The organism is Brachybacterium sp. FME24 (genome assembly GCF_014897705.1).
Taxonomy (GTDB): domain Bacteria; phylum Actinomycetota; class Actinomycetes; order Actinomycetales; family Dermabacteraceae; genus Brachybacterium.
Genome location: NZ_JABUXV010000015.1, coordinates 57672 through 103702, shown reverse-complemented (window position 1 = coordinate 103702; position 46031 = coordinate 57672). Strand labels below are relative to the sequence as shown.

At 67.1% G+C, this 46031-nt stretch carries 38 protein-coding genes, 3 pseudogenes and 1 other annotated feature (1 of these 42 only partly in view); of the genes and pseudogenes, 13 read left to right on the top strand and 28 right to left on the bottom strand.

Going from position 1 to position 46031, the window contains the following annotated elements; genetic code table 11:
• From INT51_RS16640 to INT51_RS16595, 9 genes and pseudogenes are all read right to left on the bottom strand, one after another.
• Positions 1–1222: pseudogene (locus tag INT51_RS16640) on the bottom strand (IS3 family transposase); the annotation flags it as partial.
• Positions 816–944 (bottom strand) — a sequence feature (AL1L pseudoknot). (Overlaps the previous pseudogene by 129 nt.)
• Positions 1223–1419: 197 nt before the next feature.
• Positions 1420–2424, bottom strand: a pseudogene (locus INT51_RS16630) (IS481 family transposase); the annotation flags it as partial.
• Positions 2425–2796: 372 nt separating this feature from the next.
• Positions 2797–3948 carry a glycosyltransferase gene (locus INT51_RS16625; RefSeq protein WP_193106456.1) on the bottom strand — a complete coding sequence of 384 codons (1152 nt, stop codon included), beginning with the start codon at positions 3946–3948 and terminating at the stop codon, positions 2797–2799.
• Complete coding sequence (locus INT51_RS16620; RefSeq protein ID WP_193106455.1) at positions 3939–4406, bottom strand: NUDIX hydrolase; 468 nt, start codon at positions 4404–4406, stop codon at positions 3939–3941. Before INT51_RS16620 ends, INT51_RS16625 begins: the two co-directional genes overlap by 10 nt.
• A 37-nt stretch (positions 4407–4443) precedes the next feature.
• Positions 4444–5589, bottom strand: coding sequence for a hypothetical protein (locus tag INT51_RS22860; RefSeq protein WP_370540822.1), 1146 nt, complete (start codon positions 5587–5589; stop codon positions 4444–4446).
• Between the two features lie 643 nt (positions 5590–6232).
• Entirely contained in the window at positions 6233–6682 is a 450-nt protein-coding gene (locus INT51_RS16610; protein ID WP_193106453.1) for a DapH/DapD/GlmU-related protein, read from the bottom strand.
• Positions 6683–6800: 118 nt separating this feature from the next.
• Positions 6801–8117 carry a lipopolysaccharide biosynthesis protein gene (locus tag INT51_RS16605; protein WP_193106452.1) on the bottom strand — a complete coding sequence of 439 codons (1317 nt, stop codon included), beginning with the start codon at positions 8115–8117 and terminating at the stop codon, positions 6801–6803.
• Positions 8118–8172: 55 nt separating this feature from the next.
• Positions 8173–9048, bottom strand: a complete 876-nt coding sequence (locus INT51_RS16600) for a glycosyltransferase (protein ID WP_193106451.1) — start codon at positions 9046–9048, stop codon at positions 8173–8175.
• Between the two features lie 431 nt (positions 9049–9479).
• Positions 9480–9650, bottom strand: a pseudogene (locus tag INT51_RS16595) (integrase core domain-containing protein); the annotation flags it as partial.
• A gap of 51 nt (positions 9651–9701) precedes the next feature.
• Between INT51_RS16595 and INT51_RS16590 the strand changes: the two are divergent.
• Positions 9702–10990, top strand: a protein-coding gene (locus INT51_RS16590) for an IS3 family transposase (RefSeq protein WP_193106450.1) whose coding sequence is annotated in 2 segments (ribosomal slippage) — positions 9702–9975 and positions 9975–10990 — 1290 coding nt in all. Because the reading frame shifts where the segments join, the coding sequence is not laid out codon by codon here.
• 600 nt (positions 10991–11590) lie between these two features.
• On the opposite strand, the gene INT51_RS16585 is transcribed toward INT51_RS16590, so the two are convergent.
• The 6 genes from INT51_RS16585 to INT51_RS16560 form a co-directional block, all read right to left on the bottom strand.
• Positions 11591–11923 carry a metal-sulfur cluster assembly factor gene (locus tag INT51_RS16585; RefSeq protein WP_193106449.1) on the bottom strand — a complete coding sequence of 111 codons (333 nt, stop codon included), beginning with the start codon at positions 11921–11923 and terminating at the stop codon, positions 11591–11593.
• Between the two features lie 100 nt (positions 11924–12023).
• Positions 12024–12785, bottom strand: a complete 762-nt coding sequence (gene sufC, locus INT51_RS16580) for a Fe-S cluster assembly ATPase SufC (RefSeq protein WP_193106448.1) — start codon at positions 12783–12785, stop codon at positions 12024–12026.
• A 78-nt stretch (positions 12786–12863) separates the two neighbouring features.
• The gene (locus INT51_RS16575; RefSeq protein ID WP_193106447.1) at positions 12864–13202 is read right to left on the bottom strand and encodes a non-heme iron oxygenase ferredoxin subunit; all 339 of its coding nucleotides are present in this window, start codon (positions 13200–13202) and stop codon (positions 12864–12866) included.
• Entirely contained in the window at positions 13202–14521 is a 1320-nt protein-coding gene (sufD, locus tag INT51_RS16570) for a Fe-S cluster assembly protein SufD (RefSeq protein WP_193106446.1), read from the bottom strand. Before sufD ends, INT51_RS16575 begins: the two co-directional genes overlap by 1 nt.
• The gene (gene sufB / locus INT51_RS16565) at positions 14521–15948 is read right to left on the bottom strand and encodes a Fe-S cluster assembly protein SufB (RefSeq protein ID WP_193106445.1); all 1428 of its coding nucleotides are present in this window, start codon (positions 15946–15948) and stop codon (positions 14521–14523) included. Before sufB ends, sufD begins: the two co-directional genes overlap by 1 nt.
• Positions 15945–16682 (bottom strand): metalloregulator ArsR/SmtB family transcription factor, encoded by a 738-nt coding sequence (locus INT51_RS16560; protein ID WP_193106444.1) that lies wholly within the window; start codon positions 16680–16682, stop codon positions 15945–15947. Before INT51_RS16560 ends, sufB begins: the two co-directional genes overlap by 4 nt.
• 230 nt (positions 16683–16912) lie before the next feature.
• Between INT51_RS16560 and INT51_RS16555 the strand changes: the two genes are divergently transcribed.
• The 5 genes from INT51_RS16555 (at position 16913) to map (ending at position 21860) form a co-directional block, all read left to right on the top strand.
• On the top strand, positions 16913–17992 hold the full coding sequence (locus INT51_RS16555; RefSeq protein ID WP_193106462.1) for a glutathione S-transferase family protein: 1080 nt from the start codon (positions 16913–16915) through the stop codon (positions 17990–17992).
• Between the two features lie 113 nt (positions 17993–18105).
• Positions 18106–19014: an ABC transporter ATP-binding protein gene (locus INT51_RS16550; protein ID WP_193106443.1), complete on the top strand. Its 909-nt coding sequence runs from the start codon at positions 18106–18108 to the stop codon at positions 19012–19014.
• Positions 19011–19838, top strand: coding sequence for an ABC transporter permease (locus INT51_RS16545; RefSeq protein ID WP_193106442.1), 828 nt, complete (start codon positions 19011–19013; stop codon positions 19836–19838). Before INT51_RS16550 ends, INT51_RS16545 begins: the two co-directional genes overlap by 4 nt.
• Positions 19839–19962: 124 nt before the next feature.
• On the top strand, positions 19963–21042 hold the full coding sequence (locus INT51_RS16540; protein ID WP_193106441.1) for a heme A synthase: 1080 nt from the start codon (positions 19963–19965) through the stop codon (positions 21040–21042).
• Positions 21039–21860 carry a type I methionyl aminopeptidase gene (map, locus tag INT51_RS16535; RefSeq protein WP_193106440.1) on the top strand — a complete coding sequence of 274 codons (822 nt, stop codon included), beginning with the start codon at positions 21039–21041 and terminating at the stop codon, positions 21858–21860. The genes INT51_RS16540 and map overlap by 4 nt, the downstream gene beginning before the upstream one ends.
• Positions 21861–21928: 68 nt before the next feature.
• Here the strand turns inward: map and INT51_RS16530 are convergent, their stop codons facing one another.
• The 6 genes from INT51_RS16530 to dut all read right to left on the bottom strand — a co-directional run bounded on the left by INT51_RS16530 (position 21929) and on the right by dut (position 30879).
• Positions 21929–23860, bottom strand: coding sequence for a 1-deoxy-D-xylulose-5-phosphate synthase (locus INT51_RS16530; protein WP_304502224.1), 1932 nt, complete (start codon positions 23858–23860; stop codon positions 21929–21931).
• Between the two features lie 320 nt (positions 23861–24180).
• Entirely contained in the window at positions 24181–26979 is a 2799-nt protein-coding gene (acnA, locus tag INT51_RS16525) for an aconitate hydratase AcnA (protein WP_193106439.1), read from the bottom strand.
• Positions 26980–27252: 273 nt separating this feature from the next.
• Positions 27253–28569 (bottom strand): class I SAM-dependent RNA methyltransferase, encoded by a 1317-nt coding sequence (locus INT51_RS16520; RefSeq protein WP_193106438.1) that lies wholly within the window; start codon positions 28567–28569, stop codon positions 27253–27255.
• A 166-nt stretch (positions 28570–28735) separates the two neighbouring features.
• Complete coding sequence (locus tag INT51_RS16515) at positions 28736–29527, bottom strand: DUF3159 domain-containing protein (protein WP_193106437.1); 792 nt, start codon at positions 29525–29527, stop codon at positions 28736–28738.
• Positions 29524–30336: a DUF3710 domain-containing protein gene (locus INT51_RS16510; RefSeq protein WP_193106436.1), complete on the bottom strand. Its 813-nt coding sequence runs from the start codon at positions 30334–30336 to the stop codon at positions 29524–29526. Before INT51_RS16510 ends, INT51_RS16515 begins: the two co-directional genes overlap by 4 nt.
• A gap of 3 nt (positions 30337–30339) precedes the next feature.
• Positions 30340–30879, bottom strand: a complete 540-nt coding sequence (gene dut / locus INT51_RS16505) for a dUTP diphosphatase (protein ID WP_193106435.1) — start codon at positions 30877–30879, stop codon at positions 30340–30342.
• Between the two features lie 61 nt (positions 30880–30940).
• Here dut and INT51_RS16500 point away from each other — a divergent pair, with 61 nt between their 5' ends.
• Complete coding sequence (locus INT51_RS16500; protein WP_193106434.1) at positions 30941–31468, top strand: DUF3093 domain-containing protein; 528 nt, start codon at positions 30941–30943, stop codon at positions 31466–31468.
• Between the two features lie 162 nt (positions 31469–31630).
• Here INT51_RS16500 and INT51_RS16495 read toward each other — a convergent pair whose 3' ends face one another.
• On the bottom strand, positions 31631–31933 hold the full coding sequence (locus INT51_RS16495; RefSeq protein ID WP_010550618.1) for a DUF4193 domain-containing protein: 303 nt from the start codon (positions 31931–31933) through the stop codon (positions 31631–31633).
• Positions 31934–32218: 285 nt separating this feature from the next.
• Between INT51_RS16495 and sepH the strand changes: the two genes are divergently transcribed.
• Positions 32219–33574 carry a septation protein SepH gene (gene sepH, locus INT51_RS16490; protein ID WP_193106433.1) on the top strand — a complete coding sequence of 452 codons (1356 nt, stop codon included), beginning with the start codon at positions 32219–32221 and terminating at the stop codon, positions 33572–33574.
• Between the two features lie 81 nt (positions 33575–33655).
• On the opposite strand, the gene INT51_RS16485 is transcribed toward sepH, so the two are convergent.
• From INT51_RS16485 to INT51_RS16475, 3 genes are read right to left on the bottom strand one after another with little or no spacing between them, the layout of a single operon-like run.
• A complete protein-coding gene (locus INT51_RS16485) occupies positions 33656–34816 on the bottom strand; it encodes an alkaline phosphatase family protein (protein ID WP_193106432.1) in 1161 nt (386 codons plus the stop codon).
• 10 nt (positions 34817–34826) lie between these two features.
• A complete protein-coding gene (locus tag INT51_RS16480) occupies positions 34827–35402 on the bottom strand; it encodes a DUF5998 family protein (RefSeq protein ID WP_193106431.1) in 576 nt (191 codons plus the stop codon).
• Complete coding sequence (locus tag INT51_RS16475; protein ID WP_193106430.1) at positions 35380–38148, bottom strand: GNAT family N-acetyltransferase; 2769 nt, start codon at positions 38146–38148, stop codon at positions 35380–35382. The genes INT51_RS16480 and INT51_RS16475 overlap by 23 nt, the downstream gene beginning before the upstream one ends.
• Positions 38149–38250: 102 nt before the next feature.
• On the opposite strand from INT51_RS16475, the gene INT51_RS16470 reads away from it, so the two are divergent.
• From INT51_RS16470 to INT51_RS16450, 5 genes are all read left to right on the top strand, one after another.
• On the top strand, positions 38251–40707 hold the full coding sequence (locus tag INT51_RS16470) for a DNA topoisomerase (ATP-hydrolyzing) subunit A (RefSeq protein WP_193106429.1): 2457 nt from the start codon (positions 38251–38253) through the stop codon (positions 40705–40707).
• A gap of 47 nt (positions 40708–40754) precedes the next feature.
• Entirely contained in the window at positions 40755–41882 is a 1128-nt protein-coding gene (locus INT51_RS16465; protein WP_193106428.1) for a hypothetical protein, read from the top strand.
• A 44-nt stretch (positions 41883–41926) separates the two neighbouring features.
• On the top strand, positions 41927–42799 hold the full coding sequence (locus INT51_RS16460; RefSeq protein ID WP_193106427.1) for a D-hexose-6-phosphate mutarotase: 873 nt from the start codon (positions 41927–41929) through the stop codon (positions 42797–42799).
• Positions 42800–43049: 250 nt separating this feature from the next.
• Positions 43050–43193: a hypothetical protein gene (locus tag INT51_RS16455; protein WP_193106426.1), complete on the top strand. Its 144-nt coding sequence runs from the start codon at positions 43050–43052 to the stop codon at positions 43191–43193.
• 201 nt (positions 43194–43394) lie between these two features.
• Positions 43395–43706: a hypothetical protein gene (locus tag INT51_RS16450; protein WP_193106425.1), complete on the top strand. Its 312-nt coding sequence runs from the start codon at positions 43395–43397 to the stop codon at positions 43704–43706.
• Between the two features lie 62 nt (positions 43707–43768).
• Here the strand turns inward: INT51_RS16450 and INT51_RS16445 are convergent, their stop codons facing one another.
• The 3 genes in view from INT51_RS16445 to INT51_RS16435 are tightly spaced (each overlapping or abutting the next) and all read right to left on the bottom strand, a layout consistent with a single transcriptional unit that may run on beyond the window.
• On the bottom strand, positions 43769–44665 hold the full coding sequence (locus INT51_RS16445) for a metallophosphoesterase (RefSeq protein WP_193106424.1): 897 nt from the start codon (positions 44663–44665) through the stop codon (positions 43769–43771).
• The gene (gene hisF, locus INT51_RS16440) at positions 44662–45447 is read right to left on the bottom strand and encodes an imidazole glycerol phosphate synthase subunit HisF (RefSeq protein ID WP_193106423.1); all 786 of its coding nucleotides are present in this window, start codon (positions 45445–45447) and stop codon (positions 44662–44664) included. The genes INT51_RS16445 and hisF overlap by 4 nt, the downstream gene beginning before the upstream one ends.
• Positions 45444–46031, bottom strand: the 3' end of a protein-coding gene (locus tag INT51_RS16435) for a DNA topoisomerase IV subunit B (RefSeq protein ID WP_226985820.1). It continues 1560 nt past the right edge of the window; the window shows 588 of its 2148 coding nt (coding positions 1561–2148); the start codon falls outside the window, past its right edge; its stop codon occupies positions 45444–45446. The genes hisF and INT51_RS16435 overlap by 4 nt, the downstream gene beginning before the upstream one ends.

Here is a 46031-nt window from a genome sequence, read left to right as displayed (position 1 = left end):
CACGACGACCGCGCCCGCGACCGTCTAACCACGGAACGAAACCCAGGGCGCTTCAGGATCATTCCGATCTCGCCGTGCAGACGCCGGTGGTTGAACCAGTCGATGTATTCCGCGGTCGCGAACTCGAGTTCGTCGATGTTCTTCCAGGGCCCGAGGTTGCGGACCAGTTCGGCCTTGAACAGCGAGTTGAAGGCCTCGGCCAGGGCGTTGACGTACGAGTCGCCGGTGGAGCCGACCGAGGCGACCGCGCCGGCCTCGGCAAGTCGCTCGGTGTAGCGGATAGCGACGTATTGAACGCCCTTGTCGCTGTGGTGCGTGAGCCCGGTGACCGCCTGGCCCGCGTGATCGCGGGTCCAGATGCCCATCTCCAACGCGTCCAGCGCAAGGTCGGTCCGCAGCGACTTCAACAGCTGCCAGCCAACCACGCGGCGGGAGAACACGTCGACGATGAACGCGGCATACACCCAGCCGGCGAAGGTGCGGCAGTAGGTGATGTCCGCGACCCACAACTGGTTCGGAGCGATGGCCGTGAAGTCACGTTCGACTAGGTCAGGACGAGAATCCGGACCGCGACCGGATATCGTGGTGCGCGGGCCCTTGGACCGGCTGACCCCTCGCAGCCCTGCGGCGCGCATGAGCCGCTCGGCCGTGCAGCGCGCCACCGAGATGCCCTCCCGCCGCAACTGCGCATGGACCTTCTTCGCCCCGTAGACGCCGAAGTTCGCCGCATGGACGCGTTGGATTTCGACCAGCAGTTCCTCGTCGCGCACTGCCCATCTCGAGGGTGGGCGGGTCTTGCTCACGTAGTACGTGCTCGGCGCGATCTGCGTGCCCGCTGCGTTCAGCGTCCGACAGATCGGCTCGACGCCGAACTCATGCTTGTGCTGGTCTATGTACTCCACGATCAACGCTGTGGGCGGTCGAGCTCCGCCGCGAAAAAAGCCGACGCCGACCTCAGGATCGAGTTCGCCCTGCGCAGCTCACGCACTTCCTTCTCCAGCTCGACCAGGCGCTGGGACTCGCTGGTCGTGGTCCCGGGACGGTGCCCCTCGTCAACCTCCGCCTGCACGACCCAGTTCCTCAGAGCCTCGGGATTGATCCCGAGCTGCTCGCCCACACGACGGAACGTGCCCGACCTTGTCGATGGATCCAGTCGCGCCTGAACAGCCATCCTCGTGGCTCTCTCCCGAAGCTCGTCCGGGTACTTCCTCGGTGCTGCCATGCTCCTCATCCTCCCGTGGATTCAGAGCCTCCACCAGACCCGGGGCGATTCACCGGGGGAAAGAGGACCCGCTCGCCAACGCCTCGGAGTCGAGCCCAGCGCCATGGCGCAGTGAGTACGATCGTGGCCACGACGCCAAGGTCGCTTACTACGTCATGACACGCAACAGCTAGAAGCAGGCCCTCGCCCAGCAAGTTGTAGTTGGTCATGACGTTGTCGACGCCGGCATGGAGGCGTGAGGCTGGGGGCTGATCGCCGCAGGCAGTATGCGGCCGATGGTAGTCATAGTGATGGACCCAGACCTCGATCGTTTCGCGCCGCGCAGTCTCGGATTCGTAGGCGCGGGCGTAGAGGCACTCATCGGTCAGCAGCCGCTGGTAGCGCTCGATCTTCCCGTTGTGCCTGGGCGTGTAGATCCTGGTGCGCTGGTGGCGGCGGATGAACGCGCGGGTCGAGCGGTGGAATGCCTTCGAGGTGTAGTTCGCGCCGTTGTCGGTGATCAGCCGCGTGATCCGTGTGATCCCGTGGGCAGCGAAGAACACGCGTGCGCGGGGGAAGAAGGCGATGGTCGTCGCGGCCGTCTCGTCCTCGAGAGCCTCGGTGTAGGCCAGGCGGGAGAATCCGTCGATGATCGAGCGGAGGTAGGTGTAGCCGACCTTCTGCTTATGGGCGCGCTTGCCGGCGAGAGCCTGCGCGTTGCCGCGGCCGTGGGCCCACCAGCCGCCACCCTCGGGGATCTTCCCGACCTTCTTCACGTCCATGTGGACCAAGTGGCCGGGATAGCGGGCGGTGATCTTCCCTGGCCGGCGGAGGTCTTCGCCGTCCGGGGTGATGTCTCTGATCCGATTCAGGCCGAGCCGGTCCAGCCAGCGCGTCACGGTCCTCACGCAGCACCGGACGCCGTGCCCGTCGGCGAGCTCACGAGCAATCCTTCGAGGGGACCACTTCTTCGCTCGTCGCCAGTGCTCGATCAGCTCCACCACCCGCATGGGCGTCCGTGATGACCGGTTCGCTGGTGCGCTGGAGCGGCCCTCCAGCGCTGTTGCTCCGTCCGCCCGATAGCGAGCCACCCACTTAGACAGCGTGGCCCGAGCGATATAAAACTCCGCGGCGACGTGCGCGATGGGACGGCCAACCTCGAGGACCTGAGCGACTGCGCGGTGTCTTCCGACAGCGGTCAGCGGGGCATTAGGGTGGGTCATGGAACGGGTCTCCTCCAGCAGATGAATGGCTTCAGCACCACCCATCGTGCCGGTCAGGGGCCCGTTCCCTCATCCCCTACGCGGTGACTACAACGTCATGACCCGCAACAGCTAGCCGAGGACCGATCGGATCAATCCGCACCTGTGACCACCTCGCTCACCCAGCACAATAGCCAAGTCCAACCGAGAACGGTTAGGGCGACACCAAACATAATGATAAGGAACCCGCCCGACAATCCAGGCTTAACGAATACAACATCATACCCAGCTACATTTAGCCGCTTAGCGTCCATCTATTGACTCCGGCGTAACGATGCAAAAGCTGTCCAGATCGCTGGGCCGCGACAACCCTTAAGGACATTGATGCAGAAGCTAGGAGGCTCGATGAGCTCCCAAGAGCCGCAACTGAGCAAACAACGTATCTCCAATCTCAAGAGTCTGAGATGCGAACAGCGAGTCCTTTCGCGGAACGAACATCGATTCTTCCGTCGCGAGCCACGGGGCAATATCGGCGGCTGCATTCAAATACTTAAGGCGAACTCCTGAGTCCTCCACTATCGATGCCATGTTAATATACGGGTGGGGCAACGAAGGATACAAAAAGAGGTCTTGCTCAAGCGCGGACTTCAGCTCATCCCACCTGCCAGTTTCAAAATACAAACGAGATCTGAGACTATTTATCTGCAGATGTGGCCCCCCAGCAGCTGGACGGTACTCCCGAAGGGCGACTTCGGCCGCCTCGAAGTCGTGCATGGCGAGAAGTGCGTGGAGGACGTAAATCGCGGCAGCCCATTCCGTTCTCGGTGATGTAGTAGCTAAAGCAAGTCGACCCTCACGCACCGCGTTCGCGTAGTCTCCACGAGCCAAATACTCTTGACTCAAAAATCGATGCATTCTCAGCACAGTATCACGCCCGACTGTCGGGTCGGCGAGTACGCGACTGCATGCATCAATGTTTCGCTCGCGCTTGGCACTACTACGATCAGAATAGTACTCATCAAAATGCCAGATAAGCGGACGGCCATAAGAACCGACACACCCGCGGCGTTGCAGATCCCCCAAAACTTGTGCATGAATACTACTTGAACTATAGCCGACGACCGCCTCGCGCCTAAAGGCTCTAACCATATGGACTACGCTATGCACCCCCTTCCCAGCAGGCTGAATCAAGGGGATCGCAAACCCCGAATACACGGGACTAGCAGTAGTAAGGAACGTGACAAATTGCTGAAGCTCAAAACTGCGGACAACTTCGTCTGCATCAACAACGAGAATCCAGTCGCCGACCGCCTCGGAGAGATACCGATCCCGGGCTCGATCAAACTCCGCGTCTCTCTCCACGAATACGCGCACACCCTCGCGGTCAATGACCGATTGAGGCACCTCATCCGACCCGTTGTCGACGATCACGACCTCTAGCCAAGATTCTCTAAGAGGGAGCTCGTCGAGCATACGCCCCAAGTGGACGTACTCGTCCTTAACTAGGACGCATATGCTTAGCAAGCGGCTGCTGATCAGGACCACACTCCTCGGCGGCCAGCGAAAAAATTACAAGCGGCGATAGTGTGCTGTCTATTGACGAGGTCCGGCAGACAGGACTCCGCAAAGTATTCCAGTCCGATTGATTCCGAGCCGTCACAGCGCAGATCGCCATCCAACCGACGCGCAACGAAAAAAGCCGTGACAGAATATGCGGTATCGCCGTTAGGATAATGGTCAACCATTCCGCTATAGACACCCGCCAACTCGGTTACAGCAACCTCGAGTCCCGTCTCTTCCCTTACCTCGCGGACGGCCGTATCGTGCAACGTCTCACCCAACTCCAGGCCGCCGCCAGGAAACCCCCAAATCGGCTTCTCGCGATCGCCACGCTTCTGCAGAAGAACATCACCATTACCTCGCGGAATGATACACCCCGCGAAATTCAAAATAATAGGTTCATGGCCCACCTTCGATCGGAGCCGCGAAATATAGTCAGACATAAGCCATTCTCCCATTCTCTACTGCCATTAGAACACCTTAAACAAGAAGTGCCCCAACTGCACCCAATGTCGGCATTCTGCCGAGATCAGTCCACGCACCGTCGCCGTCCGAACCATCCACCAACACAAACGGCAAATGCTCGCGAGTGTGCCTGCCCTGATTCATACAGGGATCATTACCATGGTCCGCGGCGAGCATTAAACGATCCCCGTTAACCATGCTGGAAATAATCTCAGCAAGCAGTGAATCTACTTCGCGCAGCGCAGAGACGCCCCCCGCGAGACTAGACGCATGACCTGAAAGATCCACCTGTTGAACATTACAGAACAGAACGTCCGATTGTCGGCCATGCCATATCTCACGGAATCGCCCGATGGTATCTTTCAACCCCGTTGATCGGGACCGAATCTCAGATTCTACCGGAATAACATCAGCCGCCTTCCCTAGAATAGCAACAGATCTACCTGACTCACGCAGGGCGCTTATCGAGTTCCTCTCTGGAACCGGTGACGAGAGGTGACGTACCTGATACCTATCATTATATATACCCAGACTGCCAACGTTGACACCAGTTAGCCAGAACCCATCTTCACACAGAGTCCTCATGGAACTTTCAACAGCTGTTTCATTGAGTTGATCAGCTAGTGCGCATATCACTCGAGGATTAATAGCCGCTCCTCGTACAATCTCAGCCACCGACCAGAACGTTTCTGGCGACACGCAACCACTGGTGGCAAGGACGTTTATATTGGTGCCCGGATCACACTCCAGGTTGTCGAATATATAAATACCATCACTAGTCCTCAAATAGCCATTACGCCACTGGACCCCGACTTTTCGCCCGGACAGAGCCCGAATAACAGCATCCTTCTGCTGGACTAAAGACCCAGCGCGTGTAGCCCCGCGAGCTCCAATCATCTCCCGATGCCCCAGGAGAGTATCAGCGCCCGCGTATTCGGTTTCGATCCAACCTGAACTAACACGTCGTCTGGATGCCAGCGCCGGGCGATTCTGTGGTTCACAGAGCCCAAGGGCGCGAAAGGTTGATAAGCCGGACCCTCCACAGGCCCCATAGAGCCTTTTGAAGGTATTTGCGCCTGGAAAGTTCTCGTACATCGAGGTCGGCGCAACGGTACCTACGCCCAAGCCGTCTACCACTAGTAGTGCTGTTCTACCTTTCACTCAGAACCCTCCAACTTTTGTTCAAGAGCGCGCCGTCGGTACACGTCCTTTATCTTTTCTACTCCGTCTATCGTAGCCAAATGTTCAGGAACACCCTCGGCGAGGTACTGCTTCCACGTATCGCTGTTGTCGGTTGGGTCAAAAATCGAGCTGGTATGCACGACGATTTGCGGGACAATTTCTTGGATTTCCCTTTGGAGGATAGTTTGGAGATGTAGCGTCCTAATTGAGTCAAACCAGCTGCAATGTACTGTCGCTCGTGTCGTGCAGAGTCGGAACTTTGACTCCGGGAATGCTGCGTTAAAAGCTGAGGGGGAAAGCTCAGGTCGCGGTGCAGGCACCACCTGCACCTCGTTAGGAGAGAAGGCATACGTGATCGCCGTGTGCCACATTGCCAGGCGTTCCTCGAGGGTAAAGGGGTTGCGTGCTTGCGAACAATTCCTATCACATTCGGCTAGAAATCTGGAATGAATATTGTCGAAGTCAGGCCTCTCGGGCAGCCAGCATTCACGATCAAGATTAAGATCAAGATCAAGCACACCAACGGTGGCAGTTCCGTATCGCCTGAGTACCTCCTTGACTTGATGTACGTGCCCAACCGTAGGCACCGTGTACCTGCCCGCGACAAGGCCAGTCAGTTCCGTCATTTCTCCATCTCCATAGTTGCACGGCTCCGAACGACTACCGCGGGAACGCCATGGGCAACCGAATACTCAGGAATATCTCTCGTAACGACCGCCCCCGCCCCGATCACCGAGCCACGTCCGATTGACACCCCTTTTAAAACAGTAACATTCGCACCTAGCCACACATTTTGCCCGATCTCTACCGGTGAGTTCCGAAAACCTTGCCGCCAAATTGGTCGATCAGTGTCCGCGAAAATGTGGTCTCCGCTATCAATTACGACATTGGGTCCAATCAGCACATTGTCGCCAATTTTCACCGTCTCGCGCGCGGTCACGATCGCACGCCGGTTAATGTACACATCGTCACCGACGTGTATCCGTTCTGGGTAGCGCAATGTTGCGCCATGGCAGACGGTCAATCGCGCGCCACACCGTGCCAGCACCGATGAATAGTATTTGCGCTTCATTAGAGCAACTACACCCCAGGTAGGGAGTATTGAGAGGAGCTCCTCCATTGGCTGCCTATTGTTCCTGCTGTGCTGCTTGTTCTTTGGAAAAATTTGCGTCCTTGCGCTCAACATGCATTTATTCAACATCGAGATCTCCCACGTGGCGTCCTCGTGCAGAACTGCGTCGCGTCCATGATGAAACGTATGGCTCGGCGCTAGAAGACTGTTGCACTACGCTTTCACTTCTCTGGCACTTTTGGACGGCAACCAATTGCCAAACTAGAACGATTATTTCTCCGACTAGTATCGCGGCCACCACGGCAGCCAATTCTCCGCTTAAGGCGGTAGCAGGCACTGCGATGATACAGAACAACGAGCTCGCGATCGTAGAGTTGAACACCTGCGTTCCCCTCCCGGCAGATACGAGTACGGCCAGCCCTGTGTACTGGGTGTATAGGCTGATACCGAGCACCGCGCCTATGACAGCCGCGACCCCGAGGGTTATTTTTACTGTGTCACCGCTAAGCATCGCCACAGCATCGGGTGCAAACGAGGTCGTTCCAATTACCGCTCCGATTGCAACAGCGTTCATAACGCGTAGACCAACATTGACACGCCTCCAATACTCTTGGCCTCCGCCGGCGGGCACCCAAGCCTGGAGAAGTTGAACCATGGGTCTAAGAATTGCTACGCCGAATTGCTGGACTCGAGACAGTACCGCATAGTTTCCTGCAAGTTCAACGCTGAAAAGCCCGATTAGAGGAATAATTCCCACACTATAAACGGCAGTAGATATCCCTACCCCGAAAGCGTGGAACTGGTCCCGGAACGACCTTCTGACTTCTGCAACTTTCAAACTCGCGATCTCCCGCATTGATGTAGCAGATTGAGTCGTGGCTACGATCGACCAAAGGCCAGCGACGATGTCTAGTAGCAAGAACCATAGAATCGAATTTAGAGCTGCCGATAACGCCAGTCCGACGCCCCCTATGAATACCTTAGGCAGAGTGTCTCTTGTGAGGATTTTTCCTGGCTGTCCTCTCCCGATAAAGTACCATGGAGAGCGAAGGGCAACGGTAATGCCACCCAAAGCGGCGATAGCTGCCAGGAAGGGGATAGGAGAAATCCATGCTGCGAGGCCGACGACGAATGGTGTCACCACTATTGCAAGGGCTCCACGTGCCACGATTGATACCGCATAGATCCGCGACGGCGTACTGGATTTCGCTATGAGGGCCGGCCCGAAGCCGTTCCAACCGAAAGACGTTACTACTGTACCAATCATGCCGACAGCTTGGCCGAGAACAACGGCTTGCCAAACAGCAGGACCGCCGACCGAGATTGCGACAGGTACCGTTAATAAGGGCACAGCCGTGGTTACAAGGCTGTTGATCCAGAGAGCGCTTAGTTTGGCCGTTGTCCTCTGAATCCTGTTTCTGTTCTGCTTCTGCATTTGTCAGTTTTCTTCGGTGCGTCGGTTAGTTTGGGCGCTGTTGTCGAATGGTGTCCTATCTGATTTGCCCTGGAGTTGTTGTTAGCCCCTCCAGGAAGTACTTGAGTGATTTGATTACGAATATGGGACTGAAGTGATTCGCTCGGTATTCCTTCCTAAAGTGTCTCCAGAAGGTTGACCGCGCCCACTCTTTCGACCTTTCGGATCCGAGCGTTGATGTTTTCATGATCCATATACGGTTTCTGAGAGAGTAGAAGAACTTGTTTCCTAGTTTTCTTGCGGCAAGGGGTCTTTTGTGCAGAATTCGCGCCGCAGGGCAAGCCATCCCGCCGGCGATCTTCTGAATCCTAGATAAGTATTCGGTATCATCCCACCAAATGAAGAAATCGGCGACCGGTAGGAAGGTCGAACGTGCAACTTCGATGTTAACGAGAGGTCCGACAAACATCCCAAATGGGATCGGTCGAGGTAGGTCGGCTTCAGTAATTCGCGGCCCGTCGTCCAATGTTGGTCCGAAGCCAAAGCATGCTGCGTCTAGTTTGCCATCGAGGGAAATCACAGAGGGCGACACGAATCCGAGTGATGGACTGCCGGAGAATACTCCTAGAAGGGTTTCTAATGCGTGTGGCTCAGGCTCAGCGTCGTCATCCATCAACCACATGTACGAGTGCTTTGTCTTTAGTGCTGCAGCTACGCCCCTTGAGAATCCACCCGCGCCCCCGTCATTTTTCCCTTCGCGGATAACGCGTACTGTCGGATGCTTTGCGCTGATCATGCGAACTGGGTCTTCGGATATGGAGTTGTCCACAACGATTGTTTCTGCAGGCGGGAGTGTCTGCGTTTCAATCGCGTTGAGGCATTCATCCAACAACTTGGTGCGCTCAAATGAAACTATGATTGCTACTGTTTCCGAATTGGTCAACGTTGACATCTTTTCAGCATATAGTCACGGCTTTTGATCTAGTTCGTGCGAGGATCCGGACGAGTACCCGCAGGGGCTGACCGGAGATCCGACACACTGAACTGTTGCACGACCTGATCGCAGTCTTACGACTACGAGCGGAGTGGCAATTGGATCAGTAGACCACATGAGCCGCTGATTCGGAAATCGCTTGCACGGTCTCGTTTACTCGTGTCCGGCGGGCACGGCAACCTCCCAGGTCGGCGGCTCGCTGCGGGCGCGGGTCGCGCACTGTCGCTGGCCGTATCCCGGAGAGTCTCGCAGCAGCCCCTCCATGAGCGGCGGTCAGGCTGTCACCGCGGTTAGAACTCGCGTGGTCCCTAGTTGGTGGTGATGGTCGGCCGTTAGCGGACGAGGGCGGCGAGTCCGAGGTAGCGGCGTTACTCGGCCCACTTATCGGGCTAGTTGTAGTTGGTCATGACGTTGTCGACGCCGGCATGGAGGCGTGAGGCTGGGGGCTGATCGCCGCAGGCAGTATGCGGCCGATGGTAGTCATAGTGATGGACCCAGACCTCGATCGTTTCGCGCCGCGCAGTCTCGGATTCGTAGGCGCGGGCGTAGAGGCACTCTGAACCGGCCCAGGTTTGATGCCGCTGCTGTTTGAGTCCGAGAGGATAGACAGCATGCCGAAGAAGATCGATCCCCAGCTGCGCGCGAGGTGCGTGCGGCTCGTGCGGGACCACCAGAAGGAATACCCCACCTTGACCGCCGCAGTCACCGCGGTCGCCCGCCAGGAAGGCGTCTCACGGGAGTCCGTGCGGCGCTGGATGGCCCAGGCCGAGGTCGACGACGGGACGCGTCCGGGCGTCACGAGCGACGAATCTGCTCAGGTCAAACGCTTGAAGACGGAGAACAAGCGGCTGCGAGAGGACAACGAGATCCTCCGCCGGGCCTCAATTTTCTTCGCGGGGGAGCTCGACCCCCGCAACCGCTGATCATCGCCTTCATCGACGAAATGAGAATCGAGGGCTACGCAGTCGAGTCGATCCTCCGCGTCCTGCGCCAGCAGGGCTTGGAAATCGCTGCACGCACCTACCGTGCCTGGAAGCGGCCGGCCCGTATCGCTGCCAGGACGATCACAGACACACTGGTCGAGGACAAGATCCGCGCCTTCGCCTGGAGTGCCAGCGAGGTCACCGGAGCGATCCACATGACGCCGGAGGGCCTGTATGGGCGGCGGAAGTGGGTCGCCTTGCTCCGCCGCCAAGAGGGCCTCGCCGGCACGTCTCGGGGTGCGGTGGACCGGGCGATGCGGAGCCTCGGGCTCGAAGGTGTTCGGCGGGCGAAGAAGTTGCGCACCACGATCCCCGATCCGGATGGGAAACGTGTCGGTGACCTGCTCAATCGCGACTTCTCCGCGGCCGCGCCGAACCTGGTGTGGGTCACGGACTTCACCTACGTCCGCACCTGGTCCGGGTTCGTCTACGTGGCGTTCGTCCTGGACGTCTTGGCCCAGCGAATCGTGGGCTGGCACGCGTCGACCAGCAAGAAGGTCGACCTGGTCATGACCCCGCTGCGGATCGCACTGTGGCAGCGTGAGCGTGAAGGAAACCCCATCTCACCAGGGAATTTGATCCATCACAGCGATGCCGGATCGCAATACACAGCCATTCGCCTGACCGAGCATCTCGCCCTCGAGGGCATCGCCCCGTCGATCGGAGCCGTCGGCGACGCCTACGATAACGCCCTCATGGAGACGGTGAATGGCCTGTTCAAAGCCGGATGCATCCGCACCACCGTGTTCCATGCCGGCCCCTACCGGACCCTCGCAGACGTCGAGTACGCGACCGCCGGCTGGGTCGACTGGTATAACAATCGGCGTCTCCACGGGACCCTGGGGATGCTCACCCCGATAGAGTTCGTGACGCTCCACTACGAGGCCCTCACCCGAGAGCCCGAACCCGCAAAGTAGCGGCAGAGAACCTGGGCCGGTTCACCGTCCATCCAAGTGCCCATCCCATGGCCTTTCGCCATCGGCCGGCAAACCTTCGAAATAAACATCACGAAGGTTGCGGTGACGGTGGCCGCACACGCGATCGAACGTCCGCGGCTGGCACCGTGTACCGGCGATCCGCGCGGAGACCCCGTCTACGGCAACCAGGACAGGCCGTCGAGCAGCGCTCATCCCTCACAGCTTCTCGTGACGCACGGCGGCATCCATATCGACCTGATCGAGTACCTTTCAGCGGCCGCAAGCACCCTCCAGCACCCTCAAGCACCTGGGCTCATGCGAGCTGACCTGCATTGATGAACGCGGTAGACCACCCGCAGTCACCCTCGAGATCCCGTGAGCTCCACACCGCGGTCATCGCGGGGCTCAATCCCACACAAATTCACGCACAGTGAGCGAGAAATCGGCAGATTCGCCACTCTAGCCCCGCACGGTCGGAACGAGGCTCAGTGCGCAAACTGCTCACGGTTCAGGAGCGGTAGTCGACTCTTCAGATACCCACACATACCAAACAAACACCCCTGACCTGCACAAATGCAGGCCAGGGGTATCAGTTGGCAGTCAGAGGTTGAAGCCGATGGCGCGCAGCTGCTCGCGTCCGTCCTCGGTGATCTTCTCCATGCCCCACGGCGGCATCCACACCCAGTTCAGGCGGTGGGACTCGGTGATCGCGTCCAGCACCGCGAAGGTCTGGTCCTCGAGCATCTCCGTCAGCGGGCAGGCGGCAGAGGTGAGCGTCATGTCGACGACGGCGTGGCCGTCCTCGACGGTGACGCCGTAGACGAGACCGAGATCGACGACGTTGATCCCGAGCTCGGGGTCGATCACGTCCTTCATCGCCTCGGTGACGTCCTCGGCGCTCACAGTCGCCGACGGGGTCTTCTGGTCGGTCATGGCATCCTCCCGATGAGGGATGGGCCGAGGTTTCGGCCCGCTGGTGGGGTGGCCCGCTGCGGTGCCGGGAGCTCTCCCGGCGCCGCAGCGGAAGGTGGCGTCAGCTGCGGGCGCCGACCAGGTAGCGGTCGTAGCCCTCGTTCTCGAGTCGCTCGGCCAGCTCCGGACCGCCCTGCTCGGCGATCTGCCCATTGACGAAGACATGGACGAAGTCCGGCGTCACATACTGCAGGATACGCGTGTAGTGCGTGATCAGCATGATGCCGACATCGGTGGTCTCCTTGGCGCGGTTGACGCCCTCGGAGACGGTGCGCAGCGCGTCGACGTCGAGGCCGGAGTCGGTCTCGTCGAGGATCGCGATCCCCGGGTTCAGCAGCTGCATCTGGAGGATCTCGTGGCGCTTCTTCTCGCCACCGGAGAAGCCCTCGTTGACGTTGCGCTCGGCGAAGACCGGGTCCATCCGGAGGTCACCCATCGCGCTCTTGACGTCCTTGACCCAGGTGCGCAGGGCGGGGGCCTCCCCGTCGATCGCGGTCTTCGCGGTGCGCAGGAAGTTCGACACGGTGACCCCGGGGACCTCGACCGGGTACTGCATGGCGAGGAAGAGTCCGGCGCGAGCGCGCTCGTCGATGCTCATCTCCAGGACGTTCTCCCCGTCGAGGGTGAGCTCGCCTTCGGTGATCGAGTACTTGGGGTGGCCGGCGATCGCATACGCGAGCGTCGACTTGCCGGAGCCGTTGGGGCCCATGATGGCGTGGGTCTCGCCCGCCTTGATGGTCAGGTCGACGCCCTTGAGGATCTCTTTGGTGCCCTCAGGGGTCTCGACGGTGGCGTGGAGGTTCTTGATCTCCAGGATCGACATGTGGGTTCTCCTTGGCCAGGGGTGCTGGTGGAATCGTGGATTGTGGGGGCGGGCACCGCCGGTCGGCGCCCGCAGCGGTCAGGTGGCGGGAACGGTGGACGGATCCACGAGGATCTCGCCGCTGCTCTCGTCGATCCGTACGGGGAACACCCGTACGGGAAGGACTGCCGGCAACTGCAGCGGTCGACCCGTGGTCAGGTCGAACTGGCTGCCGTGCTTCCAGCATTCGATGGTGCAGCCCTCGACGTCCCCGTCGGACAGCGCGATCTCGTCGTGCGAGCAGAGATCCTCGAGGGCGTGGACGCCGCCGTCCTCGTCGCGCACCAGGGCGATCTCGACGCCGCCGGCGACGACATCGATCGCCTCGCCGGGGGCGAGGGCGTCCAGGGTGGAGACGGGGACGAAGGCGTCGGACATCAGTTCATGCTCCGGGAGAGCTCCGCCTCGATCGAGGCGGAGAGCCGCTCACGGATCTCCGGGACATCGATCCGCTGGATGAGCTCGGCGAAGAAGCCGCGCACGACCAGCCGGCGGGCCTCGTTCTCCGGGATGCCGCGGGCACGCAGATAGAACAGCTGCTCGTCGTCGAAGCGACCGGTGGCGGCGGCGTGGCCGGCCCCCTCGATCTCCCCGGTCTCGATCTCCAGGTTCGGCACGGAGTCGGCGCGCGCACCCTCGGTCAGCAGCAGGTTACGGTTCAGCTCGTACGTGTTGGTGCCCTCGGCCTCCTTGCGGATCAGCACGTCGCCGACCCACACGGACCGCGCCTTCTTGCCCTGCAGCGCGCCCTTGTAGGCGACGTCGGAAGTGCAGTTCGGTGCCGCGTGGTCGACGAACAGGCGATGCTCGAGGAACTGGTCCTCATCGGAGAAGTACAGACCGAGGTCCTCGATCTCCCCGCCGGGCGCGGCGAACTCGCCGATCGCGTTCACCCGCACAGCGCTGCCGCCGAGGGAGACCACGATGTGCTTGATCTTCGCATCGCGGCCCACGCGGGCATGATGGGTCGCGATGTGCAGCGCATCGTCGTCCCATTCCTGCAGGGTGATGACGGTCATCCGCGAGTTGTCGCCGACGAGCATCTCGACGTTCTGCGCGTACTGGGCGGATCCGGTGTGGTTCAGCACGAACGTCGCGGTGGAGGATTCCTTCGTCTCCAGGACGATGTGCGCGTTGCCGCGGCGGTCGGCGCCACGGCCGGTGATCTCCACCCGGAACGGCTCGGTCAGCTCCGCGTTCTTCGGTGCCACCAGGTGGAGCGCCTGCTCGGTGCGAGCGGAGGCGATCGCGGTCGGCAGGTCCTCGGGCACCAGAGCGGTGCCACGCGGAGCCTCACCGGGAGCGAGCGTCGCAGGCTCGGGCGCCCCTGTGGGCACCGTCACGTCGTACTCGAGAGCGCTGTCGCCCTCGCGGTCGTCGGTCGCGACGTCCTCGAACAACGGGGCGAAGCGTCGCAGCGGGGTGAAGCGCCACTCCTCGATGTCGCTCTTGGGGCGCGGATGGTCACCGAGTTCGAAGGAGCGCTTGCGCGCGCCGCGGTTCAGTGCGGCACGGGCCGGCGAGGCCTCCCCCGGCAGGACGAGTGCTTCGTCCTCGAGCTCAGGCGCGGCGGTGGTGTCCGCCCCGTCCAGGGCGGCCTGGGCGGCGACGGGGGCCGCGCCGGCGGCGTGGCCGACGTTCTCATTGGCCGCGGGGTCACCCACGGTCTCGGCACCCTTGAGGTCTGCGGTGGTCATCAACCGACTGCTCCTTCCATCTGCAGCTCGATCAGGCGATTCAGTTCGAGGGCGTACTCCATCGGGAGCTCGCGCGCGATGGGCTCGATGAACCCGCGCACGATCATGGCCATCGCCTCGGTCTCCGTCATGCCGCGGCTCATCAGGTAGAAGAGCTGCTCCTCGGAGACCTTGGAGACGGTGGCCTCGTGGCCCATCTGGACGTCATCGACGCGCACGTCGACGTAGGGGTAGGTGTCGGTGCGTGAGATCTGGTCGACCAGCAGGGCGTCGCACAGCACGGTCGAGGCCGAGTGCTCGGCGCCGGGCATGACCTGGACGAGGCCGCGGTAGGACGTGCGACCACCGCCGCGGGAGACCGACTTGGAGACGATCGAGCTCGTGGTGTGCGGAGCCATGTGGACCATCTTGGAGCCGGTGTCCTGCTGCTGGCCCTCGCCGGCGAAGGCGATGGACAGGGTCTCGCCGCGAGCGTGCTCGCCCATCAGCCAGACGGCCGGGTATTTCATGGTGACCTTGGAGCCGATGTTGCCGTCGACCCATTCCATGGAGCCGCCCTGCTCGACCGTGGTGCGCTTGGTGACCAGGTTGTACACGTTGTTCGACCAGTTCTGGATGGTCGTGTACCGCACCTTCGCGTCCTTCTTCACGACGATCTCGACCACGGCCGAGTGCAGCGAGTCGGACTTGTAGATCGGCGCCGTGCAGCCCTCGACGTAGTGCACCGAGGAGCCTTCGTCGGCGATGATCAGCGTGCGCTCGAACTGGCCCATGTTCTCGGTGTTGATCCGGAAGTAGGCCTGCAGCGGGATGTCCACGTGGACGCCCTTGGGGACGTACACGAAGGAGCCGCCGGACCACACCGCAGTGTTCAGCGCGGAGAACGTGTTGTCGCCCGAGGGGATGACGGTGCCGAAGTACTCCTTGAACATCTCCGGGTGCTCGCGCAGCGCGGTGTCGGTGTCCATGAAGACGACGCCCTGCTCCTCCAGATCCTCACGGATCTGGTGGTACACGACCTCGGACTCGTACTGTGCGGCGACGCCGGCGACGAGACGCTGCTTCTCCGCCTCGGGGATGCCCAGGCGGTCGTAGGTCTCCTTGATGTCCGCGGGCAGGTCCTCCCAGGAGGTGGCCTGCTTCTCGGTGGAGCGGACGAAGTACTTGATGTGCTCGAAGGCGATGCCGGACAGGTCCGGACCCCACGTGGGCAGCGGCTTCTTGTAGAACAGCTTGAGCGCCTTGAGCCGACGCTCGAGCATCCACTCGGGCTCGTCCTTGCGGGCCGAGATGTCGCGCACGACCTCTTCGCTCAGCCCGCGACGTGCGCTGGCTCCGGCGGAGTCCTCGTCGTGCCATCCGTAGGCGTACTGGCCCACGGAATCGATGATCTCGTCCTGTGTCAGCTTTTCTGTTGCTGTCGTCATGGTGTCCTTCCCTCGGTGAGCGGAATGTGTGTCGTGCAGGCGTGGGCGCCCTGCGCCAAGGTGGCCAGGCGCTGGACGGGTGCTCCGATGATGCGGGAGATGACGCGGGTCTCGGCCTCGCACAGCTCGGGGTGATCTGCGGCGACGTCGAGGACGGGGCAGCGGCCGTGGCACAGCTGCGCCGTGACGAGCGTACGCGGGCTCGCGCCCGAGTGGGCATTCGAGGAGGGCAGTGGAACGTGCAGCGGACGCACGGTCGTGGCGTAGCCGCGGAAGGTCAGCAGTTCGGCCAGCAGCTCCACCTTGCGCGAGAGGGTGATCGTCTCCCCCAGTGCCTCGCGCTCGGCCACGACCTCCTCCAACGACGCCTCCCAGTCGGCGACCCGACGGTCGGCGAGATCGGAGACCGCGGTCTCGCCGCCGAGCCGGGCGAGCTCCTCGAAGGCCATCACGGCGAGTTCGTCGTACCCGCCCGGGTACGCCTCATGGGCGGACTTGGAGAGCACGAAGGCCTTGCTGGGCCGACCACGGCCACGATGGGCGACCGTCACCTCGTGCTCGGCGATGACTTCGTCCGCCTCGAGGGCGGCGAGATGGCGGCGCACGGCCGCACTCGTGAGGCCGAATCGCTCCGCCAGCTGGCGGGCGGTGATCGGGCCGTGCGCGGAGATCGCCTCGATGAGACGGTCGCGTGTGGGGTGCGGTCCTGCTGGATCAAGATCCGGTGCAGTCATCTGCGAACCCTCCTCTCCCCTCGGCTGATTTTCATTTTACAACACATGGCTTGCCAAATACCGCCCCCCGAGCTGTGGGCCGCGGCACCAAGGGTCGCCTTACCAGCGTATTCACCGCCTCCGCCGCAGCGACGAACCGCACGGAGCGCCTCGACGCCTTCCTTTTAGTATCGCTTTCAACTACCGTGATGCCATCACGAGCATTGCACCAGATCGAGGAAGGGAACCTGATGACCGTCGAGGACAGCACTTCTGCCGACCACACCTCCACCGAGCACTCCACCGGAGGGTCCTACGTCCACAAGGGCAAGCCCTTCGACCGGGACATGAACTACATCGCCGATCGCATCACCCGCGATGGCCGCGATGGCTGGCCAGTCGAGGCCGGTCGCTACCGGCTCATCGCCGCTCGCGCCTGCCCCTGGGCGAACCGCACCCTGATCTCCCGTCGCCTCCTCGGACTCGAGGACGCGATCTCCGTGGGCATGCCCGGTCCCACTCATGACAAGCGCTCCTGGACCTTCGATCTCGACCCGGGCGGCACCGACCCGGTCCTCGGCTACGAACGCCTCCAGCAGGCCTACTTCGCCCGCTTCCCGGACTACCCTCGCGGCATCACCGTCCCGGCCGTGGTCGACGTGCCGTCGAAGGCCGTCGTGAGCAACGACTTCCAGCAGATCACCCTGGACTTCGCCACGCAGTGGGCGGACCTGCATCGCGAGGGCGCCCCCGACCTCTACCCCGAGGCGCAGCGCGAGGAGATCGATGCCCTCAACTCCTGGATGCTCCACCGGGTGAACAACGGGGTGTACAAGGTCGGCTTCGCGGGAGATCAGGAATCCTACGAGCGCGAATATCGCCAGCTCTGGGCCGCGCTCGATGAGCTCGAGGAACGACTCTCCGGCAACCGCTACCTGATGGGGCCCTCGATCACCGAAGCCGATGTGCGCCTCTTCCCCACCCTCATCCGGTTCGACCCCGTGTACCACGGCCACTTCAAGGCGAACCGGCAGACGCTGGCCTCCCTGCCGAACCTCTGGAACTACACCAAGGACCTGTTCCAGACCCCGGGATTCGGCGACACCGTCGATTTCCAGCAGATCAAGGAGCACTACTACGTGGTGCACACCGACATCAACCCCACCCAGGTGGTGCCTCTCGGCCCGGACCTCGACCCTCTGCTGGACGAGCACGACCGCGACCGCCTGCCCACGAGCACCTGGGGAGACGCCGGCTCCGCTCCCCTCCCCCCGCTCGCAGCGGAGGTCGTCGATCCCGCGCACACCCCGCTCCACGTCGTCGGTCGCTGATTCCGCCGCTGCTCCCTCCGCGCGGGACGCCCCGCCGCCGACCTCGGCGGCGGGGCGTCCCGCGTCACGGGGAGGCACGACGACCACGGGGTCGCGCCTACGATGGGGTCGACATGACTGACGACATCACCGCCCCCGCGACCACCGCCGCCGCGGCGCTGCGCATCGAGGACCTGACGCATTCCTACGGACCCGTCCGCGCCCTCGACGGCCTCACCCTCACCGCGCTCCGCGGGCAGGTGACCGCCCTGCTGGGCCCCAACGGGGCGGGCAAGACCACCGCGGTCTCCTGCGCCACCGGACTCCTGCGGGCCGGCGGCGGGACCGTGGAGGTGCTCGGTCGGGATCCCTGGAACGCCGGACCGGAGCACCGGGCCCGCGTGGGCGTGATGATCCAGGACGGCGGCCTCGCCTCCGGCTCCCGGGCGATGCAGCTGCTGCGCTACGGAGCGAGCCTGCACGCCGACCCGCTCGACGTGGAGCAGGTCGCCGAGCACCTCGGCATCGACGACTTCGCCGGCACTCTCGTGCGACGCCTGTCCGGCGGCCAGCGCCAGCGTCTCGCCCTCGCGCTCGCGCTCGTGGGCCGCCCCGAGCTGATCTTCCTGGACGAGCCCACGGCCGGGATGGATCCCGCCATCCGTCGACGCGTACGGCATCTCATCCGCTCCCTCGCGGACACCGGCAGCGCCGTCGTCCTGACCACGCACATGATGGACGATGTGGTCGGTCTCGCCGATGCCGTGTGCGTCATCTCCGGTGGCCGTACCGTCGCCTCCGGCTCGGTCCAGGACGTCATCACCGCCCATCGCGAGCACGAGGGGGTCGTCTCGGTGAGAGCGGTCGCCCACGGCGTGGACCCGGCCGCCGTCCCCGCCCTCGAGACGGAACTGCGCGATGCGGCAGCACGTCACGGAGCCCGGCTCGAGATCACCGGGGCCGGCGCTGCGGACCTCGAGGCCGTGCTGCTGGACCTCATGGCCCCCCAGGACGCCGCCGACCAGGCAGGACCCACGCGATGAGCACGACCTCGCCCGAGCAGGGAGCCGCCTCGACCGTTCCCCCGCGCTCCGGCAACCCCGCTGCCCGACGACCGGCGCCGGCCCCCGCCCCGCGGAGGCGCCGCATCCTCGCCCACGCCGCGCTCGAGGCCCGCGTCCTGCTCTCCAACGGTGAGCAGCTGCTCGTCGCGATCGCGCTGCCCGCGATCGTGCTGATCGGCCTGCGTTTGCTGCCGATCGGCCGCCTCGAGGGCGCGCAGCCCATCGAGACGGCGCTCGCCGCGACCCTGGGCACCGCGCTGATCTCGACGTCGTTCACGTCCCAGGCGATCCAGACCGGCTTCGACCGGCGCAACGGCGTGCTGCGCTGGGTGGCGACCACCCCGCTCGGGCGCGACGGGTACCTCGCCGGCAAGATCCTCGCGACCCTGCTCGTGCACGTCGTCCAGGTCCTCGTGCTCGGCCTGCTGGCCGTGGCCCTCGGCTGGCGACCCGGCCTTCTCGAGCTGTTCGCGGTGGTTCCGGTCTGGCTGCTCGGCACCATCGCCTTCGGGTCGCTGGGTCTGCTGGTCGCCGGGCTCCTGCGCACCGAGGCCGTGCTCGCCGTCTCCAACCTCGTCTTCGTGGTCCTGGTCGCGGCCGGCGGCGTCGCGTTCCCCACGTCGAGCTACCCGCGGCTGTTGCACGGCCTGGTCGACCTGCTGCCCTCCGGGGCGCTCGGCGAGCTCCTGCGCGCCTGCCTCGCGGGCGGCGACGTCACGGGCGGATCGATCATCGTCCTGATGCTGTGGGCGGCCGGCGGCAGCCTCGCGGTCGCGCGCTGGTTCCGGTGGACCTCGGTCTGAGAGCGGTGGACAGGCCTCCCCCGGAGGCGTCCACGCCCCAGGGCCCTGCGGGCGTCTGCCCGCCGATGTGAAAGGGATCGCCGCGATCACCGGAACCCCAGGCGAATTTCCTACACTCAGCTCCATGAACGATTCTCCGTCCGTCGCCGACGAGCAGACGGCCACCGCTCCCCGTATCGAACACGTCGGGCGGAAGTCGCTGTCCGGAGAACGCACCTTCGGCCTCTCGCTCACCGCGCGCGCCCGGATCGCGGCGATCGTGTTCTGGGGCAACCTGATCTGCCAGATCGGCATCATCGTCTCCGGCGGGGTCGTGCGCCTGACCAGCAGCGGGCTGGGCTGCTCGACCTGGCCGAACTGCGAGCCGGGACAGTTCACCCCCGAGCTGACGATGGAGTCCGGGATCCATCCCTTCATCGAGTTCGGCAACCGGACGCTCACGGGCGTCCTCGGCGTCTTCGCCGTCGCCCTGCTCCTGGTCTCCCTGCTGTGGCTGCGCCACAAGGGCCGCGGAATGCGGTGGCTCGCCATCACCCCACTGGTCGGCACTGCGGTCCAGGCGATCGTCGGCATGGTGGTCGTCAAGGCAGACCTCCACCCCGGCGTCGTCAGCCCCCACTTCCTCATCTCCCCGATCCTCGTGGCCGTGTCCGCAGTGCTCCTGTACCGGCTGTACGACGGCGATGCCGCGCGTCGGCGCTCCGTGGTCCCCGGTGCCATGCACTGGATGAGCTGGGCGCTGGGCGTCATCGGCTTCGCGGTCCTCGTGCTCGGCACCCTCGTCACCGGCACCGGGCCGCACTCGGGGGACGACGTCCATCCCGAACGGCTCCCGTTCGATCCCCGCACGATCTCCTGGCTGCACGCGGACGCCGTGATGCTCTTCTGCGGCCTCCTCGTCGGGCTCCTCATCGCACTGCACCTGATCGGTGCCCAGCGCCCCGCCCGCAGGGCCGCCTGGGGTCTGGTCGGCATCACCGCGGCCCAGGCCCTGATCGGCTACACCCAATACTTCACGGGCCTGCCCGAGCTGCTGGTCGGGCTGCACATGCTGGGCGCCGGGCTGTTCGCCGCCGGCATCGCATGGGTGGCCGTCTCGATGTACACCTGGCACTCCCCCGCCCCGGTCATCGACGGGCAGTCCGACGTGGATGCCGCCGTCCGATCGGATCCGCCGACCGCCTCCGGGAGGAGCGCACGATGATCCTGGGACGACGCCGCCGCAGCGCGGAACCCGACCTGCCCACCCTCGACCAGGCGCGCCCTGCCGGCGAGTTCGTCGCCTCGGTGCTCTCGCACCTGCGTGACGTCGTCGATGTCGGCTGGAACCTGCTGGAGGTCGACGCAGAAGCCCACCGTCTGATCCGCAAGGCCGGCGCGACCAGCTGCTACATCGACTACCACCCCGTCTTTGGGGCCTCCCCCTTCGGGTATGTCATCTGCACCTCGGTCAACGAGGGAGTACTGCACGGGCGCCCCCACGACCGCGTCCTCGCCGACGGCGACCTGCTGTCTCTGGACTTCGCCGTCGAGGTCGAGGGATGGGTCGCCGATTCCTGCCTGTCGATCGCGGTGGGCGCCCCGCGCCCCGCGGACCTGCAGCTGATCCGCGACACGGAGCAGGTGATGTGGGCGGGCATCGACCAGGTGCGCGCCGGGAACACCGTCGGCGACATCGGCCATGCCGTGATGCACGAGGCTCAGGGCCTGGGTTACTCGATCAACGATCGCTTCGGCGGGCATGGCGTGGGCCGCACCATGCACGAGGCCCCCTTCGTCCCCAACCACGGCGCTCCCGGGAGCGGCGCGCGGTTGGTGGCCGGGCAGCTCATCACGGTCGAACCGTTCCTCATCCCGACCACGAGCGAGCTCATGGTCGATGAGCGCGACGGTTGGACCCAGCTCTCGGTCGACGGTGCCCGCGGGGCGCACGCCGAGCACACGCTGCAGGTGACCGACGGGGATCCGATCGTGCTGACCGCCCGGACGGACGACCCCTCGCCCCGCAGCTCACTCACCTGACCGGGACCACCTCGACGAGCAGTCGGATCCCTCGGCGGTGAGCCGGGCCTCGAACAGCGTGCGCGGGCTCAGCCGAGCACGGTCCCGATCGCTCGCGCGATCCCTGTCGCGTCGAGGCCGTGCGCGGCGAGGATCGCGTCGCGCTTGCCGTGGGCGATGAAGCCCTGGGCGACGCCGAGGGTGCGGATCGCGGGCGCCGGGGCACTGCGGGTGGCGCCCTGCGCGAGGCGCACGGCCACTGCTGCGCCGATTCCGCGCTCGGCCACGCCGTCCTCCACCGAGACGACCGCTCCGGCCGAGGCCGCGAGATCGAGCAGCGGGCCGCACAGCGGAAGCGCCTGGACCGGGTCCAGGACGACCACGTTCACGGCGGGCTCGCGCGAGCTCACGGCCCGAGCGGCCTCGACGGCGCGATCTGCGAGAGCCCCGATGCTGAGGACCAGCACGTCGATCGGGGCGTGAGGGTCCCCGGCGAGCACGTCGCCCGCCTCGTGGCGCGCGAGGGTCGGGATCGCCGGGGGGCAGGCTCCCTTGGGGAAGCGGACGAGGCTGGGACCGGACATGGCGAGGGCCCGTGGGAACACTGCGGAGAGCTGCTCCCCGTCGCGCGGGGCCCACACGGAGATGCCCGGGATCTGACAGGCCAGCGAAAGGTCCCAGATGCCGTGGTGGCTGGGCCCGTCGTCTCCGGTCACGCCTGCACGGTCCAGGGTGAGGGTGACGTCCTCACGGTGCAGGGCGACGTCCAGCAGCAGCTGGTCGTACGCGCGGTTCAGGAAGGTCGCGTACAGCGCGACGACGGGCTTCGCGCCTCCGCGGGAGAGCCCGGCGGCAGTGTCCAGGGCGAGCTGCTCGGCGATGCCGACGTCGATCACCCGGGAGGGCAGCTCGCGCTGCATCGCGGTGAGGCCGACGGGATCGACCATCGCGGCGCTGAGGGCGATGACGCGCTCGTCACCGCGCGCGGCGTCGAGGACCGCCGCCCCGAGACGAGAGGTCCAGGTATCGGCCGCCGGGGGCGCGGCGGCGGGCTCGAGCTCCGTCACCAGGGGCTGCTCGATCTCGAACGGACCGGTGGAGTGCCAGTGGTCGCGCGCATCGGCCTCGGCTCGCGCGAAGCCTGCTCCCTTGCGGGTCACCACATGCATCACCACGCCGGAGCGCGAGGGATCCTCGGCGGCACGGCGCGCCTGCACCAGAGCCTCGGCGAGAGCGCCGTGATCGTGCCCGTCGATCGGACCGAGGTAAGTCAGTCCCAGCGCCGTGAACACGTCGGTGCCGGCGGGGACGGCCCGCTCACGCAGCGCCTGGAGGTGCCGAGCCAGGCCGCCGACCGTCGGCGCATAGGAGCGGGTGTTGTCGTTGAGCACGACGATGGTGCGGGATCCGATGTCCGAGGCGAGTTCGTTGAGCGCCTCGAGGCCGACGCCTCCGGTCAGGGCGCCGTCGCCGATCACGGCGGCCGACACCCCGGGCTCACCGGCCAGACGGCGCGCGCGGTCGATGCCGTGCGCCCAGGCGACGGAGCCGGAGGCATGGGAGTTCTCGACGACGTCGTGGACGGACTCCCCGCGATCGGGGTAGCCGGACACGCCCTCGGCGCTGCGCAGCCCGGTGAGGTCAGCGCGACCGGTGAGCATCTTGTGCACGTAGGCCTGGTGCCCGGTGTCGAAGACGATCGCCTCGTGGGGCGACTGGAGCTCTCGATGCATCGCGATGGTCAGCTCGACCACCCCGAGGTTCGGTCCCAGGTGGCCACCGGTGCGCGAGGTGATCTCGACCAGCTGCCGACGCATCTGCCGGGCCAGACCGGGCAGCGCATCGTCGGGCAGCGCACGCAGCTCCTCGGGGCCGGCGGGGATGGCGACGGCGGCGGGGGCCTCGACGGACTCGAGATCCTCCTGCGGCGCGCTGGCGGCCCCGGGGCCGGCAGGGTCCAGCGGTGCGGCGCTGCGGACGGTCTGAGCGGGGTGCGCGACGCTCTCGCGGATTGTCGACACGCGCGATCCTCCATCGACCTCGGGGACGGGACCTGCTCAGCGTACGTCGTCCTGACCTGTACCGACGGGGACCATGGTCACATCTGTGCACATCTTCACCGGTGATTCACGGGCCGCACCCGGGGTGTGCATCACGGTGCACAGCCGACGCGCAATGGTGCATGCCGACTTCTCCTGCGGTGCTCTCCGGTCGAGGTCCTGCGCTGCTGGCGCCGACGCGACGGGAACGCGAACGCGCCCCGGTCCACGAGGGACCGGGGCGCGTTCACTGAGCAGTGCAGGCGTGCGGCACAGTGCCGGATCCCGTCAGGTTCTCCTGCTCAGGCGGCGACCAGGGAGCGCAGCACGTACTGCAGGATGCCGCCGTTGCGGTAGTACTCCGCCTCGCCGGGGGTGTCGATGCGGACGACCGCATCGAACGTCACTGCGGGGCCATCCACCTTCTGGGCGACGACCTGGACCGTCTTCGGGACTGTGCCCTCGTTCAGGGCGGTCACCCCGGTCACGGAGAAGGTCTCGGTGCCGTCCAGTCCCAGCGACTCGGCGGACTCACCAGCCGGGTACTGGAGGGGCAGCACGCCCATGCCGATCAGGTTCGAGCGGTGGATCCGCTCGAAGCTCTCGGCGATGACGACCCGCGCGCCCAGGAGCTTGGTGCCCTTGGCGGCCCAGTCGCGGGACGAGCCGGTGCCGTACTCCTTGCCGGCCAGGACGACCAGCGGGATGTCCTTCTCCGCGTAGGCCTGGGCCGCGTCATAGATGAACTCCTGCTCGCCGGTCAGGAAGTTCTTCGTGTAGCCGCCCTCGACGCCGTCCAGGAGCTGGTTCCTGATGCGGATGTTCGCGAAGGTGCCGCGGATCATGATCTCGTGGTTGCCGCGACGCGAGCCGTAGGAGTTGAAGTCCTTGCGCGCCACCCCGTGCTCCTGCAGGTAGCGACCGGCCGGGGAGTCGAGCTTGATCGAGCCGGCGGGCGAGATGTGGTCCGTGGTGGTCGAGTCACCGACCTTGACCAGCACGCGCGCGCCCTCGATGTCCGTCACGGGCTCCGGCTGCAGCTCCATGCCCTCGAAGTACGGGGGCTTGCGCACGTACGTGGACTCGCTGTCCCACGCGAAGGTCGCCCCCTCAGGGGTGTCCAGGCTGCGCCAGCGGTCGTCCCCGGTGAAGACGTTCTCGTAGTCCTCGGTGAACATCTCCTGGGAGATGCTCTCGCCGATGACCTTCTCGACCTCGGTGGGGTTGGGCCAGATGTCGCGGAGGTAGACCTCCTGGCCGCTCTTGTCGGTGCCCAGGGAATCGTTCTCGAAGTCGAAGTCCATCGTGCCCGCGAGCGCGTAGGCGATGACCAGTGGCGGGGAGGCCAGGTAGTTCATCTTCACGTCGGGGTTGATGCGACCCTCGAAGTTGCGGTTGCCCGAGAGCACGGCGGTGACGGCCAGGTCCTTCTCGGCGATCGCATCGGAGATCTCCGGCGCCAGCGGGCCGGAGTTGCCGATGCAGGTGGTGCAGCCGTAGCCGACGAGGTGGAAGCCGAGCTCCTCCAGAGCGGGCCACAGGCCTGCCTTGGTGTAGTAGTTCGTGACCACCGGGGACCCGGGAGCCATGGAGGTCTTCACCCACGGCTTGGAGACCAGGCCGCGGTCGGCGGCGTTGCGGGCCAGCAGGCCTGCCGCCATCATGACCGAGGGGTTGGACGTGTTGGTGCAGGACGTGATCGAGGCGATCGAGACGATGCCGTGGTCGATCGTGAAGTCCTGACCGGCCACCTGCGCCGGGTTCGACGCGCGGCCCGCGACGTGCTGATGTGCGGGCTCCTGGCCACCGGACTCGTTGTCGGAATCCGGGGTGCTCGGGTCCGACGCCGGGAAGGAGCCGTCTCCGTTGGTGACCACGTCGACCTCGCCGGCGGCGTAGGACGGCAGGACCTCGCGGAAGGACTCCTTGGCCTCGGTGAGGACGATGCGGTCCTGGGGGCGCTTCGGGCCGGCGATCGAGGGCACCACGGTGGACAGGTCCAGCTCGAGGTACTCGGAGTACGCGACCTCCTTCGACGGGTCGTGCCACAGGCCCTGGCGCTTGGCGTAGGCCTCGACCAGCGCGAGCTGCTCCTCGGAGCGGCCCGTCAGGCGCATGTAGTCGACGGTGACGTCGTCGATCGGGAAGATCGCGCAGGTGGAACCGAACTCGGGGCTCATGTTGCCGATGGTGGCGCGGTTGGCCAGCGGCACCTGGGTGACGCCCTCGCCGTAGAACTCGACGAACTTGCCGACGGCGCCGTGGTGGCGGAGCATCTCGGTGATCGTGAGCACCACGTCGGTGGCGGTCGCAGCCGGCGGGATCTCGCCGGTCAGCTTGAAGCCGACCACGCGCGGAATGAGCATGGAGACCGGCTGGCCGAGCATTGCGGCCTCGGCCTCGATGCCGCCGACGCCCCAGCCCAGCACGCCCAGACCATTGACCATGGTGGTGTGGGAGTCGGTGCCGACGCAGGAGTCGGGGTACGCCCGCAGCACGGTGCCGTCGCCCGCAGCATTCTGAGCTTCGCGGGTCATGACGGTGCGGGCCAGGTACTCGATGTTGACCTGGTGGACGATGCCGGTGCCCGGCGGGACGACCTTGAAATCGTCGAAGGCGGTCTGGCCCCATCGCAGGAACTGGTACCGCTCGCGGTTGCGCTCGTACTCGAGCTCCATATTCTTCTCGAGCGCGTCGAGGCGCCCGGCGACGTCGATCATCACCGAGTGGTCGATGACCATCTCCGCCGGAGCGAGAGGGTTGATCTTCTCGGGATCGCCGCCGAGCTCCTGCATCGCCTCGCGCATGGTGGCGAGATCGACGACGCAGGGAACACCGGTGAAGTCCTGCATGATCACGCGGGCCGGGGTGAACTGGATCTCGACCGACGGATCCGCGGCCGGCTCCCAGTTCGCCAGTGCACGCACGTGATCGGCGGTGATGTTCGCACCGTCCTCGGTGCGCAGCAGGTTCTCGAGCAGGATCTTGAGGCTGTAGGGAAGCTTGTCGGCGCCGTCCACGGCGTCGAGCGCGAAGATCTCGTAATCGGTCCCGCCGACGGTGAGATCCTGTTTCGCGGCGAATGAGTCAACTGTGCTCATGAGGCGAACTCCTTGGGTGGTGGGGCTACCCCGTCATCGTAAGCTCGCGCGCGGTGGCGGACAGGCAAACGCGGCGACCGTCGCACAGAGGTTCTCCGCACGGGACCACCGGGGGCTCCGGAGTGATCTCCGGTAGATATCTTGAAGTCAAGATAAAGTCTACCATGGGCAGATCGGGTCTCCGGACGGCCGCCAGCCTACGTCGATGTACCGCCGATCACGTCACCGCTACTCGCACTGTCCCGTGATGCGTCCACCGCGTCGTCAGCATGGTCAGGCGCGCTCGAGCACCGTCACGGACTCCAGGTGATGGGTGTGGGGGAACAGGTCGAAGGCGCGCAGGTCCACGACCTTCCACCCGGCCCTCTCGGCGGCCGCGAGATCGCGCGCCAGGGTCGACGGCTCACAGGAGACGTAGACGATCCGCTGGCGCACCGCCTTGGCGAGCAGGGCGATGAGATCGGCGCCGGCACCGTTGCGGGGCGGATCCAGCACGACCACGTCCACGCCACCGCGTCGCGCACGCACCCAGTCGGTGACATCCGCCGTGGCGGTGGCGACCTGAGGGAGGTCCTCGAGGTTCTCTGCGGCCAGCTGCGAGGCGCGCCGGTTGCCCTCGACGGAGGTCACGCTGCCGTCGGGGCCCACCTGCTCCGCAGCAGTGGCGGCGAACAATCCGACCCCGCCGTAGAGGTCCCAGGCGCTGCCGCCCCGGGGAGCGCGCAAGGTGCTCTCGACCACCTCGGTGAGCAGTTCCGCGGCGCGACGATGGCCCTGCCAGAAACCGGTGGCGCTGACTGCGAAGAGTCGTTCACCGACCCGCTCACGCACCATGCCGTCGCCTCGCAGGGGGACGAGCCCCCGACCGGTGCGCACGGCCACGTCCGCGTCTCCCCAGGCGTCGGGGATGACGACGGATGCCGGATCGAGATCGCGACCGACCAGGACCACGGAGGCGGGCCCGGCCGACGGCGCGACGACGTCGATGGCCTCGGTGCCCTCAGGAGCGGTCCACTCCCCCACACGCAGCTCACGGATCACCGGGGCGGCGAGCGGGTTCTCCCCCACGTCGCGGACCTCATGGGAACGCCAGCCGCGCATGCCCACGCGACCGTCCTCGTCCACGGCGAAGCGCACCCGGGTCCGCGAGCCGAGTCCGTCGACGTCGTGCGGCGCGGGTTCGACCTGGACCTGTTCGATGGGGTAGCTCGTGACGCCTGCGCGCCGCAGGAGCTCCTGCAGGACCTCGCTGGCGATGCGACGCTGGGCAGGCAGGGCGATGTGCGCCCACTCCGCGCCGCCGACCCCGTCGACCGCGGACTCCTCCCAGACGGTGGGGACCCGGTCCACACCGGCCTCGAGCACGTCGATCGCCTCGGCTCTCCAGAATCGGGCGTTGGCGTGCTCGACCGGGTCGTCCAGGAGCCGGGCCGTCACGGTCTCGCCGGGGGCGGTGCCGCGCACGAAGACCACTCGCCCCTCGTGGCGGGCCACGAAGGTGCCGCCTGCGGCGGGGGGCCCCACGGTGAGGGTGAGAAGCCGGCCCCCGCCGACAGGGCTGCTCGGATGACGTTCGGCGTCCGTGCTCATCGGACCACTCCCTCTCCGTCCGCGCGCGGTCAAGGCATCGCGGACCGCAGCTGCTCGGTCTCGTGGTGTGCTCCGGCGGTGGCCGAGGGCCGGGCGCGGAGTCTGGTCAGGGTCAAGTGTCCCACCAGGCGGACCGAACCGGGAACAGTCGATCCTCCGGCAGTGGTCAGGACCGCTCCCGCCGCGCCAGCAGCGAACGGTGCATCAGCCACACCAGGTACGCGATCACGGCGAACGCGGGCAGACCCATCACCAGCTTCGCCACTCCGAGCGCGGCCACGTGGCCGGTCAGCAGCAGCGGCACCTGCACGGCGAGCTTCGCCGCGTACAGCGCGACGAACAGCAGGGTCGCGCGGGTGTAGACCCGACGGGCGGCGGGATCGCTCGCCCAGTCCTCGACACGGGGATCGAGCATCCCGACGAGCAGGCCGATCAACGGCCGACGGGCCAGCAGGGAGATCAGCAGGATCACCAGGGAGACCGCGTTGATCACGATGCCGGGAGCATAGAAATCCGTGCCGTCCCCGGAACGGATCGCGAGCACCGCGCCGAGCGCGACGCCGATCAGCCCGCCGAGGACGGTCGCCGGGCTCTGGCGCTGGACGAGCCGGATCGCCAGGAACACCACGACCACTGCCACCGCGGACACGGAAGCCACCATCACGGACCGCGTCGCGACGTACAGGACGACGAAGACCAGGGTGGGCAGCACCGACTCGGCGATACCACGGGGCCCACCGATCGCGTCCCCGACGGAGAACGACTCCTGCTGCAGCACACCACCGAGGCCACCGCGGGGGGCAGCCGATCTCTCGGTGCCCGCCCCGGTGGAATCGGCAGCATCGTCCTGGCCAGCCTCACCTGCCTGACCTGCGAACTGGGGATCGCCAGCACCGGGGTGATCGTCGGCGTCGAGCCGGCGATCCTCGGGTCCGGGAGCTTCCGGTGCGGGGTTCATCCGATCTCGGTGATCTCGGGGCCCCTGGCCAGCGGATCCGCGGGGCCCGCGTCGATCTGGCTGAGGCCGGGGCGCTGCCCGGGAAGGTTCAGGGGAATCAGCTCCTGCGGGGCCATCGCGTCGCCGCCGCGCACGACGACCAGTCGCGAGACCAGGGTCTCGAACGTGCGCGACTGCTCCTTGTCGCCCAGCGCCTTGCCGGTGAGGATCGCCCGCAGGAACCAGCGTCGACCGTCGATCCCGATGAACCTCGCCGGGCGGTACCCGGTACGACCATCGGTGCGCTTGACGGGCAGGCGCGTGATCAGCTCGGTGCCGAATGCGCCGGGGCGGGTCTCGGCAGTTCCGCCCTGCTTGACGACGGAATCACGCAGGGAGGTGCGGACCTCGTCCCAGAGGCCACGGGACTTCGGTGCGGCGAACGCCTGCACCTGCAGCGAGGAGCCGGCGATCACCAGGTTGGCTCCGGTGACGTTGCCGGTGCGCTGATCGACCTCCATCCGCAGCTCCATGCCGTCGATCGTCGGCACCAGCAGACCGCCGAGGTCGATGCGTTCCTCCTCGGGGGCGTCCGCCTCGTCGTAGGGGCCGGCCTCGAGGTGCTCGCCGCGGGCGGGGGCCTCGTCATCGACCTTCGCCTCGGCGAGGGGGGCCTCGGCGCCGTCCGGCCCGTCATCGGGCTCGGAGGCATCGACTGCGGACGGGTCGGAGAGGTCGGACTCGGAGCGGTCGGGCTCCGGGGTGTCCGATGCGTCGAGATCCTCGATCTCCTCGCCCCCCGGTCGCTTCTTGCGGGAGAACAGTCCCATAGGTCATCCCTCCGTGATCAGGTCGGGGCCGGCCGGCGCGGACGCGGCGCCGAATCCGCCGCTCGAGCCGAAGCCCGACGCGGCGCGGGCGGTGGTATCGAGGTCGTCGACCTCCTGCAGCACCGGCGCCAGGAAAGGCACCACCACGAGCTGGGCGATGCGATCGCCGGCCCGGAGCGTGAACGCCTCGGCGAGGTCGGTGTTGTGCAGTGAGACCTTGATCGGCCCGCGATATCCGGCATCCACGATACCGGGACCGTTCAGCACCGTCACACCGTGCTTGGCGGCGAGCCCCGAACGAGGGCAGACCAGCCCCACGGTCCCGGGAGGCAGCGCGAGCGAGATACCGGTGTCGACGAGTGCACGCCCTCCGGCCGGGATCTCGACGTCCTCCGCGCTGGCCAGATCCAGCCCGGCATCGTCGGCGTGAGCACGTGACGGCATCGACGCGCCCGGTGCGGGCCGGATCCGCAACGGCGGTGCATCGGTCGGGGCGGGGGCGCCGTCGGCGACCGCGGTCTGGGTGTCAGGCTCAGCAGGCATGCGCTCAGGGTATGTCGTCCGCGCCGAAGTGCACCCAGGTCGTGCGTGAGACGATGGACGCATGCCCGTCACGCCCGATCCCACCTCTCCTGCGTCGGCTGATACGCCGGCGTCGCCGCCTGCGCGGACCGCCCCTGGCCAGGAGCCCCTGTTCCGAGAGCGTCTGCTCCCCAGCCCCGGGACCTGGATCGTGGTGGTGGCACTCGGCTCGATCATCGGTCTGGTCCTGGTGCCGCTGAACACCACGCTCGCCCTCGTGGTGGGCATCATCTGCGTCGTCATCGCGATCGTCCTCGCAGTCCTCTACTCCCCTGTGCTCGAAGTCTCCGACGGGCGCTTCACCCTGGGGCGGGCGCGGATCGAGGTGGCCCTCCTCGGCGACCCGGAGGTGCTGCGCGAGGAGGAATGGAAGAACACCATCGGCCAGGACTTCGAGCCGCTCGCCCACCACTGCGTGCGCGGCTGGGTGTCCTCCGGGATCCGCGTGGAGATTCTCGATGAGGCGGATCCGACCACCGCCTGGGTCGCGTCCTCCCGGCGCCCTGACGACCTCGCGCTGGCCGTGCGGACCGCGCAGCAGAGCGCCTGAGCCTCCCGCAGCAGCAGGCTGCTGAACAGTTGGATCACGCGTCGGGCCGCCGCGCTCCGCCCCGCTCTCCTGCACGTCTACTCTCCTCACGTTCGAACGGCGCCGCACCCCGAGGGGTTCGGCGCCGTTGCTCGCGGTGATCCGCGAGGAGATGCTGGTCGCTCAGGCGGCAGCGCACTCCTTGCAGATGATGAGGGTGCCCTCGACGTGATCGATCTGGCTGCGGTGCTTCACCAGGAAGCAGCTGGCGCAGGTGAACTCGTCGGCCTGGCGGGGAAGGACCCGCACCGAGAGCTCCTCACCGGAGAGGTCGGCGCCGGGGAGCTCGTACGAGTCCGCTGCCTCCGCCTCGTCCTCGTCGACAGTCGGCGTCGCCGCCTCGTTCCGGCGACCCTTCAGCTCCTCGATCGAGTCGTCGTTCGATTCGTCGTCGTTCTTGCGCGGGGCATCGTAATCAGTGGCCATCTACGGTCCGTTCTCATGTATCCGGGCGGTCGTCCGACCTGGAAGGTGTGCGGTGGTCCAGCGCTGGCGAGACCGCCCGTGTCCCCCTGCGGATCGGTCCGGGTCGAAACGCTGAATGCGGCGGCATTATTGCAGAGCGACCTGTTGCGAGCAACAGAGCGGCCTGCTCCCGAGGCAACACGCCCACGTTCCGGGCCCGGACACAGGCGGGGAGCAGTATCAGACGATATGGTCGCGGCCTAGACTGCTGCACGCCACGACCAGGCTCCGACGGGGAGGACGACGATGCGAGAGCTCGAGCTCGACGGGATCCATGACGACGGGGAGCATGTGATCCTGGTCAACTCCGACGGCGAGCGGTACGCGCTGCGCATCGACAAGGCCCTCCGGGCGGCGGTGCGCACCGACCGCCCCGCGCTGGGAATGATCCAGGCCGCGGACGCCACACCGCTGCGCCCCCGAGAGATCCAGGCCATGCTCCGCTCCGGCCGCAGCGCGGAGGACATCTCCGAGGCCGCCGATATCACGCTGGATCGAGTGCGACGCTATGAGGGCCCGGTGCTGGCCGAACGTGAGTGGACCGCGCAGCGCGCCCGCACCTTCCCCGTCGGCCGCGGCGCCCCCGACCTCGACACCGTCGTCGCCGAGCGTCTCGCCGCCCGCGAGGCGACCGACGAGACGGCATGGGATGCCTGGCGCCGCGCCGACGGCACCTGGACCCTCGAACTGACCTTCTCCGCAGCCGGACGTACCCGGCAGGCGCACTGGGTGGCCGAGCTCGACAACCGTTCGGTCACCCCCATCGACGACGAGGCGCGCTGGATCAGCGATGAGGACGCCCCTCCGGAGCCGACCCGGGGCCGTGGCCGGCTGCAGGCGGTCAAGAGCTCCGTCTACGACCTCGAGGCCGACGGATCCTTCGAGGAGAAGACGTCCGGTCCCCGTCGTGGCCCTGCTCAGTGGACCTCGCATCCTCCGGTCTCCGAGGACCATCCCGCCGCCCTCGACGACTCCGAGCTCGACGCGCTGAACGCCCGCCGGGGACTGCGCTCGGTCCCGCCGCCGGTGGACGACTCCGCGACGGTCTGGACCAGCCTCGAGGACGACGCGCCCGACGCCGACCTGCCTGGAGACATCGTCCCCGAGGTCGGAACGCCGGGCGCACTGGCGCCCTCCGCCCCCGAGGAGCACGACGCCTCCTTCGAGGACCTCGACGACTCGGACCGCCTCGACGCCACGACTGATCGCCTCGAGGACCCGGACCACGAGGCGCTGCTGGAGCACTCCACCCGGGACGACACCGACCTCGACGAGGCCTCCACCGACTCCACGGACTCCGATTCCACGGACTCCGATTCCGCTGACTCCGAATCCGAAGCCGGCCCCTCCGAAGAGGACACCGAATCCCCCGACGACGGCCCGACCGGCCGGACCGACCCGGCGACGTCCGACCCGGAGATCCGACACCAGGAGACGGTCGACCTCACTCCCCTGCCGGGCTTCGACGACACCTCGGCCTCGGGGGCATCGGACGCGTCCGGGACCCCGGACCCCAAGCCGAGCAGGCCGGCGAAATCCAAGAGCAAGCGCGCCTCCATGCCCAGCTGGGACGAGATCGTGTTCGGCTCCAAGCACGACTGAGCCGGAGGCCTCACCGGACGGTGCGGGCTCGCCAGGTTGCGCGGCTGCGATCCGTGACGCCGATCCGCGGCACGGGTCCGTTCAGACCGTGGCGCGGATCAGGGGGACGAGGCTCTCGGCCTTCGTGAGCGATCCGTGCACCCCGATCAGGCTCCGGGCCGACTCCGGGCGACGCGAGAAATCGTCGATCGTCCACCGGTCACGCGCGAGCACCAGGACGTCCGGGACCCGACCGTCGACCCGGGCGGATATCTCGGTGCCGACAGGGGCCAGCAGCCCGGAGGCGAGCACCTGGGCGCGCGTCAGCACCAGCGCGCGGGACCCGAGCAGGTCGTGCAGGCCGCTCGCGAGTTCCTCGGCGGCTCCGACCCCGGTAACCGCGTGCAGAGCGAGGGCGCGGGACTCCCCCGTCACTGCGGTGGCGAGGTTCTGGAGGTGCGGATGGTCGGCGAGGTCCAGGGTCGTGCTCGGTGAGGTGTCGACCATTCCGTGATCGGCGGTCACCTGGACGCGAGTCCCGCGGGGCAGCCGCCGCAGCAGCGTTCCCACGAGCGCATCGACCTCCGCGAGCGCGGTACGCCACTGGTCGCTGTCGATCCCGTGATGGTGCCCCGCATGATCGACGTCGTCGATGTGGAGATGGACGAGACCGTCCGGTCCCGCACGGTGCAGCGCCGTGCGCACCGCTTCGACCCGATCGCCGCGGCCATGGCCCAGGAACTCCCAGCCCCGGTACGCGACCCCGCTGAGATGGGAGCCGGCATGCTTGGCCGGCGCCACCTGGACCGCGCGTCGCGTGCCGCGCTCGAGGAGTGTCGCCTCCGGCATCCATCGCCGCGGATCCACGGAGGGGTCACCCGTGATCTGATTCAGGGCGGCTCCGGTGTCCGGGTCGTGCGTGAGATACCCGAGGACGCCGTGGACCAACGGCGCCAGGCCGCTGTGCAGGGAGACCATCGCCGTCGAGGTGGTTGCCGGTGACACGGTACGGATGCGGGTGGTCTGCCCCTCCAGCCGGCGAAGGGTCGGAGTGAGAGCGCGGTGCTCGGCGAGCAATCTCGCTCCGACGCCGTCGAGCAGCACCACCACGTCGCGGCCGGGCTCCGGCGAGGTGACCAGAGGCGACAGCACGTCGAGGAGGCCCGGTCGCGCCCCGTCGGCGAACGGCGGCGGCAGCAGATCATCGGGCCAGACGGTCACGGCGTCGGGAGAGGGAACGCGTCCGGATCCCAGGTCAGTCATAGGGGCTCCGTCAGGCGTCGAGCGCGTCGACGGCGTCGACCAGCTCGGCATGGAAGCGCAGCGCCGCCGAGACCGCGTCGTCGCCGTCTGCCAGGGCGCTCACGCGCAGGGCGAGGTCCGACGGAGCGATCGTACCGGTGTAGCCGTGGTCGATCTGGCAGTTGGGGTCCTCGCAGACCGCCCGCTCCAGATCCACCCGGCTGCTGCCGTTCCAGGTGATGGCGAGGGTGATCTCGGATTCCTGACCAGGAGCTCGATGCCCGTCGGTGTCGAAGACCTGGGAGAGCCCGGTGGAGGAGATCCGCTTCAGCCGGACCCGCTCGGTGGTCGAGACGACCTGACTGGGGTTCAGCGAGTCCGCAGGATCGTCGTCGAGATGGGTGACCAGCAGATGGGTGGCGGTCAGGACGAGCACGGTGAGATGGCGGCGCACCTCGGGGCCGTCGAAGGTGGTCTCCGGGCGCACCAGGTGGGCCCGGGGTCGCGCGCCGTGCAGGGAACGCTGCAGGCTCTGGGCGGCCGTCTGCGGGAAGTACCCGGCGGTCTCGAGTTCCGTGAGGAGATCAGCGGGAAGAGCGGTGGTCATCGATCCATTGTCCCACGGCGCCGACGTCGCCGCCCGCCGGTCCCGACAACGCACGCCGGGCACCATCGGTGCGGTTGGGAGCCGGGAACAGTCGCACGGTCGCCCCGACGACGCTCACTCCGTGCTGCGCGACCAGCACGGGGTAGAGCTCGAGCATCGCGAGCTCGGGGAGATCCTCCGCGAGCAGCCCGATGCGTACCACCAGGTCGGCGAGCGCAGTGCGATCTGCCGGGGGCAGCCCACGGGTCCCCCGCAGCTTGACGGCGCTGGCGGGCGCATCGACCAGGCGGCGCGCGGCGTCCTCGCTGAACGGCGGGATGGCGTAGGCGATGTCATCGAGCAGATCGGTGGCGTCCCCGGCGACGGACAGCGAGATGACCGGGCCCAGTGACGGGTCCTCGACGCTGCGCACCACCATGGGGACGCCCGGCGGAGCCATGGCCTGCACATCGAGTGGCGCGCTCGAGAAGGACAGGTCGCGCCGCATCGCCGTGACGGCGTGGCGCAGCTGGGTCTCGTCGGGGATGTCGAGGCGCACACCCCCGAGATCGGCTCGGTGGCGCAGCACCGGGTCGGTGCTCTTCAGGGCGACCGGGTACCCGAGGTGTCCGGCACGCTCGGCGGCCTGGTCGGCATCGCGGATCGGGTACGACGGAAGCACCGCGATCCCGTAGGCGGCCAAGAGCTCGCGGGAATCATCCGCTGCGAGCTCCAGGGCGGACGACGCGGTCTCCGGGACGAGCCGGTCCACGAGCTCGCGGGCCGCGGCCGGGTCGACGTCCCCACGGTGGGCGGGCTCGTCGTCGTCGGCCGCGGGCCGCAGAGCGGCGGCGAGCATGCCGGCACCGGCCCGGACCGCGCCGTAGGGGGTCGCGTGGACCGGAGGCAGGTCGGGGTCCACGCGGACCGCCTGCTGAACCTCGGCGAAGCGTTCGGCGTCGGTGATCAGGCAGACCAGCAGGACCACCTCGGAGTTCCGGGCCACCGTCGCCATCTGCCGGATCACCTCGATCCCATCGCCGGTGAGGGGATCGAGCATCCCGGCGATCACGAGGTCGACCTGTCCGAGCCCGGCCATCGAGGTGAAGGCACGCTGGACCAGGCGCGGATCCGGAGCGAGCGGCACACTGCGGTTGTCGGCCACGATCTCGAGCCCCGCCTGGTCCGCCGCGCCACGCAGGGCGGCTCCGAGCGCCGCGGTGTTCGAGAGCAGCCCCACCCTGGCACCGTGCGGCAGTCCCTGGCGACCGATGGCATCGGTGATGTCCAGAAGATGGTCGACGCCGGTGGCCTGCACGACGCCGGCCGAGCCGAGGACCTGGTCCAGCGCGCGACGCGGCAGGGTGGAGGGACGCACGTCATGTCCGGGCGGTGCGGTCGAGTCGACGCCGGGAGGGCGCAGCACGATCAGTGGCACGTGCCGGGTGAGGCGGCGCGCGAGCCGTGTGAACTTGCGCGGGTTGCCCATCGATTCGAGCGCGAGTGCGATGACTCCGACCTGCTCGTCGTCCTCCCAGTGCTGGAGGGTGTCGTTGAGGGAGACGTCGGCCCGATTGCCGACGCCGACGAACTCATGCAGACCGAGCCCGCGGGTGTCGGTCCCGGCGAGCAGCAACGCCGACAGGGCGCTGGACTGCCCGGCGAGCGCCACCGATCCCGGTCGGGGCATCTTCGGGGCCAGGGACAGGCTGATCGCGTCCTGACCGGTTCGCAGGAAGCCCAGGGAGCCGGGCCCCAGCAGCCGCATACCGTGGAGCCGGGCCCGGGCCACGAGCTCGCGCTGCAGCTGCTGGCCGTGCTCGCTGTCGGTGAATCCCTCGGCCGGGATCACGACGCTGCGCACCCCGATGGCGGCGCACTGCTCGATCGCGTCGAGGCACGCCTCGGGGCGCAGGGCGATGACGGCGAGGTCGACGGTGCCGGGCACGTCCTCGACCCGCGCGTGGGCCCGCCGGCCGCGCAGCTCCAGGGCGTCGTGGGAGACCACATGGATCGCGCCGCGGTACCCCGAGCGTTCGAGAGCGGTGAGGAAGCGACCGCCGGCGGAGTCCATGCGGGAGGAGACTCCGATCAGCAGCACGGATTCCGGATGCAGGAGCCGCTCCATGGCCCGAGATTCGGCACGGTGCTCGCGCGCGGCCATCACGGCGAGGGAGCGGGCTGTGGGGTCGATCCGGAAGGACACCAGCACCACACCGTCATCGAGGGTGCGTTCGACGTCGAATCCCGCCTCGGTGAAGACGTTGATCATCTTGGCGTTCTGCGGGAGCACCTCGGCGGTGAAGATGCTGATGCCCCTCTCCCGGGCTGCCGCGGCCAAGTGCTCGAGCAGCACGGAGGCCAGACCGGTTCCCTGGCGGGCGTCGGAGACGTTGAAGGCGACCTCGGCGGCGCGCGGCTCGATCCTGTCGTACCGACCCACGGCGATGATCTCGTCCCCCGCCAGCACGACGAAGGCCACTCGGTCGCGATGGTCGACATGGGTGAACCGTTCGAGATCGCGGGGGGAGAGCCGAGGCATGGCGGCGAAGAACCGGAGGTAGCGGGACTGCTCGGACTGCCTCTGATGGAACGCCTGGAGGGCGTCGGCGTCCGCGGGCACGATCGGGCGCAGGTGCGCCGCGGAGCCGTCGTGCAGGGCGATGTCGGCCTCCCAGTGCGCCGGGTACGCCGGTGGCATCGTGGACCTGTCGCCGCCAGGGGCTCGACGCCGCAGTGACCGCAGTGATTCGCGCCTGTCCGCCATGGTCGGATCCTATCGTCGGCAGAAGGCGAGTAGACGGGATTCACGTCCCGTCGGGGCGCCGGTTCCCGGGATCGTGGCCGGTCATGCGCCATGATGTCCCTCATGGCCCGATCACGAAGCACCCAGCCGCCCGCCGGGGACGACGCCGTCGACGAGACGATCGTCGATATCGACGTCACCAGTGAGATGGAGACGTCGTTCCTCGAGTACGCGTACTCCGTGATCTATTCCCGGGCGCTGCCCGATGCCCGGGACGGCCTGAAACCGGTCCAACGGCGCATCCTCTACATGATGGCCGACATGGGGCTGCGCCCCGATCGTGGGCACGTGAAGAGCCAGCGCGTGGTGGGCGAGGTGATGGGCAAGCTCCACCCCCATGGCGACACCGCGATCTATGACGCCCTGGTGCGCATGGCGCAGAGCTTCAACATGCGGATGCCGCTGGTGGACGGGCACGGCAACTTCGGCTCCCTGGACAACGGCCCTGCCGCTCCCCGGTACACCGAGGCGCGACCTGCCGGAGCGGCCCTGCTGATGACGGACTCGCTGGACGAGGACGTCGTGGACATGGTGCCGAACTACGACAATCAGCTCATCCAGCCCGAGGTCCTCCCCGCCCAGTACCCGAACCTTCTGGTCAATGGGGCCTCCGGGATCGCCGTCGGGATGGCCACGAACATGGCGCCCCACAACCTGGTCGAGACCATCGCCGCTGCGCGCCACCTGATCGAGCATCCCGACGCGGAGCTCGAGGCTCTCATGCGCTTCGTCCCCGGCCCCGACCTCCCCACGGGCGGCAGGATCGTCGGGCTGGAGGGCATCCGCGATGCGTACCGCACCGGTCGCGGCTCGTTCAAGATGCGCGCCACCACCCGCGTCGAGAACATCACCTCACGCCGCAAGGGCATCGTCGTCACGGAGCTCCCTTACCAGGTCGGCCCCGAGAAGGTCGCCGAGAAGCTGCGCGATGCGGTGCAGGCCAAGCGGGTCCAGGGCATCACCGACTATCAGGACCTCACCGACCGTCATCACGGTCTGCGCCTGGTGATGACCGTGAAATCGGGCTACGACCCCGAAGCGGTGCTCCAGCAGCTGTACAAGTACACGCCGCTGGAGGAGTCCTTCGGGATCAACAACGTCGCGCTCGTCGAGGGGCAGCCGCGCACCCTGGGCCTGAAGCAGATGCTCGAGGTGTTCGTCGAGCACCGGCTGAAGGTCGTACGCCGCCGCACCGAGCACCGGCTGGCCAAGCGCAAGGCCCGTCTGCACCTGGTCGAAGGCCTCCTCCTCGCGATCCTCGACATCGATGAAGTCATCCAGATCGTGCGCTCCAGCGACGACGCGGAGTCCGCCCGCACCCGCCTGATGGGCGTGTTCGACCTGTCCCACCTGCAAGCCGAGTACATCCTCGAGCTGCGGCTGCGGCGCCTGACCCGTTTCTCCCAGGTCGAGCTCGAGGGAGAGCGCGACGAGCTGCGCCGCGAGATCGAGGAGCTCGAGGAGATCCTGGGCTCCGACTCCGTGCTGCGCACGCTCGTGTCCGACGAGCTCGCAGCGGTCGCCGCCCAGCACGGGGACTCACGTCGCACCGTGCTACTGGAGGCCGCCGATCAGCCCGTCGTCACCGCCGGAGGCTCTCTCGAGGTCGCCGACGAGCCCTGTGGCGTGCTGCTGACCGGCACCGGGCTGGTGGCGCGCGTCGCCGGCGAGGGCCCGCTGCTGCGGGAAGGACCCCGCGGGTCGCACGACGTGATCCTCGCTGGAGTGCAGACCTCGACCCGCTCCACCGTCGGTGTCGTCACCGACCGCGGCCGGGTGCTGCACCTGTCCGTGGTGGACCTTCCCTCGCTGGCACCGACCGCCGGGGCGCCGTCCCTGGCGGGAGGCACCCGCTTGGCCGACCTCATCGATCTCGGGCGCGACGAGCGCGCCCTGGGGGTGATCCGCCTCGCCGAGGCGGACGTCGCCCGGGGAGGGGCGGTCGCGCTCGGCACCCGGCAGGGCGTGGTGAAGCGGGTCCAACTCGATTTCCCGAAGTCCGACGGGTTCGAGATCATCGCGCTCAAGGACGGCGACGCGGTGGTCGGTGTGGTCGATCTCGAGGACGACACCGACCTGGATCTCGTCTTCGTCACCTCTGATGCCCAGCTGCTGCACTTCCCCTCCTCCGGAGTCCGCCCGCAGGGGCGCGGCGCCGGCGGCGTCGCAGGGATCAAGCTCGCAGACGACTCGCAGGTGATCTCCTTCGGGGCGGTCGACGTCACCTCCCCGGCGGACGTCGTGACCGTCTCCGGCAGTTCCGACGCCCTTCCGCTGCTCCAGACCGGCTCGCTCAAGGTGAGCCCGCTGACGGAGTATCCCGCCAAGGGTCGCGCCACCGCCGGAATGCGGTGCCACCGATTCCTGCGCGGAGAGGACACGCTGATCGGCGGCTGGGTGGTCCCGCATCCGGCACGTGCCTCCTCCGAGGCCGGCCAACCGATCGATCTGCCCGAACCCACCGGACGACGGGACGGCTCGGGCACCCCGGTCGCGGTGCCGATCGCTGCCGTCGGCTGACCTGGCCGGCCACGAGTCCCATGTCCGGACCAGGGAGCACGCCTCCCGTGCTCCGCACTCGTGCGCGCCGCGGGCCGACGCCCTCGACGCGCTCGGAGAGCATCACCCTCGCGCTCGGCATCGCCGGTGCGACAGCAGGTCTCCTGGTCGGACTGATCGCCCTGCGCGGCACCGCTCCCCTGTCCGGTGAAGGCTCCATCGGCCAGGTGGCCGGCGTGTCCGCCCTGGTCACCTCGGGCCTGGTCGGAACCGGTGCACTCCTCGTCCTCACCCCGCGGCGCCATCCCTGGATGCGGAAGATCCCGTGGTGGCGTCGGGCCCTCGCGATCACCGGGCCGGCCCTGGTGTACGCGGTTCTCGCCTTCCTCCTGACGAGCGCGATGTTCGCCGTGCTGCAGCAGGCGTTCCTCGGGGTGGCGCTGGATCGGTTCGCGGGCACCTTCTGGGTGAGCGTGACGACCGGTATCTGGGCGTATGTCGTCGGGGCGAGCGCCGCGGCCCTGAACGGTCGATCCCTCGCCACTCTGCTCATGGTCTTCCTGACCGTGGGAGTGCTCGCGGCCGCCCTGCTCGCCCCGGACCCGTCCTGGTGGCAGCGGTTCTTCTCGCAGCTCGGCGCGAGCTCGGACCGCGCCGGCACCACCTTCAACCTCACCCTGGCGCTGACCGGCCTCGCCTTCGTGACCGTCGGGGACTTCCTCGCCCATGATCTGGGCCGCTGGGCCCGCGCGGCCGGCGAGCCGTGGTGGAAGGTCCAGGTGGTGCGCGGGACCCTGGTGGTGCTCGGTCTGCTCCTGGTGCTGGTCGCGGTGATCTCCCTGAACGTCAGCGAGTACTGGCACAACGTCGCCGCCGAATCTCTCGTGGTGGTGTTCGGCCTGGCCCTGATCGTCTTCCCGGTGCTGCTTCATCGCCTCCCGGGCGGACTGCTCGTCTTCACCGGTCTCGCGTTCGCGATCCTCGTGATGCTGATCGTCCTGTTCGAGGGCGTCGGATACCTGAACATGACCGCCTTCGAGATGGGAGCGGCGGCGACCGTCTACGTCTGGCTGCTGCTGCTCATCCGCGCCGTCTCCGCAGCGGGAGAGGGCACCGCGGAAGTCGAGCCCGAGGCACTGAGCGGTGGGGACGTCACCCCCCAGGACTCGGGAACAGCCGGCACGGCAACAGAGTGAATGCTGCCGTCGATGCACCCCTCGCCCGTGCAACGATGAGAGACATGAACACTGCTCGCACCGATGCATCCATGCCCACGCTGCCCGATGGCGTCACCCTCGAGGAGGTCCGCGGCGCCGACGTGCTCGTGATCGACGTCCCGGCCGCCCGCGGCGTACTCCACCTCGACGGCGCGCATCTGACCAGCTGGGTCCCTGCCGGAGAGTCCGATCTGCTGTGGTTGAGCCCCGACTCGGCCTTCGGCGCGGGTGAGGCCATCCGCGGGGGCATCCCGGTGATCGGCCCGTGGTTCGGCCCCGGACGCGAGGGAGACATGACGGTCAAGCACGGCTGGCTGCGCAATGTGCGCTGGGAACTCACCGCTGCCTCGCTCGAGGGTCAGGACGTGGTCCTGGAGCTGATGACTCCGAAGGACGCCGCGAAGCTGACGGCGACTGCGGTCGTCCGGATCGGCTCCGAGCTCTGCGTGGACGTGACGATCACCGCCGGGGCGGAGCCGCTCGAGCTCGAGGCGGCGCTGCACACGTATCTCGCGGTCGGCGACGTGCGCCGGATCGCGATCGAGGGCCTCGAGAACGCGCCCTACCTCGACAACACCCGCGGCCTCGCCGCCGATGTGCTCGGGAGCGAACCGCTGCGCCTGACCGGCTCCACCGACCGGATCGTGGACGCGCACGGAGAGGTTGTCATCGTCGACGAGGTGGGCTCCCGTCGAATCATCTCCACCCCACGGGGCACCGCCAAGACCGTCGTCTGGAACCCGTGGGACGAGCTCGTGACCTCCATGGCAGACATCCCCGACGCCTCGTGGACCGAGTTCGTGTGCCTCGAACCGGCAGTCGCGAAGGACCGCTTCGTCGCGCTCGAGCCCGGAGAATCCCACACCCTCGGTGCCACCTACCGCATCGAGCACTGACCTCCGCGTGAGCCTCTGAGCTCCGCGCGCCGCGGTGCACCCGTCGAGGACCCGGTCCCGCCCTGCCGAGGGCGAGGCCGGGTCCTCGCCGTCGGAGCGGCGGCGACGCCCGTGCTCTCACTGCGCCCGAGACCAACTGGGCAGACATCCGCGAGAGCCGGGGCCAGCTGTGGCCGGGATCGGCACGGCCCGGGACCGCGGGAAGGATATTCACTTGTGCGCCCGGTCACCGGGATGGTCGACTGTCCGTATGGAGATGCACACGACCCCGAACCCGGCCTGCGCGGCCGCGGCGCCGGTCGCCACCGTCGTCTCCCTCGTCCGGCACCACGGATCGACCGTGGACGCACCAGCGGCCGGTGAGGGCCGCGGCGCTGCCGGCAGCGCCGCATAGGCCCCCACAGCGGCGACTGGGCCCCCTGACACCGGAACCCGCTGCGCGCACCGCCGGATAGGCCACCACCCACCGGCACGCCTCGTCACGGCGACCTACTCGATCCCGATCGAGCGCTCCCTGACGCCCTCCGACATCGCGGACAGGTCCTGTCCGTCGTGCCGAGAAGACTGATCCCACCCTCTTTCCAGGAGCCGCACCATGTCCGCGAGCACGACCCGCGACAGCACGACACCCACCACCATGACCACCACCGACACGAATGCTCTCACTGCGCCGCTCGCTGGCTCCCTGAGCACGGCGTCACCTCCCGCCGCCACCTCGGCCCGGGACCGCAGCGCAACGTCGATCGACGAGACTTCTGAGGCGCTCCCGACAGCTCGGCGCCGCGTCTCTGCCCGGCGGCGAGCAATCGACCAGGCTCGACGCCGTCAGGCCGCCGAGCAGGCACTTCGCGAGACCGAGCTCGCCTTCCAGCGCGCACTGATCAGCACCGGCTTCCTGCGCCGGTGAGAAGCTCCGTCAGCAGGTTTCGGCCCCGTCACGCGTGATGTCCTGGTCCGCAGGCCGGGGCATCACGCGGTGCGCAGATCCACCACGATGAGCTCGCGCGGGTTGTTCACGCGCACGCCGGCAATGCTGTTGCCGAGACCGCGGCTGATGACCAGGGAAGTCTCGCCCCGGGAATGCACCCCCTCGGTGAGCTCGGGGAACCAGCCCTGGTGCGATGCGAACAGAGCGCCGATGCCGGGGACGCGCACCTGGCCGCCGTGGGCATGGCCCGCCAGCACCAGGTCGATACCCGTTCCGGCATAGTCGTCGAGCAGTTCGGGACGATGCGCGAGGAGTATCGTCGCTCGCCCCTCGGGCAGTTCCAGTCCGCTCAGGATCTCGCGCGGACTCTTGGCATCCCGGCCCGCCGAAAGGTCGACACGGGGGTCATCGAGCCCGACGAGGGTGATGGATGAGCCGGCGATCTCCTCGGTGACCGCCTCGTCGCGAAGGATGACGACCCCGAGATCCTCCAGACCGGAGAGCAGTTCACCCCGGAGCACGGATTCCGCCTCGTGGTTCCCCAGCACGAAGTACGTCGGCGCGATCTGCTGGAGCTGCCTCATCACGGCGAGCACCCCGTCGAGCTCGACGGTGCGGATATCGATCAGATCGCCGGTGACCGCGACGAGGTCCGGCTGCGCAGCCTCTACGGCCGTGACGAGACGATCCGGGAAACTGCCGAAGGAGGCGGCGTGCAGGTCGGAGACCTGGGCGATGCGCAGCCCATCGACCGCTTCCGGGAGCTGAGGCACGGGAACCTCATAGCTGGTCACATCGAGGCGGCGATTGTCCCAGAGCAGCCATCCAGCGCTGAGGGCGATCGCCACGAGGCCCGCGACGACCACGATGGCGGCCCTCTGCGCCCACGAGCGCCGCGGCGCGTGCTCAGGGGAGGCGACCGAGAGAGGTGCGCTCACCGCACGGTGATGCCGTCGGCCGCCATGGCGTGCTTCGCCTCGGCGATCGTCATCTGCTGGAAATGGAAGACGCTCGCGGCGAGGACGGCGTCCGCCCCCGCATGCACCGCCGGCGGGAAGTCAGAGGGCCGGCCGGCGCCTCCGGAAGCGATCAGCGGCAGATTCGTGGCCCCACGCGCGAGACGGATCAGCTCGAGGTCGAAGCCCTTCTCGGTGCCATCGGCATCCATCGAGTTCAGCAGGATCTCCCCCGCACCCCGCTCGGTGACTTCTCGGATCCACGTGATCGCGTCGATCCCGGTGCCGCGACGGCCGCCGTGTGTGGTGACCTCGAACCCCGAGCCGGAACGGGCCGTGCCCTCCGGGGTGTCCTCGGTGACGCGTCGGGCATCGATCGAGAGCACGAGCACCTGGTTGCCGAAGCGCCGGGAGATCTCGCTGATCAGTTCGGGGCGGGCGATGGCGGCGGTATTGACTCCGCACTTGTCGGCACCGGCCCGCAGCAGCTGGTCGACGTCGCCCACCGAGCGCACACCGCCGCCGACGGTGAGCGGGATGAAGATCTGCTCGGCCGTACGGCGCACCACGTCGATCATGGTCTCGCGCCCGCCGGAGGAGGCGGTGACGTCGAGGAAGGTGAGCTCGTCGGCGCCCTCGGCGCCGTACCGCCCTGCCAGCTCGACGGGATCGCCCGCATCGCGCAGACCCTGGAAGTTGACGCCCTTGACGACGCGGCCGGCGTCGACGTCCAGGCAGGGGATCACGCGGACGGCGACACTCATGCGTCGATCCTCTCCAGGTCGAGCTCCTCGGCCCCTTCGATGATGAACTGTTTGCGCGGGGCGACCTCGGAGCCCATCAGGAGCTCGAACACGGCGCTCGCGGCCTCCGCATCCTCGATGCGCACCCGGCGCAGAGTCCGATGACCGGGATCCATGGTGGTATCAGCCAGCTGATCGGCATCCATCTCACCCAGCCCCTTGTAGCGCTGTATCGGCTCCTTGTAGCGCTTGTTGCGGCGCTCGAGGCTCTTGAGCAGCTTGTCCAGCTCGGTCTCGGAGTACGTGTACACGTACTCGTTCTTCTTCGAGCCGCTGTGGATGATCTCCACGCGGTGCAGCGGCGGCACGGCGGCATAGACCCGCCCGGCCTCGACCAACGGCCGCATGTAGCGGTGGAACAAGGTCAGCAGCAGAGTACGGATGTGGGCGCCGTCGACGTCGGCGTCGGTCATCATGATGATCTTGCCGTAGCGTGCTGCTTCGAGATCGAAGGTGCGCCCGGAGCCCGCGCCGATGACCTGGATGATCGCCGCGCACTCGGTGTTCTTCAGCATGTCCGTGATGGACGCCTTCTGGACATTGAG

What these genes read in the sequence shown, in the direction of transcription:
- INT51_RS16620 (WP_193106455.1), bottom strand. Translation starts at nt 4,406, where the DNA reads ATGTCTGACTATATTTCGCGGCTCCGATCGAAGGTGGGCCATGAACCT.
- INT51_RS16610 (WP_193106453.1), bottom strand. Translation starts at nt 6,682, where the DNA reads ATGAAGCGCAAATACTATTCATCGGTGCTGGCACGGTGTGGCGCGCGA.
- INT51_RS16605 (WP_193106452.1), bottom strand. Translation starts at nt 8,117, where the DNA reads ATGCAGAAGCAGAACAGAAACAGGATTCAGAGGACAACGGCCAAACTA.
- INT51_RS16600 (WP_193106451.1), bottom strand. Translation starts at nt 9,048, where the DNA reads ATGTCAACGTTGACCAATTCGGAAACAGTAGCAATCATAGTTTCATTT.
- INT51_RS16585 (WP_193106449.1), bottom strand. Translation starts at nt 11,923, where the DNA reads ATGACCGACCAGAAGACCCCGTCGGCGACTGTGAGCGCCGAGGACGTC.
- sufC (WP_193106448.1), bottom strand. Translation starts at nt 12,785, where the DNA reads ATGTCGATCCTGGAGATCAAGAACCTCCACGCCACCGTCGAGACCCCT.
- INT51_RS16575 (WP_193106447.1), bottom strand. Translation starts at nt 13,202, where the DNA reads ATGTCCGACGCCTTCGTCCCCGTCTCCACCCTGGACGCCCTCGCCCCC.
- sufD (WP_193106446.1), bottom strand. Translation starts at nt 14,521, where the DNA reads ATGACCACCGCAGACCTCAAGGGTGCCGAGACCGTGGGTGACCCCGCG.
- sufB (WP_193106445.1), bottom strand. Translation starts at nt 15,948, where the DNA reads ATGACGACAGCAACAGAAAAGCTGACACAGGACGAGATCATCGATTCC.
- INT51_RS16560 (WP_193106444.1), bottom strand. Translation starts at nt 16,682, where the DNA reads ATGACTGCACCGGATCTTGATCCAGCAGGACCGCACCCCACACGCGAC.
- INT51_RS16555 (WP_193106462.1), top strand. Translation starts at nt 16,913, where the DNA reads ATGACCGTCGAGGACAGCACTTCTGCCGACCACACCTCCACCGAGCAC.
- INT51_RS16550 (WP_193106443.1), top strand. Translation starts at nt 18,106, where the DNA reads ATGACTGACGACATCACCGCCCCCGCGACCACCGCCGCCGCGGCGCTG.
- INT51_RS16545 (WP_193106442.1), top strand. Translation starts at nt 19,011, where the DNA reads ATGAGCACGACCTCGCCCGAGCAGGGAGCCGCCTCGACCGTTCCCCCG.
- INT51_RS16540 (WP_193106441.1), top strand. Translation starts at nt 19,963, where the DNA reads ATGAACGATTCTCCGTCCGTCGCCGACGAGCAGACGGCCACCGCTCCC.
- map (WP_193106440.1), top strand. Translation starts at nt 21,039, where the DNA reads ATGATCCTGGGACGACGCCGCCGCAGCGCGGAACCCGACCTGCCCACC.
- acnA (WP_193106439.1), bottom strand. Translation starts at nt 26,979, where the DNA reads ATGAGCACAGTTGACTCATTCGCCGCGAAACAGGATCTCACCGTCGGC.
- INT51_RS16520 (WP_193106438.1), bottom strand. Translation starts at nt 28,569, where the DNA reads ATGAGCACGGACGCCGAACGTCATCCGAGCAGCCCTGTCGGCGGGGGC.
- INT51_RS16515 (WP_193106437.1), bottom strand. Translation starts at nt 29,527, where the DNA reads ATGAACCCCGCACCGGAAGCTCCCGGACCCGAGGATCGCCGGCTCGAC.
- INT51_RS16510 (WP_193106436.1), bottom strand. Translation starts at nt 30,336, where the DNA reads ATGGGACTGTTCTCCCGCAAGAAGCGACCGGGGGGCGAGGAGATCGAG.
- dut (WP_193106435.1), bottom strand. Translation starts at nt 30,879, where the DNA reads ATGCCTGCTGAGCCTGACACCCAGACCGCGGTCGCCGACGGCGCCCCC.
- INT51_RS16500 (WP_193106434.1), top strand. Translation starts at nt 30,941, where the DNA reads ATGCCCGTCACGCCCGATCCCACCTCTCCTGCGTCGGCTGATACGCCG.
- INT51_RS16495 (WP_010550618.1), bottom strand. Translation starts at nt 31,933, where the DNA reads ATGGCCACTGATTACGATGCCCCGCGCAAGAACGACGACGAATCGAAC.
- sepH (WP_193106433.1), top strand. Translation starts at nt 32,219, where the DNA reads ATGCGAGAGCTCGAGCTCGACGGGATCCATGACGACGGGGAGCATGTG.
- INT51_RS16485 (WP_193106432.1), bottom strand. Translation starts at nt 34,816, where the DNA reads ATGACTGACCTGGGATCCGGACGCGTTCCCTCTCCCGACGCCGTGACC.
- INT51_RS16480 (WP_193106431.1), bottom strand. Translation starts at nt 35,402, where the DNA reads ATGACCACCGCTCTTCCCGCTGATCTCCTCACGGAACTCGAGACCGCC.
- INT51_RS16475 (WP_193106430.1), bottom strand. Translation starts at nt 38,148, where the DNA reads ATGGCGGACAGGCGCGAATCACTGCGGTCACTGCGGCGTCGAGCCCCT.
- INT51_RS16470 (WP_193106429.1), top strand. Translation starts at nt 38,251, where the DNA reads ATGGCCCGATCACGAAGCACCCAGCCGCCCGCCGGGGACGACGCCGTC.
- INT51_RS16460 (WP_193106427.1), top strand. Translation starts at nt 41,927, where the DNA reads ATGAACACTGCTCGCACCGATGCATCCATGCCCACGCTGCCCGATGGC.
- INT51_RS16455 (WP_193106426.1), top strand. Translation starts at nt 43,050, where the DNA reads ATGGAGATGCACACGACCCCGAACCCGGCCTGCGCGGCCGCGGCGCCG.
- INT51_RS16450 (WP_193106425.1), top strand. Translation starts at nt 43,395, where the DNA reads ATGTCCGCGAGCACGACCCGCGACAGCACGACACCCACCACCATGACC.
- hisF (WP_193106423.1), bottom strand. Translation starts at nt 45,447, where the DNA reads ATGAGTGTCGCCGTCCGCGTGATCCCCTGCCTGGACGTCGACGCCGGC.